At 61.9% G+C, this 56686-nt stretch carries 51 protein-coding genes and 1 pseudogene (2 of these 52 only partly in view); 31 read left to right on the top strand and 21 right to left on the bottom strand.

The genetic code is table 11. The features are described from left to right. Together IB249_RS23095 and IB249_RS23090 are read right to left on the bottom strand one after the other, a co-directional pair. Window positions 1-818, bottom strand: the 5' portion of a protein-coding gene (locus IB249_RS23095; protein WP_192308054.1) for a glucose 1-dehydrogenase. Its footprint begins 40 nt before the window's first position; the window shows 818 of its 858 coding nt (coding positions 1-818); it begins with the start codon at window positions 816-818; the stop codon falls past the left edge of the window. Between the two features lie 215 nt (window positions 819-1033). After that, window positions 1034-2188, bottom strand: a complete 1155-nt coding sequence (locus IB249_RS23090) for a MalY/PatB family protein (protein WP_192308053.1) — start codon at window positions 2186-2188, stop codon at window positions 1034-1036. Window positions 2189-2357: 169 nt separating this feature from the next. Here IB249_RS23090 and IB249_RS23085 point away from each other — a divergent pair, with 169 nt between their 5' ends. Further along, a complete protein-coding gene (locus IB249_RS23085) occupies window positions 2358-3449 on the top strand; it encodes an AI-2E family transporter (protein WP_192308052.1) in 1092 nt (363 codons plus the stop codon). A gap of 11 nt (window positions 3450-3460) precedes the next feature. On the opposite strand, the gene IB249_RS23080 is transcribed toward IB249_RS23085, so the two are convergent. The 5 genes and pseudogenes from IB249_RS23080 to IB249_RS23060 form a co-directional block, all read right to left on the bottom strand. After that, window positions 3461-4060, bottom strand: coding sequence for an NAD(P)-dependent oxidoreductase (locus IB249_RS23080; protein WP_192308051.1), 600 nt, complete (start codon window positions 4058-4060; stop codon window positions 3461-3463). 85 nt (window positions 4061-4145) lie between these two features. After that, window positions 4146-4577, bottom strand: coding sequence for a hypothetical protein (locus IB249_RS23075; RefSeq protein ID WP_192308050.1), 432 nt, complete (start codon window positions 4575-4577; stop codon window positions 4146-4148). Between the two features lie 508 nt (window positions 4578-5085). After that, window positions 5086-5298 (bottom strand): annotated as a pseudogene (locus tag IB249_RS30020) (hypothetical protein); the annotation flags it as partial. Between the two features lie 815 nt (window positions 5299-6113). Further along, complete coding sequence (locus IB249_RS23065) at window positions 6114-6602, bottom strand: copper chaperone PCu(A)C (RefSeq protein ID WP_192308049.1); 489 nt, start codon at window positions 6600-6602, stop codon at window positions 6114-6116. Then, complete coding sequence (locus tag IB249_RS23060) at window positions 6602-7207, bottom strand: SCO family protein (protein WP_192308048.1); 606 nt, start codon at window positions 7205-7207, stop codon at window positions 6602-6604. The genes IB249_RS23065 and IB249_RS23060 overlap by 1 nt, the downstream gene beginning before the upstream one ends. Before the next feature lie 495 nt (window positions 7208-7702). On the opposite strand from IB249_RS23060, the gene IB249_RS29940 reads away from it, so the two are divergent. Then, the gene (locus IB249_RS29940; protein WP_192308047.1) at window positions 7703-8731 is read left to right on the top strand and encodes a methyl-accepting chemotaxis protein; all 1029 of its coding nucleotides are present in this window, start codon (window positions 7703-7705) and stop codon (window positions 8729-8731) included. Between the two features lie 148 nt (window positions 8732-8879). Here the strand turns inward: IB249_RS29940 and IB249_RS23050 are convergent, their stop codons facing one another. Continuing rightward, window positions 8880-9623, bottom strand: coding sequence for an SDR family NAD(P)-dependent oxidoreductase (locus IB249_RS23050; RefSeq protein ID WP_192308046.1), 744 nt, complete (start codon window positions 9621-9623; stop codon window positions 8880-8882). Window positions 9624-9904: 281 nt separating this feature from the next. Between IB249_RS23050 and IB249_RS23045 the strand changes: the two genes are divergently transcribed. From IB249_RS23045 to IB249_RS23020, 6 genes are all read left to right on the top strand, one after another. Beyond that, complete coding sequence (locus tag IB249_RS23045; RefSeq protein ID WP_192308045.1) at window positions 9905-10600, top strand: tRNA (adenine(22)-N(1))-methyltransferase; 696 nt, start codon at window positions 9905-9907, stop codon at window positions 10598-10600. Between the two features lie 187 nt (window positions 10601-10787). Then, entirely contained in the window at window positions 10788-12839 is a 2052-nt protein-coding gene (locus IB249_RS23040) for a pyridoxamine 5'-phosphate oxidase family protein (protein WP_192308044.1), read from the top strand. 266 nt (window positions 12840-13105) lie between these two features. Then, window positions 13106-13735 carry a glutathione S-transferase family protein gene (locus tag IB249_RS23035; RefSeq protein ID WP_192308043.1) on the top strand — a complete coding sequence of 210 codons (630 nt, stop codon included), beginning with the start codon at window positions 13106-13108 and terminating at the stop codon, window positions 13733-13735. A 169-nt stretch (window positions 13736-13904) separates the two neighbouring features. Continuing rightward, a complete protein-coding gene (locus IB249_RS23030; protein ID WP_192308042.1) occupies window positions 13905-14825 on the top strand; it encodes a LysR substrate-binding domain-containing protein in 921 nt (306 codons plus the stop codon). Beyond that, window positions 14825-15733 carry a LysR family transcriptional regulator gene (locus IB249_RS23025; RefSeq protein WP_192308041.1) on the top strand — a complete coding sequence of 303 codons (909 nt, stop codon included), beginning with the start codon at window positions 14825-14827 and terminating at the stop codon, window positions 15731-15733. Before IB249_RS23030 ends, IB249_RS23025 begins: the two co-directional genes overlap by 1 nt. Window positions 15734-15869: 136 nt before the next feature. Next, window positions 15870-16430 (top strand): cupin domain-containing protein, encoded by a 561-nt coding sequence (locus tag IB249_RS23020; RefSeq protein WP_192308040.1) that lies wholly within the window; start codon window positions 15870-15872, stop codon window positions 16428-16430. On the opposite strand, the gene IB249_RS23015 is transcribed toward IB249_RS23020, so the two are convergent. Then, window positions 16414-18315 carry a sigma 54-interacting transcriptional regulator gene (locus IB249_RS23015; protein ID WP_192308039.1) on the bottom strand — a complete coding sequence of 634 codons (1902 nt, stop codon included), beginning with the start codon at window positions 18313-18315 and terminating at the stop codon, window positions 16414-16416. The two genes, IB249_RS23020 and IB249_RS23015, sit on opposite strands and share 17 nt — an antisense overlap. 241 nt (window positions 18316-18556) lie before the next feature. Here IB249_RS23015 and IB249_RS23010 point away from each other — a divergent pair, with 241 nt between their 5' ends. The 7 genes from IB249_RS23010 (at window position 18557) to IB249_RS22980 (ending at window position 24448) form a co-directional block, all read left to right on the top strand. Next, window positions 18557-19039 (top strand): MSMEG_0572/Sll0783 family nitrogen starvation response protein, encoded by a 483-nt coding sequence (locus IB249_RS23010; protein WP_192308038.1) that lies wholly within the window; start codon window positions 18557-18559, stop codon window positions 19037-19039. Between the two features lie 84 nt (window positions 19040-19123). Then, entirely contained in the window at window positions 19124-20101 is a 978-nt protein-coding gene (locus tag IB249_RS23005) for a Nit6803 family nitrilase (protein WP_192308037.1), read from the top strand. Continuing rightward, window positions 20088-21170 carry an MSMEG_0568 family radical SAM protein gene (locus IB249_RS23000; RefSeq protein ID WP_192308036.1) on the top strand — a complete coding sequence of 361 codons (1083 nt, stop codon included), beginning with the start codon at window positions 20088-20090 and terminating at the stop codon, window positions 21168-21170. The genes IB249_RS23005 and IB249_RS23000 overlap by 14 nt, the downstream gene beginning before the upstream one ends. Before the next feature lie 14 nt (window positions 21171-21184). After that, on the top strand, window positions 21185-21745 hold the full coding sequence (locus IB249_RS22995; RefSeq protein WP_192308035.1) for an MSMEG_0567/Sll0786 family nitrogen starvation N-acetyltransferase: 561 nt from the start codon (window positions 21185-21187) through the stop codon (window positions 21743-21745). Beyond that, the gene (locus IB249_RS22990; protein WP_192308034.1) at window positions 21738-22769 is read left to right on the top strand and encodes a sll0787 family AIR synthase-like protein; all 1032 of its coding nucleotides are present in this window, start codon (window positions 21738-21740) and stop codon (window positions 22767-22769) included. The genes IB249_RS22995 and IB249_RS22990 overlap by 8 nt, the downstream gene beginning before the upstream one ends. 1 nt (window position 22770) lies before the next feature. Further along, the gene (locus tag IB249_RS22985) at window positions 22771-23100 is read left to right on the top strand and encodes an MSMEG_0570 family nitrogen starvation response protein (protein ID WP_192308033.1); all 330 of its coding nucleotides are present in this window, start codon (window positions 22771-22773) and stop codon (window positions 23098-23100) included. Window positions 23101-23149: 49 nt separating this feature from the next. Further along, the gene (locus tag IB249_RS22980) at window positions 23150-24448 is read left to right on the top strand and encodes an MSMEG_0569 family flavin-dependent oxidoreductase (RefSeq protein ID WP_192308032.1); all 1299 of its coding nucleotides are present in this window, start codon (window positions 23150-23152) and stop codon (window positions 24446-24448) included. 37 nt (window positions 24449-24485) lie between these two features. On the opposite strand, the gene IB249_RS22975 is transcribed toward IB249_RS22980, so the two are convergent. Together IB249_RS22975 and IB249_RS22970 are read right to left on the bottom strand one after the other, a co-directional pair. Continuing rightward, a complete protein-coding gene (locus IB249_RS22975; RefSeq protein ID WP_225607156.1) occupies window positions 24486-25544 on the bottom strand; it encodes an MBL fold metallo-hydrolase in 1059 nt (352 codons plus the stop codon). 45 nt (window positions 25545-25589) lie between these two features. Further along, window positions 25590-26906 (bottom strand): alkaline phosphatase D family protein, encoded by a 1317-nt coding sequence (locus tag IB249_RS22970; RefSeq protein ID WP_192308031.1) that lies wholly within the window; start codon window positions 26904-26906, stop codon window positions 25590-25592. A gap of 265 nt (window positions 26907-27171) precedes the next feature. On the opposite strand from IB249_RS22970, the gene ppk2 reads away from it, so the two are divergent. Beyond that, window positions 27172-27996: a polyphosphate kinase 2 gene (gene ppk2 / locus IB249_RS22965; RefSeq protein ID WP_192308030.1), complete on the top strand. Its 825-nt coding sequence runs from the start codon at window positions 27172-27174 to the stop codon at window positions 27994-27996. A 91-nt stretch (window positions 27997-28087) separates the two neighbouring features. On the opposite strand, the gene IB249_RS22960 is transcribed toward ppk2, so the two are convergent. The 6 genes from IB249_RS22960 to IB249_RS22935 form a co-directional block, all read right to left on the bottom strand. Next, window positions 28088-29524 carry an efflux transporter outer membrane subunit gene (locus IB249_RS22960; RefSeq protein ID WP_192308029.1) on the bottom strand — a complete coding sequence of 479 codons (1437 nt, stop codon included), beginning with the start codon at window positions 29522-29524 and terminating at the stop codon, window positions 28088-28090. A 1-nt stretch (window position 29525) separates the two neighbouring features. Beyond that, window positions 29526-32717: an efflux RND transporter permease subunit gene (locus IB249_RS22955; RefSeq protein WP_192308028.1), complete on the bottom strand. Its 3192-nt coding sequence runs from the start codon at window positions 32715-32717 to the stop codon at window positions 29526-29528. Beyond that, a complete protein-coding gene (locus tag IB249_RS22950; protein WP_201192333.1) occupies window positions 32714-33934 on the bottom strand; it encodes an efflux RND transporter periplasmic adaptor subunit in 1221 nt (406 codons plus the stop codon). Before IB249_RS22950 ends, IB249_RS22955 begins: the two co-directional genes overlap by 4 nt. Window positions 33935-34056: 122 nt before the next feature. After that, window positions 34057-34962: a DUF2950 domain-containing protein gene (locus IB249_RS22945; RefSeq protein ID WP_192308027.1), complete on the bottom strand. Its 906-nt coding sequence runs from the start codon at window positions 34960-34962 to the stop codon at window positions 34057-34059. After that, a complete protein-coding gene (locus IB249_RS22940) occupies window positions 34959-36410 on the bottom strand; it encodes a DUF3300 domain-containing protein (RefSeq protein ID WP_192308026.1) in 1452 nt (483 codons plus the stop codon). Before IB249_RS22940 ends, IB249_RS22945 begins: the two co-directional genes overlap by 4 nt. A 111-nt stretch (window positions 36411-36521) precedes the next feature. Next, window positions 36522-37100, bottom strand: coding sequence for a hypothetical protein (locus IB249_RS22935; RefSeq protein ID WP_192308308.1), 579 nt, complete (start codon window positions 37098-37100; stop codon window positions 36522-36524). Between the two features lie 274 nt (window positions 37101-37374). On the opposite strand from IB249_RS22935, the gene IB249_RS22930 reads away from it, so the two are divergent. Further along, window positions 37375-37878, top strand: coding sequence for an MEKHLA domain-containing protein (locus IB249_RS22930; RefSeq protein WP_192308025.1), 504 nt, complete (start codon window positions 37375-37377; stop codon window positions 37876-37878). A gap of 14 nt (window positions 37879-37892) precedes the next feature. Here IB249_RS22930 and IB249_RS22925 read toward each other — a convergent pair whose 3' ends face one another. After that, the gene (locus IB249_RS22925; protein WP_192308024.1) at window positions 37893-38843 is read right to left on the bottom strand and encodes a site-specific integrase; all 951 of its coding nucleotides are present in this window, start codon (window positions 38841-38843) and stop codon (window positions 37893-37895) included. A 181-nt stretch (window positions 38844-39024) separates the two neighbouring features. On the opposite strand from IB249_RS22925, the gene IB249_RS22920 reads away from it, so the two are divergent. Further along, window positions 39025-40029 (top strand): DNA-binding protein, encoded by a 1005-nt coding sequence (locus IB249_RS22920; protein ID WP_192308023.1) that lies wholly within the window; start codon window positions 39025-39027, stop codon window positions 40027-40029. A 92-nt stretch (window positions 40030-40121) separates the two neighbouring features. Here IB249_RS22920 and IB249_RS22915 read toward each other — a convergent pair whose 3' ends face one another. Together IB249_RS22915 and IB249_RS22910 are read right to left on the bottom strand one after the other, a co-directional pair. Next, on the bottom strand, window positions 40122-40793 hold the full coding sequence (locus tag IB249_RS22915) for a response regulator (RefSeq protein WP_192308021.1): 672 nt from the start codon (window positions 40791-40793) through the stop codon (window positions 40122-40124). Further along, window positions 40768-44151: an ATP-binding protein gene (locus tag IB249_RS22910; RefSeq protein WP_192308019.1), complete on the bottom strand. Its 3384-nt coding sequence runs from the start codon at window positions 44149-44151 to the stop codon at window positions 40768-40770. The genes IB249_RS22915 and IB249_RS22910 overlap by 26 nt, the downstream gene beginning before the upstream one ends. A gap of 258 nt (window positions 44152-44409) precedes the next feature. On the opposite strand from IB249_RS22910, the gene urtA reads away from it, so the two are divergent. The 7 genes from urtA (at window position 44410) to IB249_RS22875 (ending at window position 51097) form a co-directional block, all read left to right on the top strand. Next, window positions 44410-45654, top strand: coding sequence for an urea ABC transporter substrate-binding protein (urtA, locus tag IB249_RS22905; protein WP_192308017.1), 1245 nt, complete (start codon window positions 44410-44412; stop codon window positions 45652-45654). 79 nt (window positions 45655-45733) lie between these two features. Next, the gene (urtB, locus tag IB249_RS22900; RefSeq protein ID WP_192308015.1) at window positions 45734-46651 is read left to right on the top strand and encodes an urea ABC transporter permease subunit UrtB; all 918 of its coding nucleotides are present in this window, start codon (window positions 45734-45736) and stop codon (window positions 46649-46651) included. A gap of 9 nt (window positions 46652-46660) precedes the next feature. Continuing rightward, complete coding sequence (gene urtC, locus IB249_RS22895; RefSeq protein WP_225607155.1) at window positions 46661-47848, top strand: urea ABC transporter permease subunit UrtC; 1188 nt, start codon at window positions 46661-46663, stop codon at window positions 47846-47848. Next, window positions 47845-48606: an urea ABC transporter ATP-binding protein UrtD gene (gene urtD, locus IB249_RS22890; protein ID WP_192308013.1), complete on the top strand. Its 762-nt coding sequence runs from the start codon at window positions 47845-47847 to the stop codon at window positions 48604-48606. The genes urtC and urtD overlap by 4 nt, the downstream gene beginning before the upstream one ends. A gap of 10 nt (window positions 48607-48616) precedes the next feature. Next, window positions 48617-49306 carry an urea ABC transporter ATP-binding subunit UrtE gene (gene urtE / locus IB249_RS22885; RefSeq protein ID WP_192308012.1) on the top strand — a complete coding sequence of 230 codons (690 nt, stop codon included), beginning with the start codon at window positions 48617-48619 and terminating at the stop codon, window positions 49304-49306. 125 nt (window positions 49307-49431) lie between these two features. Next, window positions 49432-50661: a formamidase gene (gene fmdA / locus IB249_RS22880; RefSeq protein WP_192308010.1), complete on the top strand. Its 1230-nt coding sequence runs from the start codon at window positions 49432-49434 to the stop codon at window positions 50659-50661. 88 nt (window positions 50662-50749) lie between these two features. Next, window positions 50750-51097 carry an FmdB family zinc ribbon protein gene (locus IB249_RS22875; protein ID WP_192308008.1) on the top strand — a complete coding sequence of 116 codons (348 nt, stop codon included), beginning with the start codon at window positions 50750-50752 and terminating at the stop codon, window positions 51095-51097. Between the two features lie 144 nt (window positions 51098-51241). Here the strand turns inward: IB249_RS22875 and IB249_RS22870 are convergent, their stop codons facing one another. Further along, window positions 51242-51784: a cytochrome b gene (locus IB249_RS22870; RefSeq protein WP_192308006.1), complete on the bottom strand. Its 543-nt coding sequence runs from the start codon at window positions 51782-51784 to the stop codon at window positions 51242-51244. A gap of 200 nt (window positions 51785-51984) precedes the next feature. Between IB249_RS22870 and IB249_RS22865 the strand changes: the two genes are divergently transcribed. The 6 genes in view from IB249_RS22865 to IB249_RS22840 are tightly spaced (at most 11 nt apart) and all read left to right on the top strand, a layout consistent with a single transcriptional unit that may run on beyond the window. Next, the gene (locus IB249_RS22865) at window positions 51985-52662 is read left to right on the top strand and encodes a thermostable hemolysin (RefSeq protein WP_192308005.1); all 678 of its coding nucleotides are present in this window, start codon (window positions 51985-51987) and stop codon (window positions 52660-52662) included. Beyond that, window positions 52652-54133, top strand: coding sequence for an AMP-binding protein (locus tag IB249_RS22860; protein WP_192308003.1), 1482 nt, complete (start codon window positions 52652-52654; stop codon window positions 54131-54133). Before IB249_RS22865 ends, IB249_RS22860 begins: the two co-directional genes overlap by 11 nt. Next, window positions 54130-54804 carry a TenA family transcriptional regulator gene (locus tag IB249_RS22855; RefSeq protein ID WP_192308001.1) on the top strand — a complete coding sequence of 225 codons (675 nt, stop codon included), beginning with the start codon at window positions 54130-54132 and terminating at the stop codon, window positions 54802-54804. Before IB249_RS22860 ends, IB249_RS22855 begins: the two co-directional genes overlap by 4 nt. After that, window positions 54791-55600 carry an SDR family oxidoreductase gene (locus IB249_RS22850; protein ID WP_192307999.1) on the top strand — a complete coding sequence of 270 codons (810 nt, stop codon included), beginning with the start codon at window positions 54791-54793 and terminating at the stop codon, window positions 55598-55600. Before IB249_RS22855 ends, IB249_RS22850 begins: the two co-directional genes overlap by 14 nt. Then, the gene (locus tag IB249_RS22845; protein WP_192307997.1) at window positions 55597-56241 is read left to right on the top strand and encodes a tetratricopeptide repeat protein; all 645 of its coding nucleotides are present in this window, start codon (window positions 55597-55599) and stop codon (window positions 56239-56241) included. Before IB249_RS22850 ends, IB249_RS22845 begins: the two co-directional genes overlap by 4 nt. Window positions 56242-56252: 11 nt before the next feature. Continuing rightward, window positions 56253-56686 carry the 5' portion of a response regulator gene (locus tag IB249_RS22840; RefSeq protein ID WP_192307995.1) on the top strand. Its footprint extends 229 nt past the window's final position, so 434 of the gene's 663 nt are visible here — the first part of the coding sequence; its start codon is at window positions 56253-56255; its stop codon lies off the right edge, out of view.

Below are 56686 nucleotides of genomic sequence, written 5' to 3'. Positions count from 1 at the left end.
CCGGTGATGTAGCTGGCCTCGTCCGACGCCAGCAGCACGTAGATCGGTGCCACCTCGACCGGTTGACCCGGTCGCCCCAACGGGGTTTGCCCGCCGAAGTTCTGCACTTCCTCATCCGTCATGGTCGAGACGATCAGCGGCGTCCAGATCGGCCCCGGCGCCACGCAGTTCACCCGGATGTTTTTCTCGCCGAGCATCTGCCCCAGCCCGGCGGTGAAGTTGGCGATCGCGCCCTTGGTGGTGGCGTAGGGCAGCAGGGTCGGCTTGGGCATGTCCGAATTCACCGAGCTGGTGTTGATGATCGAGCTGCCGGGCTTCATGTGTTTCAACGCGGCCTGGCAGATGCGGAAAATGGCGGTGATATTGACGTCGAAGGTCATCACCCATTCTTCGTCGGGAATGTCCTCGAAGTTTTCATGGGTCATCTGGTACGCGGCGTTGTTGACGAGGACGTCGATGCGGCCAAAACGCTCGACGGTCTTGTCGACGAGGGCCTGGCACTGGGCCTTTTGCGCGATGTCCCCGGGCAGCAGCAGGCTCTGGCGCCCGGCCTGTTCGACCCAGCGTGCGGTTTCCTGCGCGTCTTCGTGTTCATTGAGGTAGGCAATCGCGACGTCCGCGCCTTCACGGGCGAAGGCGATGGCGACGGCGCGACCGATACCACTGTCGGCACCGGTGATCAGTGCGATCTTGCCCTGCAGGCGCCCCGAGCCTTTATAGCTTTGTTCGCCGCAATCGGGGTACGGGTCCATCTTCTTCTGGCTGCCGGGGACCGGCTGGGCCTGTTTCCTGAAGGGCGGTTTGGGATAGTCGGTCATCGTAAATCTCCGTTCTCAAGGTGGAAGAGTCAAAGGGTGGACCCGGCTCTTTTGCGTTGAGTTCGGTTGGATTGATGACGGGTCGGCATCGACCAATGCACGGTGGGCGCGAGACTGGCTTGGCGGTGATGGCGGGCCTGTCGGCCTCTATTGAGTCGACTGACGCGCCACCATCGCGAGCGGGCTCGCTCCCACAGAGGGTGTTTGCTGTCCTGTCAGCGCTGGCGTTCGATCAGGCTGCGTTCCATCCGCGCAATGCCTTCCTCGAGCAATGCGCGCGGGCAGCCGAAGTTGAGGCGCACGAACTGTTGATGGTCATCGCCGAAGTCCAGTCCAGGGCTCAAGCCGACCTTGGCCTGTTCGAGGAAGAACCGCTGTGGGTTCTCCAGCCCCAGCGCCGTGCAATCGAGCCAGGCCAGGTAGGTGCTCTGCGGCACGTTCATGCTGACGCCCGGCAGGCGCGTGCGGACGGCGTCGACCAGGTAATCACGGTTGGCTTGCAGGTAGCCCCGCAACTCGGCCAGCCACGGCGCGCCCTCGGCATAAGCCACCCGGGTGGCTTCCATGCCCAGCGGGTTGACACTGTCGACCATGCCACAACGGGCATGGTTGACCCGTTCGCGCAGGGCACGGTCCTGGATGATCATGAACGAGGTCTTGAGGCCAGCGATGTTGTAGGCCTTGCTTGCCGACATCAGGGTGATGGTGCGTCGGGCGATGTCCGGCCCCAGGGATGCGGTCGGAATGTGCCGGCGCCCGTCGAAGCACAACTCGGCGTGGATTTCGTCGGAGATGATCCAGGCGTCCTGTGCCAGGCAGATATCGGCCACCGCTTGCAGCTCCTCCCGGGGGAAGGCCTTGCCCAGCGGATTGTGCGGGTTGCTCAGCAGCAGGGCACCGCCACCGGCCAATGACTGACGCAGGGTCTCGAGCGGTGTGCTGTACGTGCCATCGGCCTGGGCGTCGAAACTCAGTTCGACCTTGTTCAGCCCCCAATGGGTCGGCGCGTGGCGCAGCGGCGGATAGTTGGGGACCTGCACGACAACGTTCTGTTGTGCCTGCACCAGAGCGTGCAGCGCCATGTTGAACCCGGACTCCACGCCTGGCAGGAAAATCAGTTCCTGCGGCTCGACCCGCCATTGGTACTTGTTCCACAGGTCGGCGACGATGGCGTCGCGCAAGTCATCCTGGGCCACGCTGTAGCCGAGCAACGGGTGTTGCAGGCGTTTTTGCAGGGCCTGGATGATCACCGGCGGCGCGGCGAAATCCATGTCGGCGACCCACATCGGCAACACATCGGCCGGGTAGCGACTCCACTTGGTGCTGCCGGTGTGGTGGCGATCGAACACCTGATCAAAATCGAAAGTCATGCTTATCTCATAAAGGGCCGGGATGGATTCGGCAGACATGATAAGCGCCAATGTTTGCGGGGGCGAGGGCGGTGTCGAGGGAGCAGGGCGAAGACTGCGCAAAACGGGCCGGGCGTCTATGCTGGGCTAACCACTGCGCAACGCTGCCGTGACCGACAAGGAGACATCCATGGAGCCGACGTCCTTCGACGAAAAAACGCTGACACGCACGTTGCTCGATGTCTTCATCCGGGCCGGGCTGATCGCGGTGCTGGTGTTGTTCTGCTTCGATATCTTCAGTCCGTTCCGCGACTTGATGCTGTGGGCGCTGATCCTGGCAATCACCCTTTACCCGCTGCAAAAACGCCTGCGAGGGCCCCTGGGGCACAATGACGGACGGATTGCGACGCTGATCATCCTGATCGCCATTGTCATCCTGATGGTGCCGGTCTACCTGTTGGGCACCTCGATTGCCGACTCGGTCGAGCGCGCCATGGCAGTGATCAAGGCTGACAATCTGCACATTCCGCCACCTGCCGAGGCCGTTGCCAGTTGGCCGGTGATTGGTCAGAAGCTGTCTGCGGTGTGGCTGGATGCCTCGACCAACCTTCCAGACCTGGCCGCCAGGTACCTTCCACAGATCAAGGTCGCCAGCCTGACGGTACTGAGCAAACTGGCCGGGATTGGCATGGGGTTCCTGATCTTCATTTTTGCCTTGATCATCGCCGGGATCATCATGGCCCATGGCGAAGCCGGCAGCCGCAGCGCGGTGCTGATTACCTCGCGGGTCAGCGGACCGGCCAGAGGTCCGAAAATCGCTGCGCTGTGCACGGCGACTATCCGTGCCGTGGCGTTGGGCGTGGTGGGGATTGCGTTCATCCAGATGCTGCTGGTGGGCCTCGGGTTTGTCTTCAAGGGCATTCCCGGTGCCGGTTTGCTGGCCTTGGCCGTGCTGTTGCTGGGCATCATGCAATTGCCGGTGACGTTGATCACTATCCCGGTGATTGCCTTTGTGTTCGTCACCGAAGGCGCCAGCAGTGCCACGATCATCTTCGCCATCTATGTCTTCGTCGCCGGTCTGGTGGACAACGTGCTCAAACCCCTGTTGTTGGGGCGCGGTGTCGATGTGCCAATGCCCGTGGTGCTGATCGGCGCACTCGGCGGCATGGTGACCAGCGGCATCATCGGGCTGTTCATCGGACCGGTGGTGTTGGCGGTGGGCTATCAGTTGTTCTGGCAATGGGTGCAGGATCAGCCAGACCCTGCACCGCCAGGGATCTGAGGCACGTCGATTCAACGTTCGCCGTCGCGCAACCTCGCCAGAGCGACGAGATCCATGCCTGCCTGGCCAGGCGCCATCGCGTCTTGCAGGTGGTTGGTGGCCAGCTTCATGGCGTTGGCGCTCGAGGCTTTTTTGCCCATGCGCCAGGTGTTGCGTGCAATCAGGTCGAGCAGCGACTGGACACGATCGATGGCGGTTTCCGGCCCGGCGACCAGTATGTTGAGCTGGCCCGCCATCGCGACGTCCGGCCCCCCCAACACCGGCGCGGCGATGTAATCGATGCCTTGCGCTGCATGCAAGGCCGCCAGTTCGTCGGCGAAGGTGACGGCGATGGTGGACAGGTTGACGTGAATCAGCGGACCGTTGAGCCGTGCCAGCAACCCGGAGTCGAGCAGCACTGCACGCAGGGCCTTATCGTCGGCGAGCATGCTGAACACCACATCGGTGTCGAATACCTGTGCCGCCGTCGCGGCAGCCTTCGCGCCAAGCCCAAGTATTTTTTGTGTCGGGTGCGGGGAGCGATTCCACACCCATAGGTCGTGGCCGCTTTTCAACAGGTTGGTTGCAATCGCCTGCCCCATGTTGCCCAAACCGAGAAAACCGATTTTCATGAGCTGTGTTCCCTTGTCTGCGCGCTAAAGCGCTAAAACAAAGCCCGGAATCTCCGGGCTTGAGGTGTCGCGGGTCAGGCCGCCATTAATAGCGCTGATATTTCGAACCGAATTCCGCCCGGTTTTCCGCGACAATCACTCCCTTTTGCACGGCATTGCCCGGGGCGGCCTGTGCGACCCGTTCACGCAGCTCTTGCAGACGATCCGCACCTCCTTCGGCCACGCGGCGTTCGATCAGGCGATCGGAACCGCCTTCAGCCACACGCTCACGCAGTTCCTGCAGACGATCCGCACCTCCTTCGGCCACACGGCGTTCGATCAGGCGATCGGAGCCGCCTTCAGCCACACGCTCACGCAGTTCCTGCAGACGGTCCGCACCACCTTCTACCAGAAGTGGTTGGGCCAGGCTGTGTGAGGCGAAGCTTGCGGTGTTGGCCGAGGCCAGGTTCGACAGGCTCAGGCCGCCGACCAGTGCCAGGCCGAGAACGAGGGAGGAAACTTTCGAGAAATTGATCATGGTGATGCTCCGTGCGTTTGGTTTGAGTGAGTCGGTAGCTGTTGCTATCCGGTGAACACAGTTAAACGCTCGGGTGTATCGCCGATATGTGCTTGAACACTTTGAAATCGAGGTCTGCGTATCTGTTCAGGGTTCATATACAAACAGATACAAAAACTCGGGAAACCGCCGTCGCCGGGACGGCGGTTTCGGGCCGAAAAGACGCGTGGAGCGCGTCCGTTTACTGGGCGTCGTTGAACTGGTCGGTGTAGCTGCCTTCGTCCATGAGCGCGGAGGCGACCCGATCCGAACCTATGCCGTTGCGGGAGTACGCGAGACGAGCCGCGCCGACGTGATCGGCACCGTCAGCGGCGAGTCTGTTGGCCCCGACCTTGTCGGCGCCGTCAGCGGCGAGTCTGTTGGCCCCCACTTTGTCTGCACCGTCAGCGGCGAGTCTGTTGGCACCCACTTTGTCTGCGCCGTCAGCGGCGAGTCTGTTGGCACCCACTTTGTCTGCACCGTCAGCGGCGAGTCTGTTGGCACCCACTTTGTCTGCGCCGTCAGCGGCGAGTCTGTTGGCGCCGACTTTGTCTGCACCGTCAGCGGCGAGTCTGTTGGCACCCACTTTGTCTGCACCATCCGCCGCGAGCCTGTTGGCGCCGACTTTGTCTGCACCGTCAGCGGCGAGTCTGTTGGCGCCGACTTTGTCTGCACCGTCCGCCGCGAGTCTGTTGGCGCCGACCTTGTCCGCGCCGTCCGCCGCGAGCTTGTTGGCGCCGACCTTGTCCGCGCCGTCCGCCGCGAGCTTGTTGGCCCCGACCTTGTCAGCGCCGTCCGCCGCGAGCTTGTTGGCCCCGACCTTGTCAGCGCCGTCCGCCGCGAGCTTGTTGGCCCCGACCTTGTCCGCGCCGTCAGCTGCAAGTTTATTGGCCCCGACCTTGTCCGCACCGTCCGCCGCGAGCTTGTTGGCGCCGACCTTGTCAGCGCCGTCCGCCGCGAGCTTGTTGGCGCCGACTTTGTCTGCACCGTCCGCCGCAAGCTTGTTGGCGCCGACCTTGTCAGCGCCGTCCGCCGCGAGCTTGTTGGCGCCGACCTTGTCCGCACCGTCCGCCGCGAGCTTGTTGGCGCCGACATTATCCGAGCCATCCGCCGCTACCGCCCCAGCACCCACATGATCCGCGCCGTCTGATGCCACTTCCGCAGCCCAACCCGGTATTGCCACCGTTGCCGAGACGACCAAAACAACGCCTGAAAGAAGTTTGTATTTCATGGTGTTCTCCACGACCCATCAGCCACAAAGCGATCGAGCATGTCCGAAAAAGACGCAGACTCTTGGCTGTTAACGTTGGCGATTGGCACGGGTGCCGAAGGGCACGCGTGTCGATGTGTTGCATGAAACCGGAAAGAAGACCTGATCAGTATAGATCGTCAGGGGAAAGGCGGGAGGGGATTGCGAACTGTTTGCAGTTCAGGGGCCGTTCGGGGTGTTCGCTGCAGGCTTATCGAGGCGGAGGAGAGGGGAGCGGTGGCTGGGCACCACTCCCTTCCAGCAACGGATCAATGCATCTTGCTGTGGTCCATCATGTTCAGCGCGCGTACGGGCGCCTCGATGTTGATCACTTCTTTTTTGCCGTCATCGTGCTCGACGGTCAGCACCATCGGCACCTTGTCGCCTTCCTTTACCTGGGCGACCAGGTCGATCAGCATCACGTGATAGCTGTCGGAGTTGAACGCGACCGCTTTGCCGGCGGGCAAGGGGACAAATTCCACGGCTTGCATGCTCATCACGTCGTTTTTCATGGTCGACTGATGGATCTGCACGGTTTTGGCCGCTGGCGATTGAGCGCTGATCAGCTTGCCGTCGCTGCTCGACGTGACGGTCATGAATGCGCCGGTGGATTGTTGTCCCGCGACGGTGGCGCGAACCCAGGCGTCTTCGACCTGGGTCTGGGCGCAAGCGTGAGCCGCCAGGCCGAGCATGGACAGGCCCAGCACCAGCTGTCCCACGCGCGCGTTGAAGCGGGTTTTCAGGGTGATCGAGTTCATCAGCAGACCTCCATGACGGTCAGTAAGTCTTCCGTACACTCTTGTGCCGAAAGTGAGTGAGACAACCCAAGGCGCAGCGTGCCTCGGGTGTCATAAACGTAGCTGGTCGCCGTGTGGGAAATGGTGTAGGTGGAGCCGCTCGGGACTTTTTCGTAGAACACGTCGAACTCTTTGGCCGTCGCTGCGGTTTCTTCCAGTGTCCCGTGAAGCGCGACAAAGGTGGGGTCAAAGGTCTTGACGTAGGCGTCCAGCATTGACGGGGTATCCCGTTCGGGGTCCAGGGTGATGAAGACGACTTGCAGCAGGTCACCGTCCTTGCCCATCAATTTCTTGATCTGAGCCGCGCGGGCGAGGGTGGTCGGGCACACCGCCGGGCATTGGGTGAAGCCGAAGAACACCATCGGCATCATGCCGCGGAAACTCGAAAGCGTCGTGAGGTTGCCTTGCGAGTCTTTCAACTTGAATGTGCGCCCCAGAATCTTGTCGCTCAGGTCCTTGCCGTACTTGTACGACAGGCGGACGCTGTTGTCGCAGCCTGTCAGCAGGCCCAGACCGAGTAAACCGATACCTGCAACCACCTTGCGGCGGGTCAACAAAACAGTCATTTCTACAGCCTTTCTGATCAGCCCGGTCCCGGGGCTCATAGCGGATGATTGACGCCGGCAGGGGCGCAATCCTTCGTGCGGGTCATACAGGTTCAATTCTATCGTTTTCCGGGGCCTTCCAAAGCTTGCGACAGGCTGCCACAGGCAAGGCAATCTCCCTGAGGGCGGGTGTTTCGGCGTGTTTGTGCGACGTACTGTCGCAGGTCTTTTTGGCGTGAAGCACTTTCGTACCAAAAACCTGGGTACATGGCCTCGCAAGCGCTTGCCTGAATCGAATCAGCTGAACTAGAGTCGGCACATTGATTTCACAGTGCCACCAGCGCGATGGGCACGGCATAAAAACAGAAATCTCGCAAAAACAGACCAGTGCACACTGGCTGAATAACTAGAAAATCATTGAGTCTGCCGTGCATCCCATTGCATGGGTACGGCTCATCCAAAGCTTCGACTTGATAAGGCTGCCGCCGACCAACACCTCTTTGAAGCACAAAGAAAATGATCGAACCAGAACGAATTGTCACGTTGTCGCGGGAAGTCGAAGCGTTGGCAAACCGTGGCATCAGCGATATCCAGATGATCACTCGCCAGACCCGCCTGCTTGCAATCAATGCCTTGATCGAGGCCGCCCACGCAGGCAAGGCCGGCCAGGGGTTTGCCGTGGTGGCTGAAGAGGTCAAGGTGATCTCCGAGCGTATTTCGAGGATCGCCGGCACCATGACCGAAGACCTCCAGGCATCCGTCAATGAGTTGACCGCACTGGGGGAGGGCATGTGCTTTGACGTGCGCGGACAGCGCTTGGCCGATCTGTCGCTGAACATGATCGAAATCATGGATCGCAACCTCTACGAGCGGACCTGCGATGTCCGCTGGTGGGCGACCGATGCCTCGCTGGTCGATGCCCTCAAGTCTGCCGACGAACAGGCCTGCGCCTACGCCTGTGAACGCCTGGGCATCATTCTCGACAGCTACACGGTCTATCTGGATATCTGGCTTGCGGACACCCGTGGCCGTGTCATTGCCACCGGCCGCTCCAGTGTTTATGGCAAGACCGTCGGCGCCAATGTCAGCGACGCGCCCTGGTTCCGGATGGCGCTGCAACACACCCGCAGCGACCAGTATCATGCCGGCAATGTCTGCGTCGAACCGTTGCTCAATAGTGCACAAACCTGCGCCTTCAGCGCGGCAGTGCGCAGCAATGCCCAAGGTCCGGTGATGGGTGTGATCGGCATTTTCTTCGACTGGGAGAACCAGGCCAGGTCCATCATCAACGGCGTGCGATTGACCGAGGAAGAACGTTCGCGCAGTTGCGTCATGATGGTCGATGCCAGCAATAACATCCTGGCCAGCTCCAATCCTCAGGCCTCGCTCGGGCAACGCATTGCCCTGACGACCAAAGCGGGCCAGGCCTCTGGCTACAGCGTACAACCCAATAACGCCCTGCAGGGCTACTCACTCACGCCTGGCTTTGAGACCTATCCCGGCATGGGCTGGTACGGGGTGATTGAGCAGCAATTGCCCGAATGACCTGACCGCCCCTCTGCAGACGCGAGCTTGTTCGCTCCTGCAGATCCAGCGCAGCCGCTCATGGGAGCGAGCCTGCTCACGAAAAAACGCCCGGGCAGCCAACGCTTTCGTCGGCGCCCATCGCGAGCGAGCCCGCTCCTGCGGGATGTCAGCGGACGGTGTAGCCTCTGTCGACGACCCAATCCTGGCCATACACACTTCTGGCGCCGTTGCTCAGCTGGAACAGGACAACGTCGGCCACCGCACCGGCTTCGAGGAACTCACCGCCGATAAGGCGCTTGTTCACCTGAGTGGCGACATTGGCCAGGTCCTGATGATTGAGCCCCAGAGTCGACCAGATCGGTGTAGCGGTCGGGCCCGGGGACACCATGTTGATGCGGATTCCCTGGGGCGCCAACTCGACGGCCAGTGTGCGGGCATGCGCCTGCAGGGCGGCCTTGGACGCAATGTAGGCGGCCAGGCCTGGGAAGGTCACCCCGGTCAGGAACGTGGTGATGAACACCACCGATGCCGGGTTGGCCAGGTTCCCGCGCAGGTGGGCCAAGGTATTCAGCGCGCCGGCACCGTTGACGGCCCACTGCCGATCGAAGGCTTGCAGGTCGAGGCAGTCGGCCAGCTCGGCGATGCCGGCATTCGGCACCAGATAATGCACCGGGCCCAGGCGCAAAGCGTGTTGTGCCAGTTGTTCCAGGTCTTGTGCCTTCGTGACATCGCCAGACACCCAGGTCAATTGCCCGGCAAAGTGTCGAGCCAGTTCTTCCAGCCCACCCATTTTCCGCGACATGGCCAGAACCCTGGCACCCTGTGCAAGAAGTCGGGCCGTGACGGCCAGACCGATACCGGAGCTGGCACCGGTGACAACCGCCAGACGTCCTTCGAAATCGTTACTCATCGCTATTTATCCTGAATGAACATGAGTTGGTGTTAAGTCCGAACCCGATTATTCAAGATGTGGGCCAGATGCCAGGGCCCCGTAAAACAAGGGTTTCAGCCCGGATGCAGTCTTTATGACAGCAGGGATGCGGGGTTATAAAGACCCTTTGCAGTCAATAAGACGCGCCCCGTTGGGCGATGCGCCTGATCGTTTGGATTTGAATTGCGCCGCGATGCCGGACAGAATCGCGGCCCTGCCTGGCCGAGGGAGCCAGTCGTTCGTCTTTAAGAGGGTGGTCGTTGAAGCAACAGACTTTATCCAGGCGCCTGGAGCGTGTGGCCGCACATGTGCCGGCGGGTGCACGCCTGGCCGATATCGGCTCGGATCACGGTTACCTGCCGGTGGCGCTGATGCGCCGTGGCGCCATCACGGCGGCGGTGGCCGGCGAAGTGGCCTTGACGCCGTTTCGTGCCGCCGAACGCACCGTGCGCGAGAGCGATCTGGAGCCGTGGATCAGCGTGCGCCTGGCCGATGGCCTGGCGGCGATCGAGCCGGCGGATGCCATCACCGTCATCACCCTCTGCGGCATGGGCGGTGAAACGATCCGCGACATCCTCGACAGCGGCAAGGCCTGCCTCAGTGGTGTGGAGCGTCTGATCCTGCAGCCCAATGGCGGGGAGCAACCCCTGCGCCAATGGCTGATGAGCCATGGCTACCGCATCCTGTTCGAGGAAGTGCTGCGGGAAAACCGCTTCGACTACGAAATCATCGTGGCCGAACGCGGCGAGCCGGTGCACTACACCGCCGAGCAACTGTACTTCGGCCCAGTACAGCTGCAGGTTCGCAGCCCGGCGTTCCTTGACAAGTGGCAACGCCTGTTGCGCGAGAAACAGCGGACGCTGGTGCAATTCCAGCGCGCGCGGCAAGTTGTGCCTGAGGAAAAAGTGCAGGAGATACGCCAGCAGACCCGGTGGATCAACGACCTGCTGGCTTGACCCTGTTTCACCTGCGGCTGACACCATTTCATTTCCTGAAATAGTGGATTGCAATTCATGCCCATTCCGCCGCAGACACTTCAAGGTGAAGATGAGCGCTCACCCAGTCCCCTCCGCCCAGGAGGGGGCACTCATCACCCTGGCCGCTGACGTGATGGTTGACGCTGCGGGCGCGAGGAGAGCCGCTATGGACGAAGTCTCGAAAGCACCATCCTCCCCCTGGCACGAGGGTGAGCTGACTTTGCAACGCACCGTGGGCGCCGTCGACATGATGGTGGGGGTCGGCGAGCGGCAACTGTCCCGTACCTGGATGCCGGATCAACACCGCGAGTTCTACCACCAGCTGCCTTTCGTGGTGCTGGGCGCCGTGGATCGGCAGGGCGATGTCTGGGCCACCCTTCGCACCGGCGAGCCCGGCTTCATGCGTTCCCCGACGCCGCAAATCCTGCACATCGATCTGCAGCCACAACCCAACGACCCGGCCGAGGCGGGGATGAAGGCCGGCGATGCCATTGGCATGCTCGGTATCGAGTTGCACACCCGCCGGCGCAACCGCATGAATGGCAACGTACTACGCGAGCGGAGTGAAGGCATCGAAATCGAGGTTACCCAGGCCTACGGCAATTGCCCGCGCTACATCAACCTGCGTCAGTATGGTTTCGTCGACGACGTCGCCGACACCTTGCTTGAACTGACCCTGGCGGATTCGCAGGTACAGCGCATGATCACCGGCGCCGATTCGTTTTATGTCGCCACCTACGTCGAGCGCGATGGCCACAATCAGGTCGATGCCTCCCATCGCGGCGGCAAGCCCGGTTTTGTGCGGATGGACGCGGACGGCACACTGACCATCCCGGATTTCTCCGGCAACCTGTTTTTCAACACCTTGGGCAACATCCTGCTCAACCCCCGCGCCGGGCTGCTGTTCATCGATTTCCAGAGCGGTGACCTGCTGCAAATGAGCGGTAGCGCCGAGGTGCTGCTGGACGATCCCGAGATTGCCGCGTTCCAGGGCGCCGAACGCCTGTGGCGTTTCAAGCCGCAACGCATTGTTTACCGCCAGGCGGCAATCCCGCTGCGTTGGGTGGACGAGGACGAAGGCGAGTCGCCCAATTCGTTGATGACCGGCAGCTGGGAGCAGGCGGCCGAGCGCTTGCGCGCTGAATCCCTGCGCAACCACTGGCGGCCCCTGCGGGTGGCGCGCGTCGTCGATGAAAGCCGCAGCATTCGCTCGTTCTACCTGGAACCCGATGACGGGCTTGGCCTGCCAGGGTTCGAGCCGGGGCAACACTTGCCGATACGGCTCTCGCTGGACGGGCAGCCGGCGCCGTCCATTCGTACCTACAGCGTTTCCAGCGCCTCCTCGGATGAATTCCTGCGCATCAGCGTCAAGCGCGATGGCCTGATCTCTTCGCACCTGCATGATCGCATCCAGGTCGGCGACTGGATCGAGGCGAGGGCGCCCCAGGGGCATTTCACCGTCCAGGCTGCCGAACGCCGGCCCCTGGTGCTGCTGGCGGCGGGCGTGGGGATCACGCCGCTGTTGTCGATGCTGCGTGAAGTGGTTTACCAGGGCAAACGCATCAGCCGCATGCGCCCGACATGGCTGGTGCAAAGCAGCCGCTCGGTGGCCGACCTGGCGTTCCGTGCTGAAATCGATGAGCTGGTGGCGCGGGCGGGGGGCCAGGTCCAGGTCCTGCGCGTGGTCAGCCAACCGCCCACTTCCGGTGCCGAGGACAGTTATGACGTGGCGGGCCGGATCGATATCGACCTGCTCAAGGCCCTGCTGCCGCTCGATGACTATGACTTCTACCTGTGCGGCCCGGGCAGTTTCACCCAGGCGCTGTACGACGGCCTGCGCAGGTTGCGCATCCCCGACGATCGCATTCATGCGGAAACCTTCGGCCCGTCCACGCTGGTTCGTGACGCCGAAGTCAGTGTCCCCGCAACGCCGCAGGTGCCCATGGCCACCGAGGCGGTGAAAGTGCTGTTCGCCACCTCGGGCAAGGAAGCCCGCTGGGAACCCGGCGCCGGGACCCTGCTGGAACTGGCGGAGGCACGCGGCCTGAGTCCGGAGTTCAGCTGTCGCGGCGGCTCTTGCGGCACCTGCAAGACGAAGTTGAGCAGCGGCCAGGTGCATTATCTGAATACGCCGGAGCAAGGGTTGGCGGCGGATGAAGTGTTGATCTGCTGCTCGGTGCCGGCAGAGGGTAGCGAAACGCTGATCCTGGATATTTGAAGCGCATCCATTGGCTGCCCTGTGGGAGCGAGCCTGCTCGCGATGGCGTGATTTCAGTCACCTGTGTATCGACTGATCTACCACCATCGCGAGCAGGCTCGCTCCCACGCTGTTTGGTGTCATTTCAAAATCTGCCCACTCACCATTCCAGAAAATGAAATGCTGGATTGTAAATGCTGGTGATTCCGCTGTTTGTTAAGGGAGCGGAGGATAGCCCCATCGTCACGACCGTGCCGAGCCATCAGAAAGCCAACAAGGAGTCCGTCATGTCCCAGAAAGCGATCATGCTGTACCGTCATCCATTGTCCGGCCACTCTCACCGTGTCGAATTGATGCTGTCCCTGCTTGGGTTGCCCACCGAACTGATCGACGTGGACCTGATGAAGGGTGCGCACAAAACCCCTGAATTCCTGGCGCTCAACCGCTTTGGTCAGGTGCCGGTCATTGATGACGATGGCGTCGTGCTGGCGGATTCGAACGCCATCCTGATCTACCTCGCCGAAAAATATGACAACGACCAGTGGTTGCCCAGCGATCCGCTCGCCAGGGCCAAGGTCCAGCGCTGGCTTTCCGTGGCCGCCGGCCAGATCAACTCGGGGCCAGCCGCCGCGCGCTTGATCACCGTGTTTGGTGCCGGTTACAACGCCGAAGACGTGATTGGCCGCTCTCACGGCTTGCTCAAAGTGATGGAAGAGGAGCTGGGCCAAAGCCAATTCCTGGCCGGTGACCAACCGACCATTGCCGATGTGGCCGCTTACACCTACGTGGCCCACGCGCCGGAGGGCAATGTCTCGTTGAGCGATTACCCGAATGTCCGTGCCTGGCTGGCACGTGTCGAAGCGTTGCCACGTTTTGTCGGCATGCAGCGCACGGCGGTGGGCTTGCAACACGCCTGAGTCTGGTCGCGGGGCTGGTCGCAAGGTTTTCCGGCCAGCCCCATCCCCGTTCAAGTCGCTACCCCAGCGCACTTCTTTCATCCCCAAGCGTGCGAAAGTCGCCATCGACGACAATACTGGCAGATTGCTCAGTACGCGCCGCAGAACCTCAATCACAATCGGGTTGCCCATGGATCGCTTCCAGGAAATGCAGATTTTTATGGCCGTTGCAGAGGAAGAGGGGTTTGCTGCCGCTGCACGTTCGCTGAGGATTTCGCCACCGAGCGTGACCCGCGCCATTGCCGCAATGGAAGAACGGATCGGCACTCAGTTGTTGTCTCGAACCACTCGCAGCCTGCACCTGACCGAAGCCGGGCAACGTTACCTGGAAGACTGCCGGCGCATCCTGGGCGAACTCGACGAAGCCGAAGAGGCCGCCGCCGGCAGCTACTCGGTGCCTTGCGGGCTGCTGACCGTGACGGCATCGGTATTGTTCGGCGAGTTGTACATTGCCCCGCTGATGGCCGATTACCTGGACCAGTACCCCTCGGTGCACCTTAACGCGATGTTCGTCGATCGCGTGGTCAGCATGGCCGATGAAGGCATCGACGTGGCGATCCGCATCGGTCATTTGCGAGAGAACAATCTGAATGCGATCAAGGTCGGTGAGGTGCGCCAGGTGATCTGCGCCGCTCCCGCCTATTTCGAGCGCTATGGCCGCCCGAAGCACCCTGAAGACTTGAGTTCGGCCAACATCGTGATGTCTTCTGCCAGCCATTTGCTCAGCGATTGGGTGTTCATGAAGGATTCCAACCCCCTGAGTTTTCGTTTCAACCCGCGCCTGGTCGTCACCGCCAATCAGGCCGCGATCAATATTGCCAGCCGCGGCTGGGGCCTGACACGGGTGCTGTCCTACCAGGTGGCCAGCCGTGTCGGCGCCGGTGAACTGGAACTGGTCCTCGAAGACTTCGAACCGCCAGCGTTGCCGATTCATGTGGTGTATCAGAAGAGCAACCGGGTGGCCGCGAAAGTTCGGACCTTCGTCGACTTCCTCGTTGAACGGCTGGAGCGTGATGAAGCCCTGATCCCCAGTGCACAAGGCCCAACCTGATGGATCGCTACCATGAGATGCTGATGTTCACTGCGCTGTCCGAACGCCCCAGCCTCGCGTCGGCGGCACGGCGTCTCAACGTGTCCGGGCCGACGGTCATGCGCGCGGTCGCCCGGCTGGAGGCGCGACTGGGCGTCACGTTACTGCTGCGAAGCACCCGAGGCATCACCCTCACCGAAGCCGGGGCGGCGTTCATGGCCGATGCTTCACGCATCCTCAAGGCGGTCGACGAGGCCGAGGCGTCTGCCAAAGGCCTGCATGTCCAGGCCCAGGGCAACCTGACGGTGTTGTTGCCCTTGCTGTTCAGCCGTTACGTGATGACGCCGGTGCTGACCGGCTACATGGATCTGTACCCCGAGGTCGGTATTTTCGCGCGCTACCACGACCGCTCCGCCAACCTGTACGAGGAAGGGGTGGACGTGGCGGTGCTGGTGGGGAACCTGCCCAATTCATCGTTGATTGCCCGGCCCGTGGGGCATGTCCAGTCGATTGTCTGTGCCAGCCCCGATTACTTTGCGCTGCATGGTGAGCCCGACGTTCCCGAAGACCTTTGCAACCATCGGTTGATCGCCACGCAGCCCAACCAGAACAGCGTGCAATGGCCGTTTCAGAATCAGGGCGAACCTTTCATCGTCAAGGCACGCACGCGCCTGAGTTGCGCCACGTTACAAACAGCCATCGATGCGGCGGCCAATGGCGCCGGGGTCACCCGTTGCCTGAGCTATCCGTTGTACGACTATTTGAAGGCAGGCCGATTACGCAGGGTGCTGCACGCCTATGACCCGCCGTCGATGCCGGTGCACGTGGTCTACCGGGAAAGACGCAACGCCTCGATGCGTGTGCGCAGTTTCGTCAACTATGTCGTCGATCGGTTACGCGAGCATCCGGCGATGCGGCTCGACGGGTAATCCAACACGCTTCAATGGCGGACACAGACGGCGCAGATCTGCGGGTTCTGCACCAGTGGTCTGAAGCGGCGGTTATCGACATCGAGCGCGCTGGCCGAGCCGGGCGACGCTGGATCATTCGAGGGCATTGACCGACATGGAACAATCAGAAAGGCTGCTGCTGGTGCCCGGTGGCTATCCGCTCTGGATCGACGTGCCTCAGGCCAGCATCGGCGGGGTCGCGACAGCCATGCGCTTTGAACTGCCTTTGCACGGGCATAACCTGCCGTTGATGCATCGACGAGAGAGCAAGTGGGTGGTGGCGCTCAAGGGCGAGCTGGAGGTGCGCACGGGTCGCCAGCGGCAGGTCCTGCTCAGGGAGGGCGAGGCGGTGAAACTGCAGGCGGGCACTGCGCACCGAATTCACCAGCACGGTGCGCACCCGAGCACGGTGGGCATCGTGCTGTGGCCCGGCGCCGTGGAGCAGGCGTTCCGTGAGCTGGCTGCGCTGGCGGCCTCTCCCGGTTTTGCACGGGAGGCCATGGTCGACATCCTCGACCGCTACGCCGTGGTGTGGACGAACCGTGCGCACGAGGCGGGCTTGCAACACTTTGACGTTCGTACCCTGGGGGAATGCCTGGAGACGCTGGCGCCGCAGATCGCGCAGCCCTTGATGTTGAAATGGACGACGCCGGCGCTGCTCAATCCGACAGCTTGATCTCCAGCCGCTTGAACCTCGACGCCAGGGTCGTGGGTTTTAGCCCCAGCAGCTCAGCCGCACCGCCCTTGCCGAACAGCTTGCCATCCGCTGCTTTCAACGCAGCCTGCATGTTGTTGCGTTCGAGGTCGCGAATCTGCGCATCCGTCATGATCGTGGGCGAGGGTGGCTGCGCAACGGGCGAACCGGTTTTCGGTTCATCGGGCAGGTCCAGGTTCAGGTCCGCGCCGATCGAGGTGATCAGCGCGCGCTCGATGACATTTTGCAATTCGCGGATATTGCCCGGCCACGAGTAGCGTTGCAGGCGTTCGATGTCGCTGTTGCGCAAGCGTCTTCCCGGCATGTTCAAGCGTTTTCCTGTCTGCTTGAGGAAGTGCGCCGCCAGGGCGCCGATGTCCATCAGGCGCTCACGCAGCGCCGGCGACTGGATGGGAAAAACGTTGAGGCGAAAATACAGGTCTTCGCGAAAATGCCGGGCGGCGACCTCTTCGCGCAGATCGCGATTGGTCGCGGCAATGATCCTCACGTCGACTTTGCGCGTGCGCTCTTCGCCAACGCGCTCGAACTGCCCCTCCTGCAACACCCTCAACAGTTTGCTCTGCAGTTCCAGGGGGATCTCGCCGATCTCATCGAGAAACAGCGTGCCGCCGTCTGCCAGTTCGAAGCGCCCGACCCGGTCGCGTACCGCGCCGGTAAAGGCGCCCCGGATGTGGCCGAAGAACTCGCTTTCGAACAGCTCGGCCGGGATCGCCGCGCAGTTGACCCGGATCAGCGGGTGGGCGTTGCGTCGACTGGCCTGATGAATCGCCCGGGCGATCAATTCCTTGCCGGTGCCGGACTCGCCGTTGATCAGCACGCTGGCATCCGTAGGGGCGACCACATCGATCTGGCGGATGATCTTCTTGATCGGTTCGCTGTGGCCCACGATTTCGCGGAAGTTGTGCTCGATGTGGATCTCTTCCTGCAGATAGGCGTTCTGTTCCTCAAGGCGCTGCTTGAGCACCTGGAGTTCTTCCAGGGCGCTTTGCAGCTGGTTCTCCGTACTGCGCCGCTCGGTGATGTCACGGAAGACCACCACGGCACCGACGATGCGGCCATCGGAAATCACCGGCGTACTGGTGAACTCCACCGGGAACGATGTGCCGTCACGGCGCCAGAAGATTTCCTGACGCCCCTCGTGGATGACGCCGTCGCGCACGGCTTTGTAGATCGGACACTCTTCAACCGGGTAAGGGCTGCCATCGGTGTGGGTGTGGTGATGAATGCGGTGGATGTTCTTGCCGATCATGTCCTGTGGTTCCCAGCCGAGCATGCGCGCGCAGGCGGGGTTGACGAAGGTGGCCAGGCCTTCGCTGTTGATGCTGTAGATGCCATCGCCCACGGAACTGAGCAACAGCTGATTGTCGCGCTCGTTTTCCTGGAACAGGTTGAGGATGTTGCGCCACTCGATCAGTCCGCCGCGCATGGTGCGTTCGGTTTCGGCCTGATCGCGCTGGTACTTCTCGCGACTGAGCTCACGCATCACCAGAATCAGCTGCTGCTCGCCCCTGATCTGCAAGGTGGTGGCGGATATCTCCAGCTCGATACGTTCGCCGCTCTTGCAGTTGCAACTCAACTCGTCGCTCCAGCCGCGCCCCTTGTCCATCACCGCCTGGGTGAAAACGATCAGGTCGGCCAATTGATGACCGAACAGCTTGCTGACCGGCAGTTCGAGCAATTCCTGGCGGGGATAACCGAGCAGCTTGCAGGCGGCGACGTTAAGGTCGCCCAGGCGGTCGGCGAATGGATTGAGCAGCGCAATGGCTTCGGCGCAATGCTCGAACACCATGTGCCGCGACGAGTAGGCCAAGTCGGCCCAGCCGCTGAGAGAGTCTGCTTCATTCATGACTACGAAATCTCGTGCTGTGGCACTACGAATATTCGTATTTCTACGGGAATGCGTGACTACGCGAAAGCATCAGTTGCCTGTCGAAAAACCGGATCAGAAGGGTATTTCTTTAAGTTTCAACAAGTTGCCTGCAAGTAAAAAACTGTTTTATTTCCTGGCACGGCGTTCGCTCTATCTCCTGCAACACGGCGGCCAGACAGGCTGGCGTTCCACTACCCAGAAACCGGAGAGCGACACTATGCCAAGCGTGGATATCCCCCATTACAAAGACGGCGACTTCCTGGTCAATTACGAAGAGAAAGTCTTCGAGGACGTCAAAGCCGAACCGGGCGAGAAAGTCCTGATCACCTTCCACACCATCGCGTTCGAAGGCTCCATCGGCCTGGTCAACATGCTTCAGGCCAAGCGCCTGCTGCGCAAGGGCTTTGAAACCAAAGTGCTGCTGTACGGGCCAGGCGTGCAACTGGGCGTGCAACGTGGTTTTCCGACCCTGGGCGCGGAAGCCTTCCCCGGACACCTGGCGGTCAACAAGCAACTGGTGCAGTTCATGGAGGAGGGCGGTGAGGTCTACGCCTGCCGTTTCGCCCTGCAAGCGCTGTACGGTCAGACCGAAAAAGCCCTGATCGAAGGCATCCGTCCGATCAACCCGCTGGACGTGATGGACCTGCGCCTGCTGATGCGCCGTGAAGGCGCAATGATCATCGACACCTGGACGGCCTGACGGCACAGCTTCTGTGGGAGGGGACAAGTCCGCTCCCACAGGACCGCGTCAATCTTTCGAACACTTCTGACTTCAGGACCCATCATGGCCATCATTCGCGCAGCCGCCGTACAGATCAGCCCGGTGCTTTACAGCCGCGAAGGCACCGTGGACAAGGTCTGCCAGCAGATCATCGCCCTGGGCCGGCAAGGCGTGCAGTTTGCCGTGTTCCCGGAAACGGTGGTGCCTTACTACCCCTACTTTTCCTTCGTGCAGCCAGCGTTTGCCATGGGCGCGCAGCATCTCAAGCTGCTCGATCAATCCGTCAGCGTGCCATCGGCCGCGACCCTGGCCATCGGCGAGGCCTGCAAACAGGCGGGGATGGTCGTGTCGATCGGCGTCAATGAGCGCGACGGCGGCACGATCTACAACGCCCAATTGCTCTTCGATGCCGACGGCAGCCTGATCCAGCATCGACGCAAGATCACCCCGACGTACCACGAACGCATGGTCTGGGGGCAAGGCGACGGCTCCGGCCTGCGGGCCATCGACAGCAGCGTCGGCCGGATCGGCTCGCTGGCGTGCTGGGAACACTACAACCCGTTGGCCCGCTACGCCCTGATGGCTGACGGTGAACAAATCCATGCAGCCATGTTCCCCGGCTCGCTGGTGGGAGACATTTTTGCCGAGCAGATCGAAGTCACCATCCGACATCACGCGCTGGAGTCGGGTTGTTTCGTGGTCAACGCCACGGCCTGGCTGGATGCCGACCAGCAAGGGCAGATCATGCAGGACACCGGTTGCGGTCCCGGTCCGATCTCGGGCGGTTGCTTCACGGCCATTGTGTCGCCGGAGGGCAAACTGCTCGCCGAGCCACTGCGGTGCGGTGAAGGCGTGGTGATTGCCGACCTGGATCTGGCACTGATCGACAAACGCAAGCGGATGATGGATTCGGTCGGCCATTACAGCCGCCCCGAGTTGCTCAGCCTGTTGATCGACCGCATGCCCACCGCGCATGTCCATGAGCGCACCCCGCACCTGGCGGTGGTTGTCAGCGAGGAGTTCGATCATGCAGGCCAATGAACTGCTGGCGGAGCTGCAATGCCATGGCGTGCGCTGGCCCGCCGCGCACAACGGTCTGTCGCGCCAGGGCGGCGCGGGACCATCGGATCACAAGGCGCTGAGTCTGGGTGCGCGGACGATGATGGTGCCGATCCTCAACCAAGCGTCCCAGGACTCACCTTATCAAGCACAGCCGACTGACGATGGCCGCCAGGCGCTGATTTTTCGCGAAGGGCTGCAGGTCGGGCAGGTGCAGATGCCCGGTGTGCCGAAGTTTTACGGCTTGAGTACGGCGGACGGCATTCCCTACTGGAAAATCGCCACCCTGCACAGCAGCGACGTATTGGCCACCACCGTATTGCAACATTGCATCCGCTTCAACGATCGCGGCAGCTCCTGTCAGTTCTGTGCGATTGGCCAGTCGTTGGCGGCGGGCAAGACCATCGCGCGCAAACGTCCGCAGCAACTGGCACAAGTGGCAAAAGCCGCAGTGGAACTCGACGGGGTCAAGCACATGGTGATGACCACCGGCACGCCCCAAACCTCCGACCGTGGCGCGGCGATCCTGTGTGAGTCGGCCGCGGCAGTGACGGCAGCGGTCGATCTGCCGATTCAGGCGCAATGCGAGCCACCGGACGACGACCGCTGGTTCCGGCGCCTGGCCGACAGCGGCGTGGTGTCGCTGGGCATGCACCTCGAAGCGGTCACCGACGACGTTCGCCAGCGCATCATGCCCGGCAAGGCCCAGGTGCCGCTCAGTCGCTATTTCGAAGCCTTCAGCGCTGCGGTCGAGGTGTTCGGTCGTGGTCAGGTCAGCACCTACATCCTCGCAGGCCTGGGAGACAGCGAAGCGGCCATCAGCGAGATGAGCGAGCGTTTGTGTGCGCTGGGGGTGTACCCGTTCGTGGTGCCATTCGTGCCCATCGACGGAACGCCGCTGGCCCATCACCCTAAACCCGACAGCGCGATGATGGCCCGCCTGTATCCGCAGATCGGCGCGAGCCTGCGCCGCCACGGCCTGCACTCTGATCGGATCAACGCCGGTTGCGCCAAGTGCGGCGCGTGCTCGGCCCTGAAAAGCTACGAATAAGCCGGAGAACGTCCATGCCAAATCTCGCCTATGCGTTGGTCGACAGTACGTTTGAACCGTTCCGCGCCGGTGAATTGCTGGTCAAGCCGGCCAGCGAACACTGGGAGAAACAGGCCTATTACGCGCTGCGTCGCTCGGTATTTTCCGATGAGCAACAGCTCCTGGCGCAGGACAAGGACCGCCACGATTTCCAGGCGATTGCCATCGTCGCCCTGGCCGGCAACTGCGGCATGGCCGATCAGGTGGTGGGCGCGGTGCGCATCTATCAATCGGAGCCGGGCCTCTGGTATGGCGGTCGGCTCTGTGTGGCCCCGGCGTATCGACGGCACAGCCTGATTGGCACCGCGTTGGTCAATGAAGCGGTGTCGCGCGCCAAGGACCTGGGGTGCGAGGTGTTCCGGGCCACGGTGCAGGCGCAAAACGAACGGTATTTCCATGGCCTGGGCTGGCAAACCCTTGAAACCCTGGAACTGCTCGGCCAGCCCCATTGCCTGATGCAGGCGGATCTGCCGAGCTATCCGTTGATGCCGCGCCAAGTGTCGCTGCGGGCATTGAAGGTGGCCCGACATGACTGAGTTCGTGGATCTGTCGACGCTGCTCGAGACGTTGCGCAATACCCCGGCGATGCGCGCCAAGCAGGCGATCCAGCAGCCCGCCGCCGCCATCGGAGCTGCCGGGCACTCGCTGAGCCGAGAGCAGCTCTACGCGCTGCCGGGCGATGACACGGCCGCCATCGCCTGTGGCGAGCATTTTCAGCTACTGGCCATTGAAGGCATGTTGCCGGCGTTCGTCGAGGCGGCGCCGTGGTTTGCCGGGTGGTCGGCGGTCATGGCCAATGTCAGCGATATCACCGCCATGGGCGGGCGGGCGACGGCGGTGGTCAATGCCTACTGGCATCACGACGACGCAGCCGCGCAGCAGATGCTGGCAGGTATTCGCGCCGCCTGCGCCGCCTATGGTCTGTTGCTGGCCGGTGGGCACACCAGCCTCGCCTCCGGCCATCCGGGCGCGCTGGCCGTGGCCATTACCGGCATTGCGCACACCTTGCTGTCGACCCTGCATGTCGCCCCCGGCCAGGTCATCGCCATGGCGGTGGACCTCGACGGCGTCTGGCATGCCGACAGCCCCTATTGGAAAGCCTTCGAAGGCGTACCTGCCGAACGCCTGCGCAGCAAGCTCGACGTCCTCCCACGCCTGGCCGAGGCCCGACTGCTGCACGCCGCCAAAGACATCAGCAATGCCGGGGTGCTCGGCAGCCTGTTGATGCTGCTGGAAGCCACCGGCTGCGGTGCGACCATCGACCTGTCCGCGCTGCCGCGTCCGCCGGCGGCCGAATTGCTTCGCTGGCTGCAGGTGTTTCCCAGCTACGGGTTCCTGATGACCCTCGATGAGCGGGACTGGCCTCAGGTGCAGAGCGCATTCGCCTTCGAAGGCGTGTGTTGCGCACGCATTGGCCAGGTCACCGCCGACGGCGCATTGCGCACTCGCCTCGGCCTGCAGCAGGCGCCGTTCTGGAACTTGCGTGAGCAGGCCTTCACCGGCTTCAGCTACTCCCATCTCGACCTCAGCCCTTTAAACCTTGCACAACAGGAGCACTGACATGCCCGCCGTCAATTTCAAGATCCGCTGGCCCAATGGCCGGGAAGCCACCGGCTACTCGCCCTCGACCGTGATTTTCCAGTACCTGGAAGAGGGCGCCAGCTACTCGCTCACGGACTTCCTGCAACGCCTGGACAGTGCGTTGAACAACGCCTCGGAGCGGGTCAGGGAGGTCAAGGGGTTCTATTGCAGTTCGGCCATGGACACCTTGAACTCGCTCAAGGGCCAGGCCAGCTACCTGCCAGATCCTGGCGAAGGGCAGGTGGAGATTCTCAGCATGCGTACCGAAGGCGCCGGCCAGGTGATCGGTGCGGGCTGGAGCTCATTCTGACTGATCGATCTTTCTCTCACCCTTTCATCACCGATGACCGGAGCCGCACATGACCCGCCCACTTACCTCAATCAAACCCCTGCATTACAGCGTGATCGTCGTCGGCGGCGGTCAGGCCGGGTTGTCCGCCAGCTATTACCTGCAACGCGAGAACATCGATCACCTGGTCCTGGAAAAGCACAGCGTGACCCATACCTGGCGTAACCAGCGCTGGGACGCCTTCAGCCTGGTGACCCCGAACTGGCAATGCGCCTTGCCGGGCTACAGCTACAACGACGACTTCAAAGGCACCGACCCGCACGGTTTCATGAAGAAGGATGAAATCAACCAATACCTGGCCGGATTCGTCAAAAAGGTCAATGCGCCAGTACGTGAAGGCGTTGCCGTGCAGCGGGTGATTCCTCGCACCGAGGGCGGCTTCCAGGTACACACCTCACAGGGCGAGTTCAGCGCCGACCAGGTGATCGTGGCGTCCGGCGGTTACCACACACCGATCATTCCACGCCTGGCGGAGCGTTTGCCGGCGGAGGTCAACCAGATCCATTCCGAGCAGTACCGCAATCCCCAGGCGTTGCCCGCCGGGAATGTGCTGGTGGTCGGCTCCGGGCAATCCGGTGCGCAAATTGCCGAGGACTTGCACCTGGCCGGGCGCAAGGTCTACCTGGCGGTGGGCGATGCACCGCGTTGCGCGCGTTTCTACCGGGGCAAGGACGTGGTCGACTGGTTGGCGCAGATGGGCTACTACGACATCGGCGTCGACACCCACCCCCTGCGTGAAGGCGTGCGCGACAACACCAACCACTACGTCACGGGCCGCGACGGCGGGCGAGACATTGATCTGCGCCACTTCGCCCGCGAAGGCATGCGGCTGTTCGGTCGCCTGGACGGGTTGCAGGGTACGCGCCTGCAATTCGCCAACAACCTGGCGCAGAGCCTGGACAGCGCCGATGCCGTGTACAACCGCATCAACGCTTCGATTGACCAGTACATCGAGCAGCACGCGATCGATGCGCCACCCGGTGAGCGTTACCAGCCGGTCTGGACCCCGGAGCAGGCGTGCGACGAACTGGATCTTGAGCAGGAAGGCATTACCAGCATCATCTGGTGCATCGGCTTCAGCCCGGATTTCACCTGGCTGGAAGCCCCGGTCTTCAACGGTCGTGGTCATCCCGCCCACCAGCGCGGTGTCACGGCCCAGCCCGGCCTGTACTTTCTGGGGTTGCCGTGGCTGTACACCTGGGGTTCCGGGCGTTTTTCCGGGGTGGCCAAGGACGCGCAGTTCCTGGTGGATCGCATCCGCGCATCGCGCGCCGAACCTGCCGAGACGAGGCGAGCGATTGCAAAGTGATCGTCTGCGCTATCCCCGGCCAGTCGGCACAAAGGGCTCACGGGCGCGGTAGCAGGGACACCTCGGACAAAGGCTCCGGCACCTCATACTCGTAGCCGTTCAGGCGCTCGATCAGACCCTTGTAATCCTGCAGGGGGATGGTCCGGGCTGGTTGCCGCAGGTCGTTGCCGAAGAAATTCTCCCAGTGCCCGACCAGAACCTTTTTCGGTCGGGTCACTCGCAGCAGGCCGGTGGGGTAGTACTCGACTTCTTCCCAGCTCGCGGCGCAGAGAATTTCCAGGTCGAAACCTTTACTGTCGGCAATCACCGGCGGGAAACCCCAGGGCGGATCGGCAGCGCTGTCCTGATAATGAATGCGGTAAGCGGGTTGGCCGTTGTCATCGAGCAGGTCGATTACCCAGGCCAGGGTCTTGTGGCCGTTCTTCCAGTCGAAGATGGACGTAGGCACTTCTGTCAGATCGCTGTCATAGGCCCCGGGCAGGAAGTTGATGCCCAACAGGTGCGGCGCATGCATGCTGTCTACCGGCATCGCCCGGATCTTCCCGCTCGGACGCCCGCCCGCGACGCTGGAAGCTGGCTCGCCGTCCCGCAGTTGCTGCCCGGTTGAGTAAAACCAGGTGCCACGCCATCGCGGATCCTTGTGGTCGCTGATTTGCGCGCGACCAGGAACGACCGTGGCCGGTGCGGGCTTGTAGGCGTGCAACAGGTGCCGGACAGTCTCCGATCCGTAAACCACTGCTTTTGGCGCATGCAGACGCACCACGCGCTCGACGTCCAGCAGGTGATCGTAATGGGCGTGGCCGACCAGCAGCAGGGTCACATCGCGGGCATCCGGCATGTTCAGGTCGACCTTCTGCCGGTCGGACTCGACCGTAAGAGGCGGCAGGCCAACGATGCCCAAGGTCGCCGGGTTGCTGAAGGAAGGGGCCAACAACAGGCCTTCACCTTTCCAGTGCAGCAGCCAGCCGCCAACCCCCAGGTACTGGATCTTCGGCTCCTGCAAGTCATGCCGGTCCGATACTTGTAAACCCTTGTGCTCTGGAACGTAGGTGCAGGCGTTGAGGAGTAACACAGCGACCAACAGGGTTCTGTGCATGGTCGAGCCTTCCCGAGGCGGTTGTGGTCTGCGCTTCAGTCAGGTTCAAACCTTGCCCTTGAACGCTGGCTTGGTCAGATCCGTTGTGGTTCTGAAAATGCTGAATTCAATGGACTGCCCGTTGGTGACAGTAATGCTCATCACGTTCGAATGGGCCCCGTAGTAGGTGTTTTTCCGGATGGTCGACTTGTATTGAAATCCATTGCCGCTCCTTGGTGTGGGAGGCGAGTAGTAGGCATCCTGCGGCCAATCGGGTGTGAACTGGTTGATCGGGCTGGACATCAGTTCGTGGATAACGGTTTTGTTGCCCGCGTTGTCCGATATTTCCATGTCGGCGCAATACGCGGTGTGCATGTCGCCCGTCAGGAATACCACGTTGCCGATGCCGTTTTTCAGGATGTGTTCGAGGATTCTTTCCCGTTGCACCGTGTAGACCGGGTCGCACCATTTGTCCTTCTTCGGATTCTTCACTTCCCCTACGAAAGGAACGCTGGTGACGATGAACTTGGTGTTGCTTCTGTACTGGGTCATCCAGGCGAGCAGACGTTGCAGTTGCTTGTCGTCGATCATCTGGTTCAGTGCCGAAATGCGTGAAGTGCGCGTGTCCAGCACGAAGAACTGCACATCGCCATAGCTGAAAGCGTAGTAATACTGGTCCGGTGCTCCCAATGTGGGTGGGTTGTGCGAGTGCTGGAACTCCCAATAGGCCTTGAGGGCCATGCGCGCCAGGGTCCCGCCCAGTTCGCTGCTGCCGTTTTCGTAATTGTTGGTGATCTCGTGATCATCCAGAATCATGTAGTGCGGCAACTCGGTCAGTACCCGCTTGGCCGGGATGCAGTCGTCCCAGGCGTCGAGGTATTTGTCCCGGTAATGTTCAAGGCTGGCGTCGGGCTTGAAGGGGATGTCGGCATAGATCTGGTCGCCGGCATGCATCATGAATCGCGCCTGGGTTTTCGCCGCGACCCTGGAAATCGTCAGCCAGGACTGGTCGGGCCGCTCAAGGATGCCGAGCGAGTGCAGGTTGCAGGACCCCAGCAGGAACGAGAACGGCTGTCTGGCGGTTTTCGGGAAGGTCTTGAATCGACCCTCCGCATAGGCATCCCGGACGCGGGCATCGGCGGGGGAGTCCTTCTGTTTGCCAAACGCCACTTTGACCTTGTAATCCGTGTCCGCCGCCAGGCCTGTGAACTCATGAACGGCGGTGTAGAACTCGGACGCCAGCGTGAGCAAGGGCACTTCCTGGAGTTTTTTGTTGTTGACCGGGTTGATCAATTGAAGAAAGGCGACCGGCCAGCGATCGGATGCTCTGACCCAGACCTTGGCGGAAGTATCGGTGGTGTGTCCCAAAATGAGTTTCGGCATTCGAATATCCCTCAGAAAGAATAAACGGCGAAAACTGCGATGAGCGTGGTTGGCAGAGGCAGTGAAACTGTAGCTGCTAAATGACTGTTCAACCGAATGGACAATCGATTGTTCAGTGAAACGCCGGACCGCCGTCCTTTATGCCAACCCCCTCAAAACATGCCATGGACCATGGCGGTCAAACGGTTTGGATCTACACTGATTCCGGGGGCGACATCGGGGTTTGCATCGATAATCCAACACTTCAATCTCGTGAGGCCCGGTCATGGCAAAAGCAAAGAACAAGCGTTCGCTCAACGCCGACTCCGCTGACAGCCCCAAGCTGAAAAACAAGGACTATCTCGGCGAGCTGCGCCGCCTGCATGTGGAACTGGTCAAGTTGCAGGAATGGGTGAAGCAGGAGGGCCTCAAGGTCTGTGTCATCTTTGAAGGCCGTGACGGTGCAGGCAAGGGTGGGACGATCAAGGCGATCACCGAGCGGGTCAGTCCGCGGGTGTTTCGCGTGGTGGCGCTGCCTGCGCCAACCGACCGTGAAAAAAGCCAGATGTACTCACAGCGTTACCTGCCACACCTGCCGGCGGCGGGCGAAATCGTGATCTTCGACCGCAGCTGGTACAACCGCGCCGGGGTCGAGCGGGTCATGGGTTTCTGCACCGAAAAGCAGGCGGACAAATTCCTCAAGTCCTTGCCCCTGGTCGAGCGCGCGATTGTCGATTCGGGGGTCATCCTGCTCAAGTACTGGCTGGAGGTCAGCCCGCAGGAGCAGACCCGGCGACTCGAAGCCCGCATCGAGGACGGCCGGAAAATCTGGAAGCTGTCGCCGATGGACCTCAAATCCTACAGCCGCTGGTATGACTATTCCCGGGCGCGTGACCAGATGTTCAAGGCCACCGACACGGAGTACGCGCCCTGGCTGGTAGCCAATTCCAACGACAAGCGGCGCACGCGCCTGAACATCATTTCCGACCTGTTGAGCCGCATTCCCTACAAGGACGTGCCACGGGAGAAGGTCAAACTGCCCAAACGACAGAAACCCGGTGGCTATCGCGAACCGGATTACCCGTTCCGGCACATCCCTGAACCCTTTTGACAGGGCACTTAGCGACTGCGCGCTTGCGACCTGTCCCGTGCAATGGGCGGCTGGAGAACAGGAGGATTTCAATCAGTCGGTCGCTGCCTTTTCATGGCTGCGCGGCGCGGGTGTCAGCGGCGGTCAGTTGGTCCGCCCCGGTCACCCAGCCGCCGCCGGTGGCCTTGTACAGATCGATCATCGAGGTGAACACCGAGCCGCGGGTGCGGGTGTAGTTCAGCTCGGCGTCGAACAGGCTGCGCTCGGCGTCCAGCACTTCGATGTAGCTGGTATAGCCGTTGTCATAGCGCAGTCGCGCATAGTGGGCGTAGGTGCGCAGCGCCTCGACCTGGCTGGCCTGGAAGGCCATTTGCTCGCGGGATTTGCTGGAGGCGACCAGTGCGTTCTCCACGTCGCTGAACGCCGATTGAATGGCTTTCTGATAGCTCAGCAGCGCTTCCTGCTGGAACGCTTCGGCCTGTTGGACCTGCCCGGCGATGGCGCCGCCGGTAAAGATCGGCATGTCCGCTGCGACGCCGTAGGACCAGGTCGCGGCGGGGCCGGTGAACAGGTTCGACAACTGGTTGCTCACCGACCCCAACAGCCCGGTCAGGGAAATGGTCGGGAAATACTGCGCCTTGGCGGCGCCGATCTGCGCATTTGCCGAAATCAGGTTCAGTTCGGCCTGGCGCAGATCGGGCCGGCGCTCCAGCAAGTCCGAGGGCAAGCCGGCCGGCACCGCCGGCAGCGTCAGGTGTGCCAGGTCGCGACCGCGCAGGATCGGGCCGGGATTGCGTCCAAGCAGCACCGCAAGCAGGTTTTCCTGTTGCGCAACCAGGGGCTCGAACTGCGCCACCGACGCCAGGGTCCGTTGGTACTCGGACTGGTTCTGCGCCAACTCCATCTCGGAGATGGTTCCGGCGCCGAAGCGCAGCTTGAAGATTTCGAAGGAATCACCCCGCACCTTGGCGGTGGTGCGAGCGATCTCCAGTTCCCGGTCCAGGTCGCGCAGCGTCACGTAACTGGTGGCCACGGAGGCCACCAGGCTGAGGATCACGCTGCGTCGGCCTTCCTCGGACGCCAGCAGATCGGCGCGGGCAGATTCGTTGAGGCGGCGCAGGCGCCCCCAGATGTCCAGTTCCCAATTGACGCTGAGCAGGGCCTGGTAATTGTTGTAGACGGGGTCGACGGTCGAACTCAGGGGAACCGGACCGTTGTCCCGCGGCGCCCGGTTGCGCTGACCCTGTGCACCCAGCCCGATCTGGGGGAAGTACAGCGAACGGGTTTCACCGTAGCGTCCCTGGAATTGCTCCACGCGCGCGGCGGCAATCTTGATGTCCTTGTTCTCGAGCAAGGCGCTTCTTATCAGCTCGTTGAGCACCGGGTCCTGGAACTGCTCCCACCACAAGGTGTTGGACAGGTTCTTCGCCTCCTTGTCCGCGTAGCGGTAGGCCGCAGGGGTTTCGATCTCGGGTGCCTGGTAATCCGGGCCGACCATGCAACCGACCAGTCCCAGGCACAGCAGCAGTGCAAACGAGGGATTGGGCATGTCAGTCCTCCTCGTGGCGGCGCTGTGCCGCTCCGTGGGGAACCGGGCCCGCCTCCGTGGTCTTGTGCTCGGCGTCCTTGCTCCCGAACATGCGCTCGGCCAAGTAATAGAACAGGGGGATGAAGAACACCGCGATGACCGTCGCCGCCAGCATGCCGCCGATCACCCCGGTGCCGATGGAGTGGCGGCTGTTCTCGGACGCGCCGACCGCAATCGCCAGCGGCACGCAACCCAGGATGAAGGCCAGTGAGGTCATTACGATCGGGCGCAAACGCTCCCGGGCCGCGGTCATCGCCGCGTCGTAGGCCGACATGCCGGCTTCCCGGTTGAGCACCGCGAACTCGAAAATCAGGATGGCGTTCTTGGCGGCCAGCGCCACCAGCATGGTCAGGCCGATCTGGAAGTACACGTCGTTGCTCAGGCCGCGAATCAGCACGGCAAGCAGGGCGCCGAACAAGGCGAAGGGCACCGCCAGCAACACACCGACCGGCAACGACCATTTTTCGTATTGCGCCGCCAGGATCAGGAACACCATCACCAACCCGAAGATGAACACCTGGGAGGAGGCGCCGCCACTTTTCTTCTCTTCGAACGCTTCGCCGCTCAGGGCCAGCGCGTAGTCATTGCTCATGATCTCGGCGCTGATCTGTTCCAGCGCGGCCAGCGCCTGGCCGGAACTGTAGCCGGGGGCGGCGTTGGCGGTGAGCTTGACCGCCGGGAAATTGTTGAAGCGGGTCAGCAGGTCGGGGCCGGTGACGTAACGGGTGGACAGCACCGCCTTGAGCGGCACCATGTCCAGATTCTTGTTGCGCACGTAGATCTGCTGCAGGTCTTCGGCCTTGAGACGATAGGACGGCTCGGCCTGCAGAATCACCTGCCACAAGCGGCTGAATTTGTTGAACTGGGAAACGTACAGCGAACCGAACATGGTCTGCATGGCGCTGTAGACGTCTTCGACGGGCACCCCCAGCGACTCGGCCTTTTCCCTGTCGACATCGACCATCAGTTGCCGCGAGTGAACGTCGAAGGTCGAGGTAATGGCGCCCAGTTCCGGGCGTTCCTTGGCTTTTGCGATCAGGGTGCCGACCACCTCCGCCAGTTGATCGACGCCGCCATCGCCCTTGCTTTGCACCCACACCTCCATGCCGCCCGTGGTGCCCAGGCCAGGAATGGACGGAGGATTGACCGGCAGGATGATGCCTTCCTGGACGGTGGAAAAGGCATGGGCGGCTTTCTGGATCACCGCTGGGGCGCTTTGCTGCCTGATGGTGTCCGAGTCCTTGTAACGCGCCTCGAAATCCTTGAAACCGACAAAAAATGCTGCCGCGTTGTTCTTGTTCTGGCCGTCCAGCAGGCTGTAGCCGTTGACGATGGCGACGCCTTCGACGGACGCATCGTTCATGAAGAAATCACTGGCCACCTGACCGACCGCGCCGGTGCGATCCAGGCTGGCGGCGTCGGGCATGATCACCGCGCCCAGCAGATAGCCCTGATCCTCCGGCGGCAGGAAGGCACTGGGTATGCGCTGGGCCATCAGCAGGATCAGCACGATCATGCCGGCGAACAGCAACAGCGCGACCACGAAACGCTTGATCATGAACGCCACCGAGCGCGAATAGCCCTCGGTCATGCGCTCGAAGTTGCGTTCGAACCAGCGGAAGAACGCATTTTTTTCACCGTGCTGCGGCTTGAGCAGCAATGCCGCGAGAGCCGGTGACAGGGTCAGGGCGACGAGGCCGGATATCACCACGGAAATGGCGATGGTGATCGCGAACTGTTTATACAGCTGGCCGGTGATACCGCCCATGAAGGCCACCGGGATGAACACCGCGCACAACACCAGCACGATGGCGACCACGGGGCCGGCCACTTCGTCCATCGCCCGTTTGGCCGCATCCTTGGGCGTCATCTTGTGCACCTGCATGTTGCGCTCGACGTTCTCGATCACCACGATCGCGTCATCGACCACGATGCCGATGGCCAGCACCATCCCGAACAGCGTCAGCATGTTCACCGAAAAGCCCAGGGCCAGCATGCCGATGAAGGTGCCGACAATCGACACCGGCACCGCTATCACCGGTATCAGGGTGGCACGCAGGCTCTGCAGAAAGATGAACACCACGATCACCACCAGCACCAGTGCCTCGAAGAAAGTGTGGATGACCTCGGAAATCGAGGCGCGGGTGAAGGCGGTGGTGTCCATCACGATCTTGTATTCGATGCCCTCGGGAAAGGTCGCTTTCATGTCGGCCAGGGTCTTGGTCACCGCAGCCGAGACGTCCAGGGCATTGGCGCCGGGTTGCTGATAGACGGCGATCAGGGTCGCCGGTTTGCCCTGATAGGTGCTGCGCAGCGAATAGTCCTTTTGCCCCAGCTCGGCGCGGCCGACGTCCTTGAGGCGAACGATGGCCGCGCCCTGATTGCTGGCGCGCAGGATGATGTTCTCGAACTCGGCCGGTTCGGTCAGGCGGCCCTTGGTGGTCACGGCAAACGACTGTTCCACGGGGGCGCCCGTCGGTGACTGGCCGACACGGCCCACCGCGAACTGCTGGTTCTGGTTGGCCACGGCCCTTTGCACATCGGCGGCGGTAATGCCCAACTGGGCCATGCGATCGGGCTTGAGCCAGATGCGCATGGCGTAGTCCGGCGTGCCGAAGATACTGGCCTGGTTGGCGCCGGGAATGCGCTTGAGCGCGTCCAGCACATAGAGGTTGGCGTAGTTGGCGACGTAGGTGCTGTCGTAACGGTCACCGGCGGAGTACACCGCCAGCACCATCATGAACGCGGATGATTTCTTCTGCACCTGAATACCCTGGCTCTGCACGGCGGAGGGCAGTTGCGGTAACGCCAGGTTGACCCGGTTCTGCACATCCACCTGGGCCAGCGACGGGTCGGTGCCGATCTCGAAGAACACGTTGAGCGTCATGTTGCCCGTCGCCGAGCTCGACGAGTTCATGTAGATCATGTTGTCGGCGCCATTGACCTGCTGCTCGATGGGGGCGGCGACGTTATTGGCCACCACCTGCGCATCCGCGCCGGGGTAGGTCGCCGCCACGGTGATCTGCGGCGGCGTGATGTCGGGGTATTGGGCGACGGGCAGCGCCAGCATGGCCACGGCACCGGCCAGGGTGATGACGATGGAAATCACCGAGGCGAAGATCGGCCGGTCGATGCAATAGTGGGAGAGGCTCATGGGCTTTTACCGCCCGTTGCCGCACCGGCTTTTATCGTCTGCCCGGCTTCAGCGGGGACCGGCGCAGTCACGGGTGCGTCGTTGATTTTCAGCGACCCTCCGGGTGTCACCCGCAGTGCACCATCGACCACGATGCGCTCGCCGGCGCGCAGGCCTTTGCTGATAAACCAGTTATCACCTTGCCATTCGCCCACCTCGACCACCCGCTGCTCGGGTTTGCCTTCGCCGTTGATGACCCAGACGAAGTGACTCCTGGCACCTTCCAGCACGGCTTTTTGCGGCACCAGAATCGCATCGGGCCGGGACGCGCCCTTGGCCAGCGCGCGCACGAACTGTCCGGGACGCAGCAGCCCGTCGGGATTGGCGAGCACGGCGCGGACCAGAAAGGTGCCCGTGTCCTGGCTGTAGGAGGGCGCGAGGAAATTCACTTTGCCGCGTTCAGGCACCACCGTGCCGTCGGCCAATACCACCTCGACGACAAAGTCGCTGCGTGACGGGAACTTCAGGCGTCCGGCGGCGATTTCATCGCGGTACTTGAGGTTTTCGTTTTCCGAAAGACTGAAGTTGACGTACATCGGATCCATCTGCGAAACGGACGTCAGCAGCCCCGATTCGCCGGGCGTTACGTAGCTGCCTTCCTGTTTTTTCGCGTCACTGGAAAGACCGTTGAGCGGCGAGGTGATGGTGGTGTAGCTCAAGTTCAACTGCGCGGTGCGCACGGCGCCTTCCGCCGCAAGTACCGCGGCTTTGGTCTCGCGTTCGGCGCCGACGGCGTTATCCAGGTCCATCTTGCTCACGGCATTCTGCGCCGCCAGTGGACGGACGCGGGCGAGGGTGGCCTTGGCCACTTCCCAGCGCGCCTGTTGCTGGGCCATCTGCCCCTGGGCCGACGCCAGTGCCGCCTCGAACGGCTTGCGGTCCATCTGGAACAGGACCTGGCCGGTTTTCACCAGGTCGCCTTCCGTGTATTGGCGTTTGTCCAGGAAGCCGGCGACCCGCGCGCGTATTTCCACTTCGCGGGAGCTCTGGGTCTGGGCGACGAATTCGAAGGTCACCGGGGTGTCGCGGGCCGTCACGGTCATGACGGTCACCTCGGGTGCCTGGCGGGCAGGGGCAACAGGCTCTTTCCCGCAGCCGCCCAACAAGGTCGAGAGGCCGGTGAGAAGGACAATCGGCACGCTCAAGCGCTGCCTGACAACGAATGAATCCACACTCATGTCCTGCTCCCTCAAGGTCTCCCGCACAAAGAGCGTAGCTACTAATGTGGCGCAGCGCTAACGGCTGGAAACCCACCTCGTCATGGTGGTCCGGTGCGGCGGGCGCACCTGGAGAATCCACGCTATTTCGGATCGGCGCTCACCACCGTCCAGCTGTCATCCGGGTCAAAGCGCTTCATGGACTGGGCCACTTTGGCGCCATCAGGGCCCAGGTCTTTTTCGAACACCTGGCCGTCATGGCTGATCATGAAACTCATCACCCCGGTGTCGTTGTATTTGACAGGCCAGGCGATCATGGCGAAACCGCGGCTCATCTTGTCGCCGATCAGGTAGCTGTAGGCACCACCGGGCGCCGATGGGCCCTGATCCTCGAGGATGCGGAAGTGGTAACCGTGCCAGCCTTCGCCTGCGGTGTTCTTGCCGAACAAGGGGCCCAGCGGACTGATCTGTCCGCTGTCATCGTCGGCCCAATAGAGGCCATCGTGCTTGCCCGGGGTGCTGAAGATCTTCTGCGCGTACTCCAGCGCGCCGTCGCCGTCGCGATCCACCGATGCATAGTCCATCTGCGCATCGTGGTAAGTCAGTACGGCCTGCTGTGCGTCCAGCTCGTTGCGGCCAATCCGGCGGGCGCGAAGCTCGGCATTGCCCGCCTTGATGTCGAACCGCCAACCGTTGTCGCCCTTGATCAAAGGGATCGGCAACGTCCAGTTGTCCTTGCCAACGGCCAGGGTCGCCTGGCGCTCACCGGTTTTCTCGATGTGATGCTGCTCGCGGTACTGCTTGAGAAACGCTTCCACGTCGGCGCGCTGCGAACCTTTGCGCGGGATATAGCTTTGCCAGTCCTGCCCCAGCAACTCGGTCAGGCGGGCCTGATCGGCGCGTTCCGTCCCGAGCGCCTCGACAAAGGCCTCGGCCGCTTTGTCCGGGGTCGGGAATGCTTGCTGGGCCATGACGCAGAACGAGCATGCCATGCCGGCCATGATCGCCAGGGCCCTAGGGAGCGCTTTCAGCCTGGGATGCTGGTTCATCGACGACCCCCTCTGGAACGTGCCGGCGCGCTGGATGGACGACTGATCGGGTGGCCGACGGCACGCGCGCCGCCGGGGCGCTGGGCAGAAGCCTGGCTGGCCCGGCCACGCAAGGCTTGCGCGTTGGATTGCGACGGCGAGCGCACGCCCGCGAAGGCGTTGTCGCGGGCCGCTCCACGCTGCTGCGCGCCTTGACGGTTTGGCGAGACTTCCTGCCGGCGCTGGCTGGTCTGGGCAGGCTCCCGGCGAGGCTGTGGGTTTTCCCGAGCGTTGCGGGTCTGGCCCTGGCTTCGGTCGGATGCCCGCGAACTGTCCCTGCCGGGCTGCATCCGGTTGCCGATCGAACCTTCGGACTGTGCCATGCGCGCCTGATCCCGTGCCTGGCGATTGCTGGTGGCCGGGCGTTCAATGCCAAACTTGTCCATGGAGTTGCGCGCTTTTTCACGGGCCTGGGCACGCTGGGCATTGTCCCCGCGAAACGCCTCACGCTGCCGGGCGCCGTCCAGTTGCCGGCCGTATTGTTCACGACTGCGGGCGTCCCGATAGGGCACACCGTCGCGATTGGCCGGGTTGTGCTGCCATTTGTTGCTGGTGATCCGGTTGTTGGCATTGATGTTGTTGTAGCGGTTGACGTCAATGTCGATGTCGTTATGGCCCCAGTCGCAGTCACCCCACAGCGAGGCAACGATCGCCACGCCCGTGCCGAACGCCAGCCCGGCCACCAGCGCCGAGCCGGGGTAATAGGCAGGCGGCGGCGGATAATACGTGGGCGGCGAGGCCGGATAAGGCCAGGTGCCATAAGTGGTGGTCGGGTTGTATGTGGGGACGTACACCACCTGCGGATCAGCGGGCTGGATGATGATGGTCGAGGGGCTGCTGGCGGCTGGCGCAGCCTCCTGGGCGGATGCCGGCACTGAAGCGGGGGTTGCCACTTCCACTTTCACGTTCTGATACTGGTTGCTCTGCAGGTTGCCCGCTGCCTGCGCCTGGCGACGCAGGTTTTGCACGCTGGCCATGACATCATCGGGTTGTGCGAGAAAGGCATCGCCCAGACGCTGGACCCAGACAGGGTCCTGGCCAAGGGTGGCCAACACCTGAGGGAAGGCGACCAGCGCCTGCACGCTCGGGTCCCAGGGCTCACTGGCCACCTGCTTGACGGCGTCGTCACCCTTGGCTTGCGGATGGGCCTTGGACCAGGTGACCGCCTCGGCGATTTCCCCCGGATAGGTGCTGGCCATCAACACCTGAGCCAGCAGCGGGTCAGGGTAAAGCGCGATGGGGGCGAGCATTTGCTCCAGCTGTTCCTGGGAAAACACCGGGTCTTTGGCCGATGCCGTGGCAGGCGCCGTGTCGGTGGCGTTTGCCGGCGCATCCGCTGTTTGCGCCTGAACCAGAGGTCCACTCAGAAACACAACGACCGACATGGCATAAAAGAATGATCCACGCATTGCCTTACCCCTGCATGACCCATTGCGCCAACAGAAGAGGAGGGCTGAAAAGGCGGCGGAAAGCGCCCCTTCAACCCGCGACAATCAAAATCCCGCCAGTGCTGAGGCTGGCTAGCGTGAGGTTTTGACGTTCAGGACTTCGGTAAAGATGGCGTCGACCGTCTGCCCGACCTTGAGTTTGCTCATCCGGGCCTGAAGCTCGGGGTCTTCGACTTTCACCACCCGCACGGGGCCTTCGGGTGGGAGCAAGGTCACTTCATGCTTTTTCAGATCGATCGCGGTGATCTTCGACGTGACCTTGACCTGGCGAACCGCCTCGCCGCCGGGGTTGGGGTTGTCCTTGGTGGCGCGCACCACCGCCGACTCATTAGTGACGCCCGGTTGGTCGCCGACGTTGGTTTCGAGCACATAGGCGACCGAACGAACCACCTGGATATCGATCTTGTCACCGACTTTCAGGTTGTGCAGGTTCTTGGCCTGGTCCGTGAGCTGGAGGGTTACCGGTTTGCCTTGGGCGTCTTCAATGGTCACCTGATAGTTGGCCGGATCAACGGCCAGTACCTGGGTGATGATTTGACCTTCCAGTGTCTTGGATCCCAACGGGATTTCGGCTGCAAGGACAGATTGACCGGCAGCGGTCAAGAAGGAGGCGAGCGCACCAGCATAGGCAAGAAAACGGATGGGTTTCATAGGCCTGCATTTCCATGTGATGTTGGACGAGGCTGCGCGATGGAAGGCAGGACGCATGACGCAGTCGCCAAAGCATAGTCCCTGATTGCCAACGTGCCCGGTCACGACGTCGCATTTGTGGCGGCGGTCTTTTCGCGAACAGGCTCGCTCCCGCAAGTCCAGTGGTGCCCTTGTGGGAGCGAGGGTGGTTAACGATAGCGCGGGGAGCCTGATACCCTTCGCTGCTTTCAGGTTTCTCGCGAGCAGAAGGCTCGCTCTCACAGGCCGACTATTTATGAGCAAAATTGAAGCGGGCGCCCAACTCCCGCTGGAAATCATCCAGCAACTCGACGAATCCTACCGGCGCTGGACCGGGCACCGACTGCCTTGCCCGGCCTCCATCGATGGTTCGCGCGAAGCGTGGATACACCATCACGCGCCCTACAGCCTGGTGGCCCATAACGATGACGCTGACCCGCATTTCATATATGCCAATGAGTGCGCGCTGAACTGCTTCAAATACAGTCGTGAAGTTTTTTGCGCCATGCCTTCGCGGTTCAGCGCTTCAAGCCTGGACAGGGCTGCGCGCCAGACGTTGCTGGAAGTGGTAACGGCCAAAGGCATTGCTTCTGGGTACACAGGTTATCGTGTCGACCGCCATGGCCAGCCGTTCATGATCTACGACGGGATCGTCTGGGAAGTGCTGGACGCAGAAGGGCGGCGAAAGGGCCAGGCGGCGTTGTTCTGGCCTCAACCTGCACCCGTTGGCAGGTTTGATGGCAGCGATAGCCTGTCGTGAAACCGGGCTTGCGTCTAATCGCTGATCCGCTGCGATGGCCTGGACACCTGGACCGCCAATCCACCAAACGACGCGGCGGAATCGACGTACCGCAACGCGGACTTCACATCCTTCCAGCCCACATAGCTCATCAAGCCCTTGATGTCCCAGCCATTCGCTGATGCCCAGGTCGCAAAGCCGCGACGCATCGAGTGGCTGCTGTAGAGGTCGGCCGAGACGCCCGCCTGCTTGAAAATGCGCCGAAGCAGGGGAATCAGGCTGTTGGCGTTGATAGCGTCCTCGGCGAGATTGCCCCAGCGATCAATTTTTCTGAACACCGGCCCCCGTGCAATGCCGGCGGCGGTGATCCAGTTGATATAGGCCTGAACGGGGCATAGCGTCTTCAATGCCGGGGTCTGGTAAGTCGCCCCCAGGTGTTGTCGATCGCCCTTGGAGTGCGGCAGGTAGAAGGTAATGCCGGCGCCGGCCTGCGCCTGGGTGTGTTCGACCTGCAGGCGTGCCAGTTCGTCACCCCGGAAGCCGCGCCAGAATCCGATCAGCACCAGCGCGATGTCGCGACGATGGCGCATCACGCTGGGCCATTGCCCGCGCTCAGCCGCCAGTGCCGCCTCTCGCTCCAGCCAGGCCACGGCTTGTTCCAGGTGAATCAGCAGCAGTGGGGCGGCCTGTTTTTCCTGGGCGGGGTGCAACGCCCGAATGCCCTTGATCATCTGTTTGACGGTAGGCGTCTTCGTCGGATCCGGAAAGCCCTGGGTGATATGCCACTGGGCCAGCGCCGCCAGGCGCTGCTTCAACGTGCTGATGGCCAACTTGTGCGCGTACTCAGCGAGGTAGCGCACGATGCCATCGCCGGTGGCCGGCAGGAACCCGCCCCACGTCACCTCGAAGTGCTCCACCGCTGCACGGTAGCTGCGCCGGGTGTTTTCCCGGGTGCCGGCGTGGAGATAGCGATCAACCTTGTTCATTTCGACCTGCCTGCGCTGAGCCTGCCTTGCGGCGGATGTTGAAAGGCGGAAAACGCCTCTTTGATGCGATAACGCTCCATTATTTTATCAAAGTCATAGGGATTCTTTGTGCTAATTTCATACGTATTGTAGTATGTGTATACATGTTACGTAATACAGTACGAAATCGTAGGAGTGATCGATGGCGCGTGGCGGCGTAAATAAGGCAATCGTCCAAAAGGCGCGGGAATCGTTGCTTGCGCGCGGCGAGAACCCGAGCATCGACGCCGTACGCATCGAGCTGGGCAATACCGGCTCGAAAACCACCATTCATCGTTATCTGAGGGAAATCGAGGATGCCGATCCTCGACCGTCCACCTCCGAGGCGCGCTTGAGCGAGGAACTGACGGCGCTGGTCGCCCGCTTGCTGGAACGCCTGACGGAGGAAGGGCGGGAAGCGATCGCCCAGGCCCAGGCGGTTTTCGATGAGCAACGCGCCGCGCTGGAGCAGCGACTCGATGCCTCAGCGTCCCGACTGACTGAACTGCAACACCAATTCGATATCCAGCACAGCGCACTGGAGTCTCAGTCCCAGGAGCTGCAGCTCTGCCAGGCCAGCCTCCAGGCTGAAATCACGCGCAATGCCGGCCTGAGTCAACACGGCATCGACCTGGAGTTGCGAGTGCAGGAGAAGGACGAGCAGATCCGTTCCCTGGAAGAAAAGCACCTGCACTCCCGCGAGGCGCTGGAGCACTACCGCACTGCGGTGAGGGAGCAACGTGATCAGGAACAGCGCCGGCACGAAGGGCAATTGCAGCAGGTGCAGGTCGAATTGCGCCAATTGCAACAGAGCCAGATCCTCAAGCAGGAGGAGCTCACCCGACTGAACCGGGACAACGAGCGCCTGCTGAGCGAAGCCAGGCAGCAGGCAAGAGCCATGGCCACTCAGGCAGATTCATTGCAGCGCCTGGCGGACGCCAATGCCGACTTGAAAACCACGGCCGCGAGGGCGCAAGGCGCCAGGGACCTGCTGCAAGAGCAGATCGGTGTATCGCGGGACGAAATCAAACGGCTCGAAGGCGCGGTGGCGCAGGCCAGTCAACAGCTGTCGGAGGCCGAGCGAGCGCTGGAGCAATCCTGTGCCGAGGTCGACGCACTGCAGCAGCTCATGAATCAATCTCAAACAGGTGAAGCCAATGACGGATAAAAGTGTGCAACGTGGCGGTGTGTCGGTGGAGCGATCGAGTCTGAAATCCGCTCATGAGCGCATCGTTGAAATGCTTTCGAGCGGCGCCATGATCAACCCTCTCTCGTCATCGCGGCCAGCGCTACCGAGGTTGCAGCCGTCCGTGTCTCCACACCCAGCTTGATGTAGATATGCTCAAGGTGTTTGTTCACGGTTCTCGGGCTCAGTTGCAGGATGTCGGCAATGTCCTTGTTGGTCTTGCCGCAGGACACCCAGCGCAGCACCTCGACCTCTCGTTCGGTCAGTTGAAAGCGATTGGACAGGCGCGTGTACACCAACGCGTCGTCGAATCCGACCTGCTGGGAAGAGTTTCGCGCTGATTGCAGCGTGCGAGCGGTGCGCAGGTGGGACGCGACCCTGGCGATCATCTCCGCGCACTGGATGGGTTTGGTGACGTAATCGATCGCTCCCGCCTCAAACCCCTTGACCACATGATCGGTATCGGTCAGCGCCGTCATGAACAGTACCGGAATGTTTGCCGCGTCAGGCTGTTGCTTGATCTGTCGACAGGTTTCGAACCCGTCGAGGCCGGGCATCATCGCATCGAGCAGGATCAGGTCGGGTCGCCGGCGCTGGATCCTCGCCAATGCGCTGTTGCCATCCAGCGCCACCAGCACCATGTATCCGGCTTCATCCAGGGCATCGGAGAGCAGCGCGAGATTATCCGGGGTGTCGTCAACGATCAGAATGACGCCTTTCTCATTGGGCGGGGTGATGGCGTTCATTGAGTACCTCCTTGAGTTGCAGACTCAGTTCATCCAGACGAAAACCCTTGGCCAGCGCGCGCAGGTCGGCAATGAAGCTGGCGCTGGCGACGCTTTCGCGTTCGATGGCATCGAGCTTGTTCTGGATGCCGCGCACATGCCCGAGCCCGCACAGTTCATGCAAGTCCTCGAGGTCCTGGCGTGGCGGTAGCACCCATGGGGATTTCGTCTCGGCGCTGTTGAGCAGCCGGTGCTGCCACTCCAGTTTCAGGTGATGCTTGAGTCGATCGAGCAGATCCCGCAGATGCAGGGGCTTGGACAGGTAGTCGTGGCCAAGATTTTCATCGGTGGAAATGTTGGCGTTTGCCGACAGTACGATCACAGGCACGTCGGAGTGCGCGTTGTGACGAATCATGCGGATGGTCGTCCAGCCGTCCATGTCCGGCATGGACAGGTCCATGAGAATGAGGTCTGGGTGCAGCAGCGATACCTGGCGCACCGCGTCCATCCCGTTCTCGGCCTGGGCAATCTCGAAGCCCAGTGGCTCGAGCATCCCGCTGATGACCTTGCGATGCTCGACGTGGTCATCGACCACCAGCACCCGTCGCCGTTTTCCGTGATAACCGATCACGTCATGGTTGGCGTCTTCAACGGCTTTGGGCACCCGGACTTCCGACAGGAACAATCGGACCTGAAAGCGCGTGCCTTCACCCGGGTTGCTTGAAACGGAAAGGGCGCCCCCCATCAGCGACGTCAACATGCGGGTGATGGTCAACCCCAGCCCCACGCCGTTGTCCTGGCGCGTTTGACCGCCCCGTTCGAAGGGCTGGAAGATTCTGTCGATCTGCTCCGAGGCAATCCCGATACCGGTGTCGATGATGTCGAAGATGGCGGTTTCCCTTCGGTAGCTGACGCGCAGGATCACCTCGCCACGGTCGGTGAAGTTGACCGCATTGCCCAACAGGTTGATCAGTATCTGCCTGACGCGTTTCTCGTCCCCGCGCACCACCATGGGCATGCGCCCCTCAAGCTCAAGGCGAAAGGTCAGGTTTTTGTGGCCGGCCGTACTGGCAAACATTTTCTCCAGGTCATGCACAAACTCCTGGAACAGGATTTCCGACGGTTCCAGGCGCAATTTCCCGGCCTCGATCTTCGCCACGTCCAGCAGCCCGTCGATCAGGGACAGCAGGTGAGAACTGCTGCGCAGGATGGTGGCCAGCGGGTCCTGGTGTTGCGCGGGTGTGAGGGCGTCGCGCTGCAGGATCTGGGTGAACCCGAGGATGCTGTTGAGCGGGGTTCGAAGTTCGTGGGAGAGCCCGGTGATGTAACGACTCTTGGCGGCATTGGCCGCTTCCGAGGCTTCCTTGGCTTTCTGCAGGGCCTGGTCGGTCCTCTCGTGGGCTTCGATTTCCTGGATCAGCAAGGACGTCTGGCGCTCGGATTCCTCCTGGGCAACGCGCCGGCTCTCTCTGGTCAGCACGATCCACCAGGCCAGCACGCCAGCCGACACGCAAACCATCAGGAACGCCTTCAGGAACGCCAGCGTCAACATCTGGTGTGCCTGGGGCGACTGGTCGATCAGCCCATGGGCGACCTGGTTGTAGATCAGCGCCAGGCCGCCCGAAGATCCCGCCACCAGGATCGTCATCAGCCCCAGGTATTGCGCCAGACGGGTATGCAGGTAGCGGCGGGGAAGGCGGGGCAGGAGCCGGCCGATCAGGTCCTCGAGCTGCATCGACAGCCGTGCGCGTGTCTTGCACTGGTCGCCACAGCGCGCATCCAGCGAACAGCACAGTGAACAGATGGGTGAACGATAGGCAGGGCAGTACGCCATGTCCGGTGTTTCAAAAAGGTTGTTGCACAGGCCACAACGCAGGTTTTCCTGAGGGCCTTCGGGGTGAAGCAGGTGGGTGGCGCTGGTGCGGGCAATGTAATACCTGCCTTGGGTCAACCACGCCAGAAACGGCGCGACGATCAGTGCGATGGTCAACGAAACAAGGGGCGGTGCCGCTTGCGCCAATGTGCCCAGCAAGCCGAAGTGGGCGCAAAAAGACGCCAGGGAGGCGATCAACATCGCGCCCACACCCACGGGATTGATGTCGTAGAGGTGCGCGCGCTTGAATTCAATGTGTCTGGGTGACCAGCCCATGGGTTTGTTGATCACCAGGTCAGCGACCAATGCGCCAATCCAGGCAATGGCCACGTTGGCATAGAGCCCCAGGACCTGTTCAATCGCGTCGAACACGCCCAGTTCCATCAGCACCAGGGCGATGGCGACGTTGAACACCACCCAGATCACCCGGCCGGGATGACTGTGGGTGACGCGGGCGAAAAAATTCGACCAGGCCAGAGAGCCGGCGTACGCATTGGTCAGGTTGATCTTTATCTGGGAAATGATCACGAACAAGGTCATGGCCGCCAGTGCCCATTCCGGCGAACTGAACACATAACGGTAGGCCACCAGGTACATCTGGGTCGGTTCAGCGGCCCGCTCGATGGGCACCTCATACTGCAAGGCAAGAAATGCCAGGAACGCCCCGGCCATGATTTTCAGGGCACCGGGAATGATCCAGCCCGGGCCGGCCATCAGCAATGCCGCCCACCAGCGCTTGCGATTGCGCCGGGTTTTCTCCGGCAGGAACCGCAGATAGTCGACTTGCTCGCCAATCTGGGTGACCAGTGACAACGCAACGCTGAAGGCAGCACCAAACAGCAGCAGATCGAAGGTGCGACCTTCACCCTCGCGCCCGGAGAACGTCATCCAGTCACTCAGGGCCGAAGGGTTTTTCCAGATCACGAAGACATACGGCACCAGCAGCAGGACCAGCCACAGCGGTTGCGACCACATCTGCAATCGATTGATCAGCGTGATGCCATAGGCCACCAGCGGAATCACGATCACCGAGCAGATGACGTACGCCAGCGCGAGCGGGATATGGAAATACAACTCCAGGGCCAGGCCCATGATGGCGGCTTCAAGGGCGAAGAACAGGAACGTGAAGCTCGCATAGATCAGCGAGGTGATGGTCGAGCCGATGTAGCCAAACCCTGCGCCGCGGGTCAGCAGGTCCATGTCCACGCCATAACGCGCCGCGTAATAGCTGATGGGCAGGCCGGTAAAGAATATCACCAGGGCGGCGGCCAGAATGGCCCACGCGGTGTTGGTGAACCCATAGCTCATCACCAGTGCACCGCCAATCGCCTCGAGTGCCAGGAAGGACACCGCGCCAATCGCCGTGTTCGCGATGCGCAGCTCCGACCATTTGCGGAAGGACTTGGGGGTGAACCTCAGCGCGTAGTCTTCCATCGTTTCATCGGCAACCAGCCGGTTGTAGTCGCGTCGGATCTTGATGATGCGCTGGGAACCTGATGAACGCACGGTACGCTTCCGGTAGAGAGGGAGGGGAAAGTCGCCGTCCCTGGCAGGAGCGGGTCGAAGCAAATTCCATGCCCCGCCCTGGATGCCTGGGCGCGATGATGCCCGTGAATCGCGGCGTTGGCGGTAAGTCAAATGACGTACATCGCTACGTCATGCTGCGTATACCGGGTTGCTGCAGTGGCCTGCATGCTGCGTTCACCTCGCGACGAAACGCCAATTAGAGCGTTTGCCGCGAATTACCCGCACAGGAGCCGCACCATGGAAAAATCCTTAACAGGCGCCAAGCGCTTTCTCCCTCGACGGCTGACACTGGGCGCCGCCGCGCTCTCGCTGATGGCCGCGAGCATACTTGGCCAACCGGCGCTTGCCGATGACGCCAATACCACCGGCCTTGCCGTGACCGCCACCGAAGTGACCGTCGGCCAGCTGCATTCGGCCACCGGCACGATGGCGATCTCGGAAACCGGCTCGATCCAGGCCGAACGGCTGGCCATCGAGCAGATCAACGCTTCCGGCGGGATTTTGGGTCGCCAGATCAAAGTGGTGCAGGAAGATGGTGCGTCCGACTGGCCGACCTTTGCGGAAAAGGCCAGAAAACTGTTGGTCGGCGACAAGGTCGCCGCCGTGTTCGGCTGCTGGACGTCGGCTTCGCGCAAAGCGGTGTTGCCGGTGTTCGAGAAGGAAAATGGCTTGCTGTACTACCCGACGTTCTATGAAGGGCTGGAGCAGTCCAAGAACGTGATCTACACCGGCCAGGAAGCCACCCAGCAGATTCTCGCCAGCCTGGACTGGATCGCCAAGGAGAAGGGCGCCAAGACCTTTTACCTGATCGGCTCCGACTACATCTGGCCGCGCACTTCGATGAAGATCGCCCGCAAGCACATCGAAAACGTGTTGCACGGCACGGTGGTCGGCGAAGACTACTACCCGCTGGGCAATACCCAGTTCGGTTCGCTGATCAACAAAGTCAAACTGAAGAAGCCCGACGTCGTGTTCGCGGCCGTCGTCGGCGGCTCCAACGTCGCGTTCTACAAGCAGCTCAAGGCCGCCGGTGTCACCGCCGCCAAGCAGAACCTGTTGACCCTGTCCGTCACCGAAGACGAACTGCTGGGCATCGGGGGTGAAAACATGCAGGGCTTCTACGCGTCGATGAAGTACTTCCAGAGCCTGGACAACCCCAACAACAAAGCCTTCGTCGACGCGTTCAAGGCCAAGTACGGCAAGGATGCGGTCATGGGCGACGTGACCCAGGCCGCCTATCTCGGGCCGTGGCTGTGGAAGGCCGCCGTAGAGAAGGCCGGCAGCTTCGACATCGACAAGGTCGTTGCCGCCTCACCGGGCATCGAACTCAAGACCGCGCCGGAAGGCTATGTGAAGGTCCACGACAATCACCATCTGTGGAGCAAGACCCGCATCGGCGAAGCCCAGGCCGACGGGCAATTCAAGGTGATCTACGAGTCGGATCTCATCGAACCGAACCCTTTCCCCAAAGGTTACCAATAAGCCTCGTTCAAAGTGAGGGCGCGCAGCCCTCACTTTGAAACCGTCACGCATCCGTTCCATTCATTCGGAGACCACCACCATGCAATGGCTGACTGATTTCGGTGCCATCGTGGTCATGCAGGGTTTCAACGGGCTTTCCGTATTCTGCGTGCTGCTGCTCATGGCCTTGGGGCTGGCCATTATTTTTGGCCAGATGGGCGTCATCAACATGGCCCATGGCGAGTTTCTCACCGTGGGTGCGTACACCACTTACGTGCTGTCGACGCTGGTCCAGGCCTATATGCCGTCGATGCAGCCGTACTACTTCTTTTTCGCCATCGTGTTGTCCTTTCTGGTCGCCGGCTCGATCGGCTGGGTGATCGAGCGGGTGATGATCAGTCGGCTCTATCACCGTCCCCTCGATACGCTGCTGGCAACCTGGGGTTTGTCGCTGGTCATGCAACAGGCGCTGCGCTCGATCTTTGGCGCGCGTGAAGTCAGCGCCAACCCGCCTGAATGGCTGATGGGCGCGGTCAACCTGACCGACTCGATCGAGATCCCACGCAACGGCTTGTTCGTCATGGCCCTGACTGTGCTCCTGACGGGGGGCGTGTTCCTCATGCTGTATCGCACCCGGTGGGGCTTGCACGTCCGGGCGACGGTGCAGAACCGGGTCATGAGCCGTGCCGTCGGGATCAACACCCGGGAAGTTGACCGCATGACCTTCGCCCTGGGTTGCGGTGTCGCCGGGGTGGCGGGTGCCGCCTTCACCACCATTGGCTCGACCGGCCCGACCGCCGGGTCGCTGTACATCGTCGACACCTTCCTGGTGGTGGTTTTCGGCGGCGCGCAAAGCCTGCTCGGCACGATTGCCTCGGCGTTCACCATCGCCCAGACGCAATCCGTCTCCGAGTTCTTCATGAGTGGATCGATGGCCAAGGTCCTGACCTTGTCTGCCGTGATCCTGATTCTGCTGCTGCGCCCGCAAGGGTTGTTCGCCAGCAAAGTTCGCAAGTAGAGGCCGCTGATGAACACGATAGACAAACTCATGGGCGGCAGACAGGGCGTTGTCGGCCTGTTGCTGCTCGCCGTGCTGATCCTGGTGGTGTTCCCGCTGACCCTCGATGCGTTCCGCTTGAACATGGTCGGCAAATACCTGACCTATGCATTCGTCGCGGTGGGCCTGGTGTTGTGCTGGGGCTATGGCGGCATCCTGAGCCTGGGGCAGGGCGTGTTCTTCGGGCTGGGCGGGTATTGCATGGCCATGTTCCTCAAGCTGGAAGCCAGCGACCCTGAAAGCACGAAGATCCAGTCCACGCCCGGCATTCCCGACTTCATGGACTGGAACCAGATTACCGAGCTGCCCGCCTTGTGGATGCCGTTCCACAGCTTCACGTTCACCGTGATCGCTGTCATTGCCGTGCCGGTGTTGCTGGCGTTGGTGATCGGTGCGGCGCTGTTCAAGCGGCGGGTAGGGGATGTGTATTTTTCCATCGTGACCCAGGCCATTGCGCTGATCCTCACCGTCCTGATCATCGGCCAACAGGGCCTGACAGGAGGCGTCAACGGGATTACCGATCTGAAGACGTTGCTGGGCTGGGATATCCGCGGGGACGGCGCCAAGCTGATCCTGTACTTCATCAATGCCGTTCTGCTGCTGGGCTGCATTCTGATCGGCAAGTTTATCCTGGCGTCCAAGCTGGGGCGCCTGCTGATGGCGATGCGCGACAAAGAGGAGCGGGTGCGTTTCTCGGGGTATGACGTCGCCGGGTTCAAGATCTTCGTGTACTGCGTCGCGGCCGGGTTTTCCGCGATTGGCGGGGCCATGTTCGCCTTGCAGGTGGGCTTCATGTCGCCCTCGTTCGTGGGCATCGTGCCGTCGATCGAAATGGTCATTTTCGCCGCCGTGGGCGGGCGCATGTCGCTGCTGGGCGCGGTCTACGGTTCATTGCTGGTCAACTATGGCAAGACCTACTTCTCCGAGTCGTTCCCGGAACTGTGGCTGTACCTGATGGGCGGGCTGTTCATTGCGGTTGTCATGTACTTCCCCAATGGCCTGGCCGGGGTTTGGGAGAGCCATGGCCGCCGATGGCTTGCTCAGCGCCTGCCGGGCACAAAAAGCGTTAAGGCGCCGCCGCCCGTGGCCCCGGTCAACGTGGCTGAAACTCAGGCAGACAGCGCGGCCGCCCCCCGTCCCCTGGAGACCCAGTCATGAGCAAATCGAGCGCTTTTCACATGCCCAAACCGGTGCTGGCGATCGAGGGGTTGACGGTCTCGTTCGACGGTTTCAAGGCCGTGGACAACCTCAATCTGTATATCGATCGCAACGAAGTGCGCGTGGTGATAGGTCCGAACGGGGCCGGCAAAACCACGGTGCTGGATCTGATCTGCGGAAAGACGCGCACCACCAGCGGCAGCATCGAATTCAAAGGCCGTGAGCTGACCAGAATGAAGGAGTACGACATCGTTCGTGCGGGTGTCGGACGCAAGTTCCAGACACCGTCGATCTACGACAACCTGACGGTTTTCGAGAACCTGGAGATGTCGTTTCCCAAGGGACGCACGGTGTTCGGTGCGTTGTTTTTCAAACGCAGCAATGAAGTGATCGATCGGGTGAATGCAGTGGCGGCGGACATCTTCCTCGGGGAGTTGCTGCAGCAACAGGCAGGGCTGTTGTCCCACGGCCAGAAGCAGTGGCTGGAAATCGGCATGCTGCTGATGCAAGACCCGGAGTTGTTGATGCTCGACGAGCCGGTCGCCGGGATGAGCGTCAGTGAGCGCGCGCAAACCGCCGAACTGCTCAACCGGATCAGCCAGGGACGCTCGGTTCTGGTGATCGAGCACGACATGGAGTTCGTTCAAAGCATCGCGCACAAGGTCACGGTTTTGCACCAGGGCAAGGTGCTCGCCGAAGGCAGCATGGAGTCGGTGCAGAAGAACCCGAAAGTCATCGAAGTCTATCTGGGCCACTGAGGAGCACAGCATGTTTGCAATCAACCAGTTGGCCTGTGGTTATGGCCAGAGCCAGATTCTGCACGACCTTGACCTGACCGTCGGCAAGCAGGAAATCGTCGCGGTCATGGGCCGCAATGGCATGGGCAAGACCACCCTGTTCAAAAGCCTGATGGGCATCCTCCCACAGTGGCGTGGCCAGGTGACCGTCGAGGGGGTGGATATCTCGGCGATGGAAACCCACGCCCGGGTCGACCACGGCCTGGCCTACGTGCCACAGGGGCGAATGATCTTTCCCGCCATGACGGTGCTGGAAAATATCCAGACGGGCCTGCCGGCTTCGGCCAGGGGCAAGGTCCCGGAGGATCTGTATGCACTGTTTCCGGTGCTGTTCGATATGCGTAGCCGGCGCGGCGGCAACCTCTCCGGGGGCCAGCAACAGCAACTGGCAATCGCTCGTGCGCTGGCGACCAACCCCAAGGTGCTGCTGCTGGATGAACCGACAGAGGGCATCCAGCCGTCGGTGATCAAGGACATCGCTCGCACCCTCAAGGAAATCCGCACGCTGCGCGACCTGACCATCGTCGTGTCCGAGCAGGTGCTGTCATTCACCCTGGAGATCGCCGACCGGTTCCTGGTGATCGAGAAAGGCCGGTTCGTGATCGAAGAAAACCGGGCCAATGTCGACGAGGCGACCATCAGTCGTTACCTGTCGGTATAGCGCCTGCACCCGATTCCAATGGCTTGATCCGCTGTCACCGCAGGGCCCGCGCGTTTGAAGTCGCCCAGGCCCAGGGCCTTCGCTCGCCTGTGATCTGACCCATTTATACCCCAAGGAGAAACACCATGACCGAAGTGTTGATCAAAGTTGACCTGAACCAGCCTGCCACGGAAAACGAGCAGATCCATAACCGCTGGCACCCCGATATCCCGATGGCGTGCTGGGTCAAACCCGGTGACGACTTCATTCTGGAAACCTACGACTGGACGGCGGGCGCCATCAAGAATGACGATGACGCCAGCGACGTGCGCGATGTCGACCTGTCCACGGTGCATTATCTGTCGGGCCCGGTCGGCGTGCAGGGCGCAGAGCCTGGTGACCTGCTGGTGGTCGACCTGCTCGATATCGGTGCCCGGGCGGACTCGCAGTGGGGGTTCAACGGCTTTTTCTCCAGGCAGAATGGCGGTGGCTTCCTGACCGACCATTTTCCCTCGGCGCAAAAGGCGATCTGGGACTTCAAGGGCATGATGACCCGCTCGCGGCACATTCCAGGCGTCGAATTCGCCGGCCTGATCCACCCCGGGCTGATTGGCTGCCTGCCGGACCACAAGATGCTTGCCGAGTGGAACCGCCGCGAGCAGGAACTGATCAACACCGATCCTGAGCGCGTACCACCGCTGGCCAACCCGCCTTTCGCCAAGACGGCGCACCTGGGCAAAATGAAAGGCCCCGAGCGGGACATGGCGGCGGCGACCGGTGCCCGCACCGTTCCACCCCGCGAGCACGGCGGCAACTGCGACATCAAGGACCTTTCCCGTGGCTCAAAGGTGTTCTTCCCGGTGTATGTCGACGGTGCGGGCCTGTCAGTGGGTGACCTGCATTTCAGCCAGGGCGATGGTGAAATCACTTTCTGCGGCGCGATCGAAATGGCCGGCTGGGTGCACATGCGCGTCGAGCTGATCAAGGGCGGGATGGAAAAGTACGGCATCAAGAGCCCCATCTTCAAACCCAGCCCGATCATCCCCACCTACAACAAATACCTGATTTTCGAAGGTATCTCGGTCGATGAGGGCGGCAAGCAGCATTACCTGGACGTCAACATTGCCTACCGCCAGGCTTGTCTCAACGCCATCAACTACATGACCAAATTTGGTTACTCGCCCGCCCAGGGTTATGCCCTGTTGGGCTCGGCGCCGGTGCAGGGGCACATCAGCGGTGTGGTCGACATCCCGAACGCGTGCGCCACGTTATGGCTGCCGACGGAGATCTTCCAGTTCGACATCAACCCGAATGCCAACGGCCCGACACGCTTTATCGACGGCAGCATTGACTTGCCGATCGCGCCGGACAAGTAAGCGCAGACGTTTCCGGCGCAGGTGCCGTCAGGACGAACACCGTGCGCCGGTATCCATCAGGGAAGATCAGTTTTTTCGGAGTACTGTCATGGCTTTGTACGAATACGATTGCCCGGATTGCGGTGATTTCACCGCCCTGCGTCCCATGGCCGACAGCGCCTTGCCCTGCGCTTGTCCAGAGTGCGGAAAACCCAGCCTGCGCGTGATCCTGTCAGCGCCGGCGCTGGCCACCCTGGCCGGTCACACGCGCAAGGCGATTGCCGCCAATGAGCGCAGCGCCCACGCGCCGAAGACGGTCGAGGAATATCGCGACAGTGCCCGCCATCCAAAAGGTTGTGGCTGTTGCGGTCCCAGCAGGAACGTTGAGCCAAGCAAGGCCAACCCGCATGGACTCAAGGGCAAGGCGTCGGGCAGACCCTGGATGATCAGTCATTGAGGCCGTCGGCACGCGAGCGAGGTTTGCCGACAGCCTTCGCACCCGCGGTGCGATCAAGCGACTGAGCGGTGGTCCCAGCAGAGGATCGCCATGGGGTGAACCCGTCGATCGTCATCGGGGGGCCAGGGTTCAAGGCAGAAAAGGTCAGCGCTTCGGCAGCATCCGGCGCAACGTGTTGTCGCCGACATAATAATGGTGAAACAACCCAGCTGCCGCGTGCAGACCGATCAGCCAGTAACCGGTACTGCCGAGCAGTTCGTGCCAATACTTGAGCTGCTTGGCCAAGTCCGGGTCAAGCGCTATCGGTGCCGGCAGGCTGAAGCCGAAGTAGGGCACCGGTTTGCCCCCGGCGGCCAGCATCAACCAGGCCAGCACCGGTGTGCCGATCATCAATCCATACAGCGCCAGGTGCATCAGGTGCGAAACACCGGTCTGCCAGGCGGGTGGCTTCGGCGTGATGGCGGGACGCGGCGTCAGGCGCCCGAGCAAACGCAGCCACACCAGGGCAAAAATGCCCAGGCCGAACACACCGTGCAGCCCAAGGAAAAGGCTCCTCATGTTATCGCCTCGCGGCAGCAGTCCTTTTATTTCAATACAGCCATACACACCGACAAACAGTGCCAGCATCAGCCAGTGCAGGGTTATCGAGAGTTTCCCGTAGTGCTGCGGGGTGTTGTCGCGGGTCATTGGGGGCCTCTTGCGGTCGTTGGCTGCCGACTCATTCGGACAGCCGGGTCCGGTTGTCTCTGAACCGGCGCCGGCCACATTGCCCGCCGAGCCTTAAGCGAATCTGAAGATCACCGATGCCCCTGTTTTTCCCACCTTCAGACTTCGTTAAGAAAACCCTTTGATACTTCTCCCCAATTGATCCGGGGAGGTGTTTTCCAATGTCCGACTACAACTGGAACGTGCAGCTGCCGCTGCGGTTTGGCCAGGCCGAAGCACCGCAGCTGCAGCTTGTCAGAGCATTGCCGGGCGACGCCGAGCGGGGCGTCTTCGAATCCTTTATCCAGCAACGGTTTCGGACGGCTCACGGTGCGGACATTCGCCATTTCATGCCGCAGCTGTTCGGCATGAGCGATGCGTCCGGGGCGCTGAGCGCCGTGGTCGGCGTACGCCTGGCCAGTTCCGGGCCCTTGTTTCTGGAAGGTTACCTGGACGAGGCGATCGATCCGCTGATCAGTGCGGCCGCCGGCCAGGCTGTGGCGCGATCTGCCGTCGTGGAGGTCGGCAATCTGGCGGCCAGCGATACCGGGAGTGCACGGATGAGCATCATTGCCATGACGTACCTGCTGGCCATGGGCGGGCTGGAGTGGGTGGCCTTTACCGGGAACCTGGGATTGGTGAACAGCTTTCATCGCCTGGGGTTGAAGCCGGTTTCCCTGTGCGCCGCCGACCCCGCGCGGCTGGGCGAAGATCGCCATGCCTGGGGCAGCTATTACGAAAGCAAGCCTTGGGTGCACGTGGGCAATATCCGCGCTGGATTCCTTCACCTGTGCAACATCGGCCTGTTCGGCCGCCTGGGCCTGGCGACGTCCATCGAGGGAGCCTGCGATGTCGCCTGAACTGGAAGGATTCAAGCAGGCACTGCGTAACCACGCTGAGCGCAAAACCAATGCCGTGGCGTTGTGGGGCGATCGACTCAAGGTGGATTACGCGGCGCTGCAGGCCGAAGTGAGCTATCGCCAGCAACGCCTGCGCGATAAGCAGGTCAGGGTGGTTGCGCTGGCGTTGGACAATGGTGTCGAAGCCATGCTCTGGGACCTGGCCGCCTTGTTCGAAGGCCTGACCTGTGTGACCTTGCCGCCGTTTTTCAGTCCGACGCAACGTCAGCACTGCCTGGAACAGAGCCAGGCCGAGCGGGTGATCGCCGAGCCAGCGTTGCACGATGAGTTGCAAACGGCGGGTTATGAGTGGGACGGCGGGTTCTGGTGCCGCACCTTCAGTGGCACGAGCCGGATGCCGGAGGGCACCGCCAAGTTGACCTTTACCTCGGGCACCACGGGGACGCCCAAGGGGGTCTGCCTGAGTGCCGACAGCCTCTTGCGTGTCACCCGCGAGTTGTTTCTGGCCAGTGAGCCCACCCAGCCGCAACACCATCTGGCGCTGCTGCCCCTGGCAATCCTGCTGGAGAACATTGGGTGTTATGCCGCGTTGTATGCCGGCGCGACCCTGAGCCTGCCCAGCCAGAACACCTTGGGGATTCAAGGAGCCAGCAGCGTGAATGTGCCGCAATTGCTGGGCTGTCTGGCCAGTCGGGCACCCCAGAGCCTGATCCTGGTGCCGCAGTTGTTGCTGATGCTGGTCAGCGCGGCCGAACACCAGGCCTTCGATCCACGGCGCCTGCGCTTCGTCGCTGTGGGCGGCGCCCGGGTGTCCGAAGACTTGCTGCATCGCGCAGAACGGGTCGGGCTGCCGGTTTTCGAGGGGTACGGCTTGTCCGAGTGCGCCTCGGTGGTGTGCCTCAATCGTCCGCAGGCGCAGCGCCCCGGCAGTGTCGGGCGGCCGTTGCCGAATCTTGAGGTGCGCCTGGCGCCGGACGGTGAAGTGCTGATCAAGGGCTCGATCCTGTTGGGCTACCTGGGTGAGGCGCCAACCACCGATCCATGGTGGCCCAGCGGTGACATCGGTGAGTTCGATGCCGAGGGTTTTCTCTACCTCAAGGGGCGCAAGAAACATCAGTTCGTGACCAGTTTCGGGCGCAACGTGAACCCGGAGTGGGTGGAGGCCGAACTGACCCAAGGCGACCACATCGCTCAGGCCTTCGTTCACGGCGAGGCGATGCCACACAACCATGCGCTGCTCTGGCCGCACCGTGCGGACTGCACGGACCAACAGCTGGCCGACGCCATCCGCCAGGCCAACGAGGCGTTGCCAGACTATGCCCGGGTCCATCACTGGACCCGGCTCGATCAACCCTTCACCTCCGCCAACGGTTTGCTGACCGCCAATGGGCGGCTGCGCCGTGACGCCATTATCGAGCGCTATCGGGCGCCACTGACCGACTCCCCACTTTCCGAGGAAACCGCACCATGAGTTTTTTTGACAGGCTGCAAGCGGCTACGCAACAGGAACGCATCGAGTTGTTCAACTTGCCGGTCATCCGCGATGCGCTGGCGGGCGATGTCAGCCTGGAAAGCTATCGCGCATTCCTGGCGCAGGCCTATTACCACGTCCGTCATACCGTGCCGTTGATGATGGCCTGCGGTGCTCGCCTGCCATCGCGCCTGGAATGGTTGCGCAAGGCGGTGTGCGAATACATCGAAGACGAATATGGCCACGAACAATGGATCCTCAACGACATCGAGGCCTGCGGCGGTGAGCGGGCGAGTGTGCGCGACGGTCAACCGTGCCTGCCCATCGAGTTGATGGTCAGCTACCTCTATGACCTGATTGCCAGGGGCAACCCGGTGGGCCTGTTCGGCATGGTCAACGTGCTGGAAGGCACCAGCATTGCCCTGGCGACCCACGCCGTTGGCAGCATTCGCGAGCGTCTGGCACTGCCGGAAACCGCCTTCAGTTACCTCAGCTCCCATGGTTCGCTGGATATCGAGCACATGCAGACCTACCGCGCCCTGATGGACAAGCTCGACAACCCGGACGATCAAGCTACGGTCATCCATGCCTCGAAGGTGGTGTACCGGCTATACAGCGACATGTTCCGCGAGCTGCCGCGCAACGGGGAGTTCGCGCATGCGCCTGTCTGACGCTCGCGTGGTGTTGACCGGCGCCAGCGGAGGCATCGGTCTGGCCATCGCCACCGCCCTGTGCGCCAGTGGTGCCCGGGTGCTGGCTGTGGCCCGGCATCGAGAGCCGTTGACGCCGCTGCTCGAGCGCTATCCGCAGCACCTGAGCTGGATTGGCGCCGACTTGACGGTGGCCGCCGAGCGTCGCGCAGTGTTCGCTCAGGCCAACACCCTCGGCGGCATCAACCTGCTGATCAATGCCGCCGGGGTCAATCATTTCGCCATGCTCGAACAGCTGGACGACAGTGAGATCAACGCTTTGCTGGCCGTGAACATCGGTGCGCCGATCTGCCTGACCCGGTTGCTGCTGCCCCTGCTCAAACAGGCGGACAGTGCCATGGTGGTCAATGTCGGCTCGACGTATGGCTCGATTGGCTACCCCGGCTATGCCAGTTATTGCGCCAGCAAATTCGCCCTGCGCGGGTTTTCCGAAGCCCTGCGCCGCGAGCTGGCGGACACCCGGGTCAGCGTGCTCTATGTCGCCCCGCGTGCCACCCGCACCACCATGAACAGCGCGGCGGCCCAGGCCCTGAACGACGCATTGAAGGCGAATGTCGACGATCCGCACACCGTGGCCAGCGCCGTGATTCATGCGATTGCCGGCGATCGACGCGATGTGTACCTGGGCTGGCCGGAGCGCTTTTTCGTGCGCCTCAACAGCCTGCTGCCCCATCTGGTGGACCGTGGCTTGCGCAAACAACTGCCACTGATCCGCCGCCTGAGCCAGAAAACCGACCCGGAGAAACCCAAGCCATGAAGAAGATCGCCGCTTTCCTGTTGTTGGGGGCCCTGGGGCAGGGCGCCTGGGCACTGGAGCCCGCTGACCAGCAACGCCTCAGTGCCATCCAGCAGAGCTGGGCACACATCCAGTACGAATTGCCTGAGGGGCAACGCACCGCAGCCTTCGAGAAACTGGCCGCCCAGGCCTCAATTTTCACCCAGGAACGCCAGAACGTGGCGGAGGCCTGGATCTGGTCCGGTATCGTCAACAGCAGTTGGGCCGGTGCACAGGGCGGCCTCGGTGCGCTGGGCAAGGTCAAGGCGGCCAGGGCTGACCTGGAAAAAGCCCTGGCCCTGGACCCCAGGGCCCTGCAAGGTTCTGCCTACACCAGTCTCGCCGCGTTGTATGATCGCGTGCCCGGCTGGCCTATCGGCTTCGGTGACTCGGACAAGGCCGAGCAGTTGCTCAAGGAGGCCTTGCAAATAAACCCCGACGGCATCGACAGCCTGTACTTCTGGGGCGATCACCTCTACCGCCAGAAGCGCTACGCTGAAGCCAGGACGGCGCTGCAAAAAGCCCTGACGGCAGCCCCTCGTCCCGGTCGCGAAACGGCCGATGCCGGTCGCCGCAAGGAGATCGAGGCGTTGCTGGCGGATGTGAACAAAAAACTCGGCTGACAGGAGTCCGTGTGCGCTTACTACTGATAGAGGATGACACGGCACTGGGCGAGGGCATTCATCAGGCCCTCAACCGTGAAGGTTATACCGTCGACTGGTTGCTGGACGGCAGCAGCGCCCTGCATTCGTTGCTCAGTGAAATATTTGATCTGGCGGTCCTGGATCTGGGCCTGCCGCGCATGGACGGCCTTGACGTGCTGCGGCGCCTGCGCAACAGCGGCTCCACTCTGCCGGTGCTGATCCTGACCGCCCGCGATGCCACCGAAGACCGCATTGCCGGCCTGGACGCCGGGGCCGATGACTACCTGATCAAACCGTTCGACCTGGCCGAGCTGAAGGCCCGTATCCGTGCGCTCCTGCGGCGCAGCGCCGGGCGCGCCCAGGCGCTGATCGAACACGCCGGGATCCGCCTCAACCCCGGTACACAGCAGGTCAGCTACAACGG

The organism is Pseudomonas sp. PDM04 (assembly GCF_014851765.1).
Taxonomy (GTDB): Bacteria; Pseudomonadota; Gammaproteobacteria; order Pseudomonadales; family Pseudomonadaceae; genus Aquipseudomonas.
Note: the sequence above shows the minus strand (reverse complement) of the source record. Positions and strands in the feature narration are given on the sequence as shown.

Excerpts from the sequence above, each read along its gene's own strand:
- IB249_RS23090 (WP_192308053.1), bottom strand. The coding sequence starts at position 2,188 with ATGACTTTCGATTTTGATCAGGTGTTCGATCGCCACCACACCGGCAGC.
- IB249_RS23085 (WP_192308052.1), top strand. The coding sequence starts at position 2,358 with ATGGAGCCGACGTCCTTCGACGAAAAAACGCTGACACGCACGTTGCTC.
- IB249_RS23080 (WP_192308051.1), bottom strand. The coding sequence starts at position 4,060 with ATGAAAATCGGTTTTCTCGGTTTGGGCAACATGGGGCAGGCGATTGCA.
- IB249_RS23075 (WP_192308050.1), bottom strand. The coding sequence starts at position 4,577 with ATGATCAATTTCTCGAAAGTTTCCTCCCTCGTTCTCGGCCTGGCACTG.
- IB249_RS23065 (WP_192308049.1), bottom strand. The coding sequence starts at position 6,602 with ATGAACTCGATCACCCTGAAAACCCGCTTCAACGCGCGCGTGGGACAG.
- IB249_RS23060 (WP_192308048.1), bottom strand. The coding sequence starts at position 7,207 with ATGACTGTTTTGTTGACCCGCCGCAAGGTGGTTGCAGGTATCGGTTTA.
- IB249_RS29940 (WP_192308047.1), top strand. The coding sequence starts at position 7,703 with ATGATCGAACCAGAACGAATTGTCACGTTGTCGCGGGAAGTCGAAGCG.
- IB249_RS23050 (WP_192308046.1), bottom strand. The coding sequence starts at position 9,623 with ATGAGTAACGATTTCGAAGGACGTCTGGCGGTTGTCACCGGTGCCAGC.
- IB249_RS23040 (WP_192308044.1), top strand. The coding sequence starts at position 10,788 with ATGGACGAAGTCTCGAAAGCACCATCCTCCCCCTGGCACGAGGGTGAG.
- IB249_RS23035 (WP_192308043.1), top strand. The coding sequence starts at position 13,106 with ATGTCCCAGAAAGCGATCATGCTGTACCGTCATCCATTGTCCGGCCAC.
- IB249_RS23030 (WP_192308042.1), top strand. The coding sequence starts at position 13,905 with ATGGATCGCTTCCAGGAAATGCAGATTTTTATGGCCGTTGCAGAGGAA.
- IB249_RS23025 (WP_192308041.1), top strand. The coding sequence starts at position 14,825 with ATGGATCGCTACCATGAGATGCTGATGTTCACTGCGCTGTCCGAACGC.
- IB249_RS23020 (WP_192308040.1), top strand. The coding sequence starts at position 15,870 with ATGGAACAATCAGAAAGGCTGCTGCTGGTGCCCGGTGGCTATCCGCTC.
- IB249_RS23015 (WP_192308039.1), bottom strand. The coding sequence starts at position 18,315 with ATGAATGAAGCAGACTCTCTCAGCGGCTGGGCCGACTTGGCCTACTCG.
- IB249_RS23010 (WP_192308038.1), top strand. The coding sequence starts at position 18,557 with ATGCCAAGCGTGGATATCCCCCATTACAAAGACGGCGACTTCCTGGTC.
- IB249_RS23005 (WP_192308037.1), top strand. The coding sequence starts at position 19,124 with ATGGCCATCATTCGCGCAGCCGCCGTACAGATCAGCCCGGTGCTTTAC.
- IB249_RS23000 (WP_192308036.1), top strand. The coding sequence starts at position 20,088 with ATGCAGGCCAATGAACTGCTGGCGGAGCTGCAATGCCATGGCGTGCGC.
- IB249_RS22995 (WP_192308035.1), top strand. The coding sequence starts at position 21,185 with ATGCCAAATCTCGCCTATGCGTTGGTCGACAGTACGTTTGAACCGTTC.
- IB249_RS22990 (WP_192308034.1), top strand. The coding sequence starts at position 21,738 with ATGACTGAGTTCGTGGATCTGTCGACGCTGCTCGAGACGTTGCGCAAT.
- IB249_RS22985 (WP_192308033.1), top strand. The coding sequence starts at position 22,771 with ATGCCCGCCGTCAATTTCAAGATCCGCTGGCCCAATGGCCGGGAAGCC.
- IB249_RS22980 (WP_192308032.1), top strand. The coding sequence starts at position 23,150 with ATGACCCGCCCACTTACCTCAATCAAACCCCTGCATTACAGCGTGATC.
- IB249_RS22975 (WP_225607156.1), bottom strand. The coding sequence starts at position 25,544 with ATGCACAGAACCCTGTTGGTCGCTGTGTTACTCCTCAACGCCTGCACC.
- IB249_RS22970 (WP_192308031.1), bottom strand. The coding sequence starts at position 26,906 with ATGCCGAAACTCATTTTGGGACACACCACCGATACTTCCGCCAAGGTC.
- ppk2 (WP_192308030.1), top strand. The coding sequence starts at position 27,172 with ATGGCAAAAGCAAAGAACAAGCGTTCGCTCAACGCCGACTCCGCTGAC.
- IB249_RS22960 (WP_192308029.1), bottom strand. The coding sequence starts at position 29,524 with ATGCCCAATCCCTCGTTTGCACTGCTGCTGTGCCTGGGACTGGTCGGT.
- IB249_RS22955 (WP_192308028.1), bottom strand. The coding sequence starts at position 32,717 with ATGAGCCTCTCCCACTATTGCATCGACCGGCCGATCTTCGCCTCGGTG.
- IB249_RS22950 (WP_201192333.1), bottom strand. The coding sequence starts at position 33,934 with ATGAGTGTGGATTCATTCGTTGTCAGGCAGCGCTTGAGCGTGCCGATT.
- IB249_RS22945 (WP_192308027.1), bottom strand. The coding sequence starts at position 34,962 with ATGAACCAGCATCCCAGGCTGAAAGCGCTCCCTAGGGCCCTGGCGATC.
- IB249_RS22940 (WP_192308026.1), bottom strand. The coding sequence starts at position 36,410 with ATGCGTGGATCATTCTTTTATGCCATGTCGGTCGTTGTGTTTCTGAGT.
- IB249_RS22935 (WP_192308308.1), bottom strand. The coding sequence starts at position 37,100 with ATGAAACCCATCCGTTTTCTTGCCTATGCTGGTGCGCTCGCCTCCTTC.
- IB249_RS22930 (WP_192308025.1), top strand. The coding sequence starts at position 37,375 with ATGAGCAAAATTGAAGCGGGCGCCCAACTCCCGCTGGAAATCATCCAG.
- IB249_RS22925 (WP_192308024.1), bottom strand. The coding sequence starts at position 38,843 with ATGAACAAGGTTGATCGCTATCTCCACGCCGGCACCCGGGAAAACACC.
- IB249_RS22920 (WP_192308023.1), top strand. The coding sequence starts at position 39,025 with ATGGCGCGTGGCGGCGTAAATAAGGCAATCGTCCAAAAGGCGCGGGAA.
- IB249_RS22915 (WP_192308021.1), bottom strand. The coding sequence starts at position 40,793 with ATGAACGCCATCACCCCGCCCAATGAGAAAGGCGTCATTCTGATCGTT.
- urtA (WP_192308017.1), top strand. The coding sequence starts at position 44,410 with ATGGAAAAATCCTTAACAGGCGCCAAGCGCTTTCTCCCTCGACGGCTG.
- urtB (WP_192308015.1), top strand. The coding sequence starts at position 45,734 with ATGCAATGGCTGACTGATTTCGGTGCCATCGTGGTCATGCAGGGTTTC.
- urtC (WP_225607155.1), top strand. The coding sequence starts at position 46,661 with ATGAACACGATAGACAAACTCATGGGCGGCAGACAGGGCGTTGTCGGC.
- urtD (WP_192308013.1), top strand. The coding sequence starts at position 47,845 with ATGAGCAAATCGAGCGCTTTTCACATGCCCAAACCGGTGCTGGCGATC.
- urtE (WP_192308012.1), top strand. The coding sequence starts at position 48,617 with ATGTTTGCAATCAACCAGTTGGCCTGTGGTTATGGCCAGAGCCAGATT.
- fmdA (WP_192308010.1), top strand. The coding sequence starts at position 49,432 with ATGACCGAAGTGTTGATCAAAGTTGACCTGAACCAGCCTGCCACGGAA.
- IB249_RS22875 (WP_192308008.1), top strand. The coding sequence starts at position 50,750 with ATGGCTTTGTACGAATACGATTGCCCGGATTGCGGTGATTTCACCGCC.
- IB249_RS22870 (WP_192308006.1), bottom strand. The coding sequence starts at position 51,784 with ATGACCCGCGACAACACCCCGCAGCACTACGGGAAACTCTCGATAACC.
- IB249_RS22865 (WP_192308005.1), top strand. The coding sequence starts at position 51,985 with ATGTCCGACTACAACTGGAACGTGCAGCTGCCGCTGCGGTTTGGCCAG.
- IB249_RS22860 (WP_192308003.1), top strand. The coding sequence starts at position 52,652 with ATGTCGCCTGAACTGGAAGGATTCAAGCAGGCACTGCGTAACCACGCT.
- IB249_RS22855 (WP_192308001.1), top strand. The coding sequence starts at position 54,130 with ATGAGTTTTTTTGACAGGCTGCAAGCGGCTACGCAACAGGAACGCATC.
- IB249_RS22850 (WP_192307999.1), top strand. The coding sequence starts at position 54,791 with ATGCGCCTGTCTGACGCTCGCGTGGTGTTGACCGGCGCCAGCGGAGGC.
- IB249_RS22845 (WP_192307997.1), top strand. The coding sequence starts at position 55,597 with ATGAAGAAGATCGCCGCTTTCCTGTTGTTGGGGGCCCTGGGGCAGGGC.